This window comes from Vibrio pectenicida, assembly GCA_024347015.1.
In the GTDB taxonomy this organism is placed as follows: Bacteria; Pseudomonadota; Gammaproteobacteria; order Enterobacterales; family Vibrionaceae; genus Vibrio; species Vibrio pectenicida.
Genome location: AP024890.1, coordinates 173,015 through 230,685, shown reverse-complemented (window position 1 = coordinate 230,685; position 57,671 = coordinate 173,015). Strand labels below are relative to the sequence as shown.

The 57,671-nt window shown below is 41.3% G+C and carries 54 protein-coding genes (1 of these 54 cut by a window edge); 41 read left to right on the top strand and 13 right to left on the bottom strand.

All coding sequences use genetic code 11. The features are described 5' to 3' along the window. From OCV27_RS15985 to OCV27_RS15975, 3 genes are all read left to right on the top strand, one after another. Positions 1-593, top strand: the 3' portion of a protein-coding gene (locus OCV27_RS15985) for a response regulator (RefSeq protein WP_125319878.1). The gene continues 2,131 nt to the left of window position 1, outside the view; the window shows 593 of its 2,724 coding nt (coding positions 2,132-2,724); its start codon lies beyond the left edge, outside the window; it ends in the stop codon at positions 591-593. Between the two features lie 14 nt (positions 594-607). After that, positions 608-1,609 carry an HD domain-containing phosphohydrolase gene (locus OCV27_RS15980; protein ID WP_125319877.1) on the top strand — a complete coding sequence of 334 codons (1,002 nt, stop codon included), beginning with the start codon at positions 608-610 and terminating at the stop codon, positions 1,607-1,609. Positions 1,610-1,798: 189 nt separating this feature from the next. Continuing rightward, positions 1,799-2,176 (top strand): VOC family protein, encoded by a 378-nt coding sequence (locus OCV27_RS15975; RefSeq protein ID WP_125319876.1) that lies wholly within the window; start codon positions 1,799-1,801, stop codon positions 2,174-2,176. Between the two features lie 6 nt (positions 2,177-2,182). On the opposite strand, the gene OCV27_RS15970 is transcribed toward OCV27_RS15975, so the two are convergent. The 4 genes from OCV27_RS15970 to OCV27_RS15955 form a co-directional block, all read right to left on the bottom strand. Next, positions 2,183-3,130 (bottom strand): hypothetical protein, encoded by a 948-nt coding sequence (locus OCV27_RS15970; protein ID WP_125319875.1) that lies wholly within the window; start codon positions 3,128-3,130, stop codon positions 2,183-2,185. A gap of 190 nt (positions 3,131-3,320) precedes the next feature. Then, positions 3,321-5,072 carry an SgrR family transcriptional regulator gene (locus tag OCV27_RS15965; protein ID WP_125319874.1) on the bottom strand — a complete coding sequence of 584 codons (1,752 nt, stop codon included), beginning with the start codon at positions 5,070-5,072 and terminating at the stop codon, positions 3,321-3,323. Between the two features lie 454 nt (positions 5,073-5,526). Further along, complete coding sequence (gene nfsA / locus OCV27_RS15960; RefSeq protein ID WP_125319873.1) at positions 5,527-6,249, bottom strand: oxygen-insensitive NADPH nitroreductase; 723 nt, start codon at positions 6,247-6,249, stop codon at positions 5,527-5,529. Between the two features lie 181 nt (positions 6,250-6,430). Then, entirely contained in the window at positions 6,431-8,548 is a 2,118-nt protein-coding gene (locus OCV27_RS15955) for a hypothetical protein (RefSeq protein ID WP_125319872.1), read from the bottom strand. 162 nt (positions 8,549-8,710) lie between these two features. Between OCV27_RS15955 and OCV27_RS15950 the strand changes: the two genes are divergently transcribed. From OCV27_RS15950 to OCV27_RS15860, 19 genes are all read left to right on the top strand, one after another. Further along, positions 8,711-11,275, top strand: a complete 2,565-nt coding sequence (locus tag OCV27_RS15950; protein ID WP_125319871.1) for an Lcl domain-containing protein — start codon at positions 8,711-8,713, stop codon at positions 11,273-11,275. Positions 11,276-11,314: 39 nt separating this feature from the next. Beyond that, the gene (locus OCV27_RS15945) at positions 11,315-11,497 is read left to right on the top strand and encodes a Flp family type IVb pilin (RefSeq protein WP_114784101.1); all 183 of its coding nucleotides are present in this window, start codon (positions 11,315-11,317) and stop codon (positions 11,495-11,497) included. A gap of 24 nt (positions 11,498-11,521) precedes the next feature. Continuing rightward, positions 11,522-12,361, top strand: coding sequence for a Flp pilus assembly protein CpaB (gene cpaB, locus OCV27_RS15940; protein WP_125319870.1), 840 nt, complete (start codon positions 11,522-11,524; stop codon positions 12,359-12,361). Positions 12,362-12,379: 18 nt separating this feature from the next. Then, the gene (locus tag OCV27_RS15935) at positions 12,380-13,783 is read left to right on the top strand and encodes a type II and III secretion system protein family protein (RefSeq protein ID WP_125319869.1); all 1,404 of its coding nucleotides are present in this window, start codon (positions 12,380-12,382) and stop codon (positions 13,781-13,783) included. Between the two features lie 7 nt (positions 13,784-13,790). After that, positions 13,791-14,420 carry a CpaD family pilus assembly lipoprotein gene (locus OCV27_RS15930; RefSeq protein ID WP_125319904.1) on the top strand — a complete coding sequence of 210 codons (630 nt, stop codon included), beginning with the start codon at positions 13,791-13,793 and terminating at the stop codon, positions 14,418-14,420. Next, positions 14,417-15,583, top strand: a complete 1,167-nt coding sequence (locus OCV27_RS15925) for a CpaE/TadZ family protein (RefSeq protein ID WP_245986660.1) — start codon at positions 14,417-14,419, stop codon at positions 15,581-15,583. The genes OCV27_RS15930 and OCV27_RS15925 overlap by 4 nt, the downstream gene beginning before the upstream one ends. Next, positions 15,583-16,911 carry a TadA family conjugal transfer-associated ATPase gene (locus tag OCV27_RS15920; protein WP_125319868.1) on the top strand — a complete coding sequence of 443 codons (1,329 nt, stop codon included), beginning with the start codon at positions 15,583-15,585 and terminating at the stop codon, positions 16,909-16,911. The genes OCV27_RS15925 and OCV27_RS15920 overlap by 1 nt, the downstream gene beginning before the upstream one ends. Next, entirely contained in the window at positions 16,908-17,819 is a 912-nt protein-coding gene (locus OCV27_RS15915; protein WP_185759729.1) for a type II secretion system F family protein, read from the top strand. The genes OCV27_RS15920 and OCV27_RS15915 overlap by 4 nt, the downstream gene beginning before the upstream one ends. After that, complete coding sequence (locus OCV27_RS15910; protein ID WP_125319867.1) at positions 17,816-18,670, top strand: type II secretion system F family protein; 855 nt, start codon at positions 17,816-17,818, stop codon at positions 18,668-18,670. The genes OCV27_RS15915 and OCV27_RS15910 overlap by 4 nt, the downstream gene beginning before the upstream one ends. Next, complete coding sequence (locus OCV27_RS15905) at positions 18,667-19,395, top strand: tetratricopeptide repeat protein (protein ID WP_125319866.1); 729 nt, start codon at positions 18,667-18,669, stop codon at positions 19,393-19,395. Before OCV27_RS15910 ends, OCV27_RS15905 begins: the two co-directional genes overlap by 4 nt. Continuing rightward, positions 19,395-19,829, top strand: a complete 435-nt coding sequence (locus tag OCV27_RS15900) for a TadE/TadG family type IV pilus assembly protein (protein ID WP_125319865.1) — start codon at positions 19,395-19,397, stop codon at positions 19,827-19,829. Before OCV27_RS15905 ends, OCV27_RS15900 begins: the two co-directional genes overlap by 1 nt. Continuing rightward, on the top strand, positions 19,819-20,388 hold the full coding sequence (tadF, locus tag OCV27_RS15895; protein ID WP_245986658.1) for a tight adherence pilus pseudopilin TadF: 570 nt from the start codon (positions 19,819-19,821) through the stop codon (positions 20,386-20,388). Before OCV27_RS15900 ends, tadF begins: the two co-directional genes overlap by 11 nt. Next, positions 20,381-21,574, top strand: a complete 1,194-nt coding sequence (locus OCV27_RS15890) for a vWA domain-containing protein (protein ID WP_125319864.1) — start codon at positions 20,381-20,383, stop codon at positions 21,572-21,574. Before tadF ends, OCV27_RS15890 begins: the two co-directional genes overlap by 8 nt. A gap of 25 nt (positions 21,575-21,599) precedes the next feature. Then, positions 21,600-22,064 (top strand): TlpA family protein disulfide reductase, encoded by a 465-nt coding sequence (locus OCV27_RS15885; RefSeq protein WP_125319863.1) that lies wholly within the window; start codon positions 21,600-21,602, stop codon positions 22,062-22,064. Then, positions 22,061-22,534, top strand: a complete 474-nt coding sequence (locus OCV27_RS15880) for a DUF4266 domain-containing protein (RefSeq protein WP_125319862.1) — start codon at positions 22,061-22,063, stop codon at positions 22,532-22,534. The genes OCV27_RS15885 and OCV27_RS15880 overlap by 4 nt, the downstream gene beginning before the upstream one ends. A gap of 17 nt (positions 22,535-22,551) precedes the next feature. After that, a complete protein-coding gene (locus OCV27_RS15875) occupies positions 22,552-23,775 on the top strand; it encodes a DUF3570 domain-containing protein (protein ID WP_125319861.1) in 1,224 nt (407 codons plus the stop codon). Continuing rightward, on the top strand, positions 23,765-24,646 hold the full coding sequence (locus OCV27_RS15870; RefSeq protein ID WP_125319860.1) for an FAD:protein FMN transferase: 882 nt from the start codon (positions 23,765-23,767) through the stop codon (positions 24,644-24,646). Before OCV27_RS15875 ends, OCV27_RS15870 begins: the two co-directional genes overlap by 11 nt. Continuing rightward, the gene (gene dsbD / locus OCV27_RS15865) at positions 24,646-26,385 is read left to right on the top strand and encodes a protein-disulfide reductase DsbD (RefSeq protein ID WP_420919498.1); all 1,740 of its coding nucleotides are present in this window, start codon (positions 24,646-24,648) and stop codon (positions 26,383-26,385) included. Before OCV27_RS15870 ends, dsbD begins: the two co-directional genes overlap by 1 nt. 121 nt (positions 26,386-26,506) lie before the next feature. Then, positions 26,507-27,943: a coniferyl aldehyde dehydrogenase gene (locus OCV27_RS15860; RefSeq protein ID WP_125319858.1), complete on the top strand. Its 1,437-nt coding sequence runs from the start codon at positions 26,507-26,509 to the stop codon at positions 27,941-27,943. Positions 27,944-28,232: 289 nt separating this feature from the next. On the opposite strand, the gene OCV27_RS15855 is transcribed toward OCV27_RS15860, so the two are convergent. After that, positions 28,233-29,684 carry a hypothetical protein gene (locus OCV27_RS15855; RefSeq protein WP_125319857.1) on the bottom strand — a complete coding sequence of 484 codons (1,452 nt, stop codon included), beginning with the start codon at positions 29,682-29,684 and terminating at the stop codon, positions 28,233-28,235. A gap of 597 nt (positions 29,685-30,281) precedes the next feature. Here OCV27_RS15855 and OCV27_RS15850 point away from each other — a divergent pair. The 4 genes from OCV27_RS15850 (at position 30,282) to pstB (ending at position 33,807) form a co-directional block, all read left to right on the top strand. Continuing rightward, positions 30,282-31,103 carry a phosphate ABC transporter substrate-binding protein gene (locus tag OCV27_RS15850; protein WP_125319856.1) on the top strand — a complete coding sequence of 274 codons (822 nt, stop codon included), beginning with the start codon at positions 30,282-30,284 and terminating at the stop codon, positions 31,101-31,103. A 90-nt stretch (positions 31,104-31,193) separates the two neighbouring features. Beyond that, positions 31,194-32,126, top strand: a complete 933-nt coding sequence (gene pstC, locus OCV27_RS15845) for a phosphate ABC transporter permease subunit PstC (RefSeq protein WP_125319855.1) — start codon at positions 31,194-31,196, stop codon at positions 32,124-32,126. Positions 32,127-32,146: 20 nt separating this feature from the next. After that, on the top strand, positions 32,147-33,010 hold the full coding sequence (gene pstA / locus OCV27_RS15840; protein WP_125319854.1) for a phosphate ABC transporter permease PstA: 864 nt from the start codon (positions 32,147-32,149) through the stop codon (positions 33,008-33,010). Between the two features lie 47 nt (positions 33,011-33,057). Beyond that, on the top strand, positions 33,058-33,807 hold the full coding sequence (gene pstB, locus OCV27_RS15835; protein WP_125319853.1) for a phosphate ABC transporter ATP-binding protein PstB: 750 nt from the start codon (positions 33,058-33,060) through the stop codon (positions 33,805-33,807). A gap of 326 nt (positions 33,808-34,133) precedes the next feature. Here pstB and sstT read toward each other — a convergent pair whose 3' ends face one another. Further along, positions 34,134-35,351, bottom strand: a complete 1,218-nt coding sequence (gene sstT, locus OCV27_RS15830) for a serine/threonine transporter SstT (protein WP_125319852.1) — start codon at positions 35,349-35,351, stop codon at positions 34,134-34,136. A 249-nt stretch (positions 35,352-35,600) separates the two neighbouring features. On the opposite strand from sstT, the gene OCV27_RS15825 reads away from it, so the two are divergent. Then, positions 35,601-36,374, top strand: a complete 774-nt coding sequence (locus OCV27_RS15825; RefSeq protein ID WP_125322512.1) for a PilZ domain-containing protein — start codon at positions 35,601-35,603, stop codon at positions 36,372-36,374. Between the two features lie 103 nt (positions 36,375-36,477). Here the strand turns inward: OCV27_RS15825 and nagB are convergent, their stop codons facing one another. Beyond that, entirely contained in the window at positions 36,478-37,278 is an 801-nt protein-coding gene (gene nagB, locus OCV27_RS15820; RefSeq protein WP_125322511.1) for a glucosamine-6-phosphate deaminase, read from the bottom strand. A gap of 367 nt (positions 37,279-37,645) precedes the next feature. Here nagB and OCV27_RS15815 point away from each other — a divergent pair, with 367 nt between their 5' ends. After that, the gene (locus tag OCV27_RS15815; protein WP_125322510.1) at positions 37,646-38,794 is read left to right on the top strand and encodes a tetratricopeptide repeat protein; all 1,149 of its coding nucleotides are present in this window, start codon (positions 37,646-37,648) and stop codon (positions 38,792-38,794) included. A 158-nt stretch (positions 38,795-38,952) separates the two neighbouring features. Beyond that, positions 38,953-39,852 carry a DMT family transporter gene (locus tag OCV27_RS15810; protein WP_125322509.1) on the top strand — a complete coding sequence of 300 codons (900 nt, stop codon included), beginning with the start codon at positions 38,953-38,955 and terminating at the stop codon, positions 39,850-39,852. 15 nt (positions 39,853-39,867) lie between these two features. Here the strand turns inward: OCV27_RS15810 and OCV27_RS15805 are convergent, their stop codons facing one another. Beyond that, complete coding sequence (locus OCV27_RS15805) at positions 39,868-40,326, bottom strand: GNAT family N-acetyltransferase (RefSeq protein ID WP_125322513.1); 459 nt, start codon at positions 40,324-40,326, stop codon at positions 39,868-39,870. A gap of 275 nt (positions 40,327-40,601) precedes the next feature. Between OCV27_RS15805 and OCV27_RS15800 the strand changes: the two genes are divergently transcribed. After that, complete coding sequence (locus tag OCV27_RS15800; protein ID WP_125322508.1) at positions 40,602-42,032, top strand: methyl-accepting chemotaxis protein; 1,431 nt, start codon at positions 40,602-40,604, stop codon at positions 42,030-42,032. Between the two features lie 33 nt (positions 42,033-42,065). Here OCV27_RS15800 and OCV27_RS15795 read toward each other — a convergent pair whose 3' ends face one another. Continuing rightward, positions 42,066-42,800 (bottom strand): PilZ domain-containing protein, encoded by a 735-nt coding sequence (locus OCV27_RS15795; RefSeq protein WP_125322507.1) that lies wholly within the window; start codon positions 42,798-42,800, stop codon positions 42,066-42,068. Positions 42,801-43,043: 243 nt separating this feature from the next. Between OCV27_RS15795 and OCV27_RS15790 the strand changes: the two genes are divergently transcribed. Together OCV27_RS15790 and OCV27_RS15785 are read left to right on the top strand one after the other, a co-directional pair. Continuing rightward, on the top strand, positions 43,044-44,222 hold the full coding sequence (locus OCV27_RS15790) for an MFS transporter (protein WP_125322506.1): 1,179 nt from the start codon (positions 43,044-43,046) through the stop codon (positions 44,220-44,222). A 101-nt stretch (positions 44,223-44,323) separates the two neighbouring features. Further along, positions 44,324-45,058 carry an RNA methyltransferase gene (locus OCV27_RS15785; RefSeq protein WP_125322505.1) on the top strand — a complete coding sequence of 245 codons (735 nt, stop codon included), beginning with the start codon at positions 44,324-44,326 and terminating at the stop codon, positions 45,056-45,058. A gap of 218 nt (positions 45,059-45,276) precedes the next feature. Here the strand turns inward: OCV27_RS15785 and OCV27_RS15780 are convergent, their stop codons facing one another. Then, positions 45,277-45,942: a hypothetical protein gene (locus OCV27_RS15780; RefSeq protein ID WP_125322504.1), complete on the bottom strand. Its 666-nt coding sequence runs from the start codon at positions 45,940-45,942 to the stop codon at positions 45,277-45,279. Positions 45,943-46,053: 111 nt separating this feature from the next. Next, complete coding sequence (locus OCV27_RS15775; RefSeq protein ID WP_125322503.1) at positions 46,054-46,485, bottom strand: c-type cytochrome; 432 nt, start codon at positions 46,483-46,485, stop codon at positions 46,054-46,056. 141 nt (positions 46,486-46,626) lie between these two features. On the opposite strand from OCV27_RS15775, the gene OCV27_RS15770 reads away from it, so the two are divergent. Genes OCV27_RS15770 through OCV27_RS15760 form a run of 3 tightly spaced genes read left to right on the top strand, consistent with a single transcriptional unit; the run spans position 46,627 to position 48,718 of the window. Then, entirely contained in the window at positions 46,627-47,253 is a 627-nt protein-coding gene (locus tag OCV27_RS15770) for a cytochrome b/b6 domain-containing protein (RefSeq protein WP_125322502.1), read from the top strand. Between the two features lie 25 nt (positions 47,254-47,278). After that, positions 47,279-47,707 carry a MarR family winged helix-turn-helix transcriptional regulator gene (locus tag OCV27_RS15765; protein WP_125322501.1) on the top strand — a complete coding sequence of 143 codons (429 nt, stop codon included), beginning with the start codon at positions 47,279-47,281 and terminating at the stop codon, positions 47,705-47,707. Between the two features lie 12 nt (positions 47,708-47,719). After that, complete coding sequence (locus OCV27_RS15760; protein WP_125322500.1) at positions 47,720-48,718, top strand: succinylglutamate desuccinylase/aspartoacylase family protein; 999 nt, start codon at positions 47,720-47,722, stop codon at positions 48,716-48,718. A 13-nt stretch (positions 48,719-48,731) separates the two neighbouring features. On the opposite strand, the gene OCV27_RS15755 is transcribed toward OCV27_RS15760, so the two are convergent. Continuing rightward, positions 48,732-49,637 (bottom strand): LysR family transcriptional regulator, encoded by a 906-nt coding sequence (locus OCV27_RS15755; RefSeq protein WP_125322499.1) that lies wholly within the window; start codon positions 49,635-49,637, stop codon positions 48,732-48,734. A gap of 148 nt (positions 49,638-49,785) precedes the next feature. On the opposite strand from OCV27_RS15755, the gene OCV27_RS15750 reads away from it, so the two are divergent. Genes OCV27_RS15750 through OCV27_RS15735 form a run of 4 tightly spaced genes read left to right on the top strand, consistent with a single transcriptional unit; the run spans position 49,786 to position 54,374 of the window. Continuing rightward, positions 49,786-50,952 carry an MFS transporter gene (locus OCV27_RS15750; protein ID WP_125322498.1) on the top strand — a complete coding sequence of 389 codons (1,167 nt, stop codon included), beginning with the start codon at positions 49,786-49,788 and terminating at the stop codon, positions 50,950-50,952. After that, a complete protein-coding gene (locus OCV27_RS15745) occupies positions 50,949-51,473 on the top strand; it encodes a chorismate--pyruvate lyase family protein (RefSeq protein WP_125322497.1) in 525 nt (174 codons plus the stop codon). The genes OCV27_RS15750 and OCV27_RS15745 overlap by 4 nt, the downstream gene beginning before the upstream one ends. Positions 51,474-51,505: 32 nt before the next feature. Then, complete coding sequence (locus tag OCV27_RS15740; protein ID WP_125322496.1) at positions 51,506-52,828, top strand: DASH family cryptochrome; 1,323 nt, start codon at positions 51,506-51,508, stop codon at positions 52,826-52,828. A gap of 1 nt (position 52,829) precedes the next feature. After that, the gene (locus OCV27_RS15735; protein WP_125322495.1) at positions 52,830-54,374 is read left to right on the top strand and encodes a cryptochrome/photolyase family protein; all 1,545 of its coding nucleotides are present in this window, start codon (positions 52,830-52,832) and stop codon (positions 54,372-54,374) included. A 129-nt stretch (positions 54,375-54,503) separates the two neighbouring features. Here the strand turns inward: OCV27_RS15735 and OCV27_RS15730 are convergent, their stop codons facing one another. Next, complete coding sequence (locus tag OCV27_RS15730) at positions 54,504-55,733, bottom strand: hypothetical protein (protein WP_125322494.1); 1,230 nt, start codon at positions 55,731-55,733, stop codon at positions 54,504-54,506. A gap of 356 nt (positions 55,734-56,089) precedes the next feature. Here OCV27_RS15730 and OCV27_RS15725 point away from each other — a divergent pair, with 356 nt between their 5' ends. After that, positions 56,090-56,818 carry a sulfite exporter TauE/SafE family protein gene (locus OCV27_RS15725; RefSeq protein WP_125322493.1) on the top strand — a complete coding sequence of 243 codons (729 nt, stop codon included), beginning with the start codon at positions 56,090-56,092 and terminating at the stop codon, positions 56,816-56,818. An 80-nt stretch (positions 56,819-56,898) separates the two neighbouring features. Beyond that, positions 56,899-57,327, top strand: a complete 429-nt coding sequence (locus OCV27_RS15720) for a YccF domain-containing protein (RefSeq protein ID WP_125322492.1) — start codon at positions 56,899-56,901, stop codon at positions 57,325-57,327. Positions 57,328-57,671: the final 344 nt, after the last annotated feature.

Here is a 57,671-nt window from a genome sequence, read left to right as displayed (position 1 = left end):
TGGCATTTCCGGAGTTACCTGGTATTGATGTTGAAGAAGGGCTCTCCAGAGTCAATGATGATAGAATACTGTTCACCAAACTTCTCAATAGCTTTTCGAAAAATAACCAAAGTACATTCAGCGATTTGAAAACCTCATGGGCAGATAAAGACTATTCACAAGGTGAAATTACAGCCCATACCTTGAAGGGAGCTTCTGCCTCTTTAGGCGCGCATCGTTTATCTCAAGTTGCCTTTACTTTTGAGCAAGCTTTTAAGTTACAGGACCAAGATATTTCTGAATCATGGAACGAACTCTCATCGGCATTACAGCAAGTACTAGAGTCGATTGCTTTAATCGGTCTTCAGCCAGAAGTGTCGCTTGTACAAGCTCAGGAATTTGACTGTAAAGTTGTGATAGCTCTTAGTGCAGAGATTAGGGAGCAACTTGAATTGGGGGAATTTGAAGAGGATAGCATAGCTAATCTAATCGCAATGATACAAGGACATGTAAAAGCTGATCAAATTGACCGTTTGAATGACGCTGTTGAAATATATGACAGTGATGAAGCGCTAGAATGCTTGGATACAATGTTATCCAGCCTACAAGGATAAAGTAAGAGATAAGTATGGACAAAACTATCTTAGTTGTTGACGATGTGCCGGATAACATCCGTATTCTAAAAAGTGTACTGGAGAAAGGAAATTACTCGGTCAGAGCTGCAACAAATGGTGAGAAAGCGTTAAAGCTGGCCAGTACATCTCCTCAACCTAATATTATTTTACTCGATATCATGATGCCAGATATGGATGGCTTTGAAGTCTGCCGCAGGCTAAAGCGTAACCCTGAGACCTCTCATATTCCTGTTATTTTTATTTCTGCCAAGGATGATACCGACGATCAGTCAATGGGTTTTGACCTAGGAGCCGTCGATTATATTACGAAGCCATTCTCTCCAGCTATTGTACTTCGACGTGTGGCGACTCACCTCTCACTGACACGGTTGGCTGAAGTCGATTCCTTGGCGCTATCAGCAATTCGAATGCTGGGTGTCGCTGGTCACTATAACGATACCGATACTGGCAGCCATATTTGGCGTATGGCGGAGTATTGTAAATTATTAGCTAAAGCTGTGGGTTGGGATTATGAAAATTATAACCGGTTGGAGCTAGCCGCACCATTACATGACACTGGTAAAATCGGCATACCTGATGCGATTCTAAAAGCCCCAAGAGGGTTGGATGATGATGAATGGGTGGTTATGAAGAAACATTCAGAGATTGGACACGAAATATTATCTATGTCTTCTAACCCTGTATTCCAATTAGGCGCAGACGTCGCAAAATCGCATCATGAACGTTGGGATGGTACCGGATATCCTGAAGGTTTAGTGGGTCAACAGATACCACAAGGTGCAAGGATTGTAGCGATTTGCGATGTGTTTGATGCTCTGACTATGGAGCGACCTTACAAAAAAGCTTGGTCAATAGAAGAAGCGCTGATTGAAATTAAAAATAATTCTGGTTCACACTTTGATCCAGATTTAGTAGAGATTTTTTTAGGCCTAGAGGATGAGATCAGGGAAATCTACCACAAATGGAGCCTTAAAGATGAAAATTCTATTGAGTAGATCTTTATGCTTCTAACTAAGCTTTTAATCATTACATATCGGCTTTAAAGTATGTGTTGCCTTATGTACTTAATATAGCCTCAACTGTTTTTGTTTAACATTTAATACAACTCTCCTGACAGGTTTTGACAATGGTATGGATTATATTAATGCCATTGTTCACTTACTTTACCAGTTCAAGGAAATGAAATGCTTACTATTGATTCTGTAGTTCTTTATGTTAAAGATATTGAGGTTAGCCAACGGTTTTACACCCAAGTGCTTGGGTGTGAGTCGACAATCTTATCCCCCACTTTTGTTGCGATTAATTTTGCAAATAATATCACAGTGACACTAAAACAAAATACAGACTTAACGCCCGTAAGCAGTATTATAGGGGGCGGTAGTGAATTATCTGTTGTAGTTTCAGACTTGATAGAGCTTCAGCAACTCTATCAAAGCTGGAAAGGTCAATTGGTTGAATTTGCTCAGCATCCAATACAATTGTCGTTTGGCGTTAATTTTGTGGCAATAGATCCTGATGGTCATCGTATTCGAGTCTTTAGCCCAAAAGTAGCTGAGTTATAAAAGAGTTCAACTACTTGCAAAGAGATCGCCCTGCGCTTTTTCTAAGTTACTTTGATGGCGATGCACTCTACTTTGTGGTGTTTCATCAATGCCAAAGGAAAGAACAGTCTCTACAGAGTAACCTGTAATAACAATATCTCCGATGTGATCCAGCTTAGATCGCACACTTAGGATACATCGGATATTCGAACCACTTGTAAAGCTCATTTTCTGGTTTAAGACATCTGGTATGAAGCATTTATCACGCATAGAAAAATTGATATTTTGGCCTTGCCATATTCCTTTCCACTTATATGTACCTTGGCCGATTACGGGAGCGATGATTTCAATTATGGCGTTATCAACGGTTCGTATTGGAAGTTTATGAGAAGGTAGTACAAATTTTTTAAACGCAGAGCGTAAAATTAGAGACTCAGGAGTTGCAGGTATACCATTACAGTTAAGCTCATTAATGCCGATTTTGGTAACTTTGGGGTAAGCACATAAGTGTTTAAAGAGATTGGAGCGACGTGTAATAATTTTATAATTACCATTAACCAAGTCGACCATTTTTTCAATCGTTTCTGCCTCTACTTCTTTGGTGTTAACCTGTTGTTTAAGAACTTGTATTCTCAGTTTTCTTTCTTGGATGCTAAGGTGTAAATCTTCTTTTTGCAGCCGTTCTAATTCTGCATCTGATTTGGGTAATAAGGGTATGGCAATCGAAGCGACTGCGACAATGACAGATAAAACCCCAGCGTTAGCATTGGCTAACTTCCAAATATCACGTAATCCTCCTTCTTGATGTGCTTCACTTTCTATCTTGATAGGAGCATCGAGTATATTTGCGATTTCATAAAGTATTGAAAGGATCTCAATTTCGCACTGGTTGCGTATAATGGCATCCATAGCATGAGAATTATCATTAAAATAGTAGTGAAATTGTAATTTAGTTCCCTTCAACTGTTCATCCATACAGTGGTTTATTGTGTAAAGATACGTAATCAAGTTTGAAATTCAAGCAATGTCTTGTGACAGATTTCAAACTCCCAGCTCAAGATAAAACGTTTGTTCATATTACGTGATATCTGACTTAAATTAGCCTTTTATTGATGAGTGTTAAAACATTATTTGAGCCAAAAACACATAACTTCGTTTAGTCGTTTTAGTCTGTTGACCACACGTTTTTAATGTCTGGCCAGCCCCAATTGGTCAGCTCAACATTTTTAAGAACACCATGAAAGCGAAGTGTCTGACGATGGTGAAATAGGGGCGTTAGCCAGTACTGATGGATCAATGTCGATGCAATGGGTTCTATGGCATCAAGGTATTTATCCAGAGGAGTCTGTTCGCGAATACTCTCAAGTGAAGCGATTAGCCAACATTTCGCTTGCTCGCCGATACAATAGTGAAGAACGGGGTTATGATATAAATTGTAAAAAGCTGAAGAATGTTTGTTGTCATCCAAGTTAATATTGGTCACTACTAGCGCTTCGGTTAACTGTTTGTTTTGCGCCATTTCATAAAGCTTGCGATAAGAATAGATGCTGACCTTAGTTTTAATACCCAGTTTATCTAATATGCTCTTAATTGCTTGAGCACAGTCTATTAGCGCTCTGTAGTCATAGACAGCAATGTCGATATGTGGTGGCAGGTTGGCTTCTGGCATTGGTGGTCTTAGCACTGGTGGCCATCCAGGGAGTATGTTGTATGCGTGGCTGCAACCAAAAAGTGTCTGGTTAAGTTTGAGCTGGTCATAAACACGCTGTGGATTGAGTATGCATGATAAATAGCGCTTTTGGTTATTATCAAGCGCAGAGGGAGCGGATTTATTGAATAACACCAGCATACATCCATCTTCTAGGCGTGATTTCTGACTGTTACTGTTATGTTGTGCATCATCTGTGTGAGAAAGGTGATATTCACACTCATTATTGGTTTGCACGCCAGGTTGATTGGTTTGAATCTGTCTATTAGCGAGTTCTTTTTCATCCAGTTTCCAGATAGTGACTTGATCGGTGAGGGCTCGGCAGCCATAGTAGCGCTCAAACGCTTGCAGGCAAAGACGATCCTCTAATTGTTCACTGACCTCAAATGGTCCTGAACCGACCACAGTAAGATGGTTAGAGTTGTTGACTTGGCTGGTTGGCTGTATGGCGTACTTTACACCAGAGATCAAGCCGCCAAAGCCTAGGTCCGGTTTTGAAAATTCAAACACCACTTTATTTGGGAGCGGAGAATTGACACTGACTAAATGGGCAAGTTCATCTTGGTAATTTGGTAGAGTTGACAGCTTGGCAAATAGGCTAACGATACTATCGGCATCAATTGAGGCTCCATTGTGAAAGGTCAATGCAGGCCTGAGATAAAAGGTCCACTGATAACCATTTTTATCACACTCCCAGTGGTGGGCAAGCTGAGGATTTATGTGGCCTTCGTCGCTGCTACTTACCAAACAACAATATATTTGCCTAAGTAAATAGCGTTCACTTGAGCGTTGCAATTGGTGCGGTACCAAACGTTCAAAGGAGCGTTTATAGGTCAGCTGTATATGTAACAGACCTTCACGCATAGTGGCCCCAGAAGTATTTTGTAATAAGCGACCAAAGGCTTTTGTGTCATTATCGAGAATACTCAGTGCAAGCTCATATTTACCTTGCAGTACACGCTTACCTGCTAATTGAAATTTTAGTTCTGAGGTTGTCAGGTTTAGTACTAGAGAAGATTTTTGGTGCCTTCCCACTTTGGGTAACCAAGAAAGCCACCCTAGCTGTTGCATTTGGTTAAGCAAGTTTCTTGCGTGGCGATGACTCGTGAATAGGCGTTCAGCAACATGTGGCAGAGCCGTTCTTATGGTTGTACCCACACCTAATGGTTCAAGTCGAACATAGTAGCGTAGCAAATTAAGATCAGACATAAACACTCCAAATCACTAAATACAGCATTGGTTTAGATTTTATTTTCCGCATTTTACCAAATTAGAGCTAATAAAATGCTTAATATTGTTATTTTAAGCAAAAATAGGAAAGATATTATTCTTATTGCTCAGTTTTATCCTTCCTAATATAGCCTGATAATGGCTTAGACAACCAACGAGGGTAAAGCGATGTACATGAACAAGCATAATGACATGACAGCGTATTATTACGCTAGACTAGAGCTGGCTCAATCCGAGTGGGAGCGCTCTGCTATTTTTAACTTAATTAATCTGTGTCAATGGTAGGAAGAATTTCTCCAAAAGAAGTGAAGAATGTTTAAGGTCAAAAACTCCAAGGATTAAAAGAACCATGCAGCACTGTCAAAAAAACATGCTCCTGACACCCCCAAGAACATGAAAGTCAGTGCTGCTTTTTATCTCACCTAAATTGATATTAGCGCTTGGTTAGCCCTTTACTATTTAGGTAGTTTTTAATGTGGGGACGAGACTCACCAACAAGCTTTGTGGTGACTTCTTGAGACCAAGTGCTTTGTTTTTGGTTGGAGCTACGGCTAGCGAAGTAGTCTTGCATCCTTTTATCGTAACTATCAATGTTGGATAAATTTAAAGTTTGGTAGCTGTTTTCATGCATGATCACTTTCGCTGGTAAGCGGGGTTTTGTTTGTGGATCTTGAGCAGGGTAGCCAAGACATAAACCAAACAACACGGCGCAATGTTTGGGCAAGCCAAGGAGCTTATCAACCTCAGTTGCCGCATTTCGAAGACCACCAATATATACACCACCTAACCCAAGTGACTCAGCTGCTAAAAGGCAGTTTTGCGCCATTATTCCACAGTCTACTGCACCTATAATAGTAAGTTCTGTATACTCAGTATTGATTTTAGGGTTGATAGCAAAGTGTCTGTGGTAATCGATACAAAATACTAAAAACTCTGCTGAGTTTGCCACATAGGGTTGGTTTCCTGCCAATTTTGCTAAGGTTTTGCGTTTGCTTTGGTCTGTCACTCTAATAATGGAAACGACTTGGAGCATGCTCGATGAGGAGGCTGCGAGCCCAGATTGAATAATGGTATCGAGCTGTTTTGGCTCAATCGTCTGCTCAGTAAATTTTCGAATAGAACGGTGGGATAAGATAGTCTCTATGGTTGGGGTCATAAGAATGTCCTGTTATCATATTTATGCTTGAGAAACATATCGGTAGTGAACCCTAATGTCGAGTAATTGCATGCTGGAATTTGGATTATTTTATAGAATAAATTGATCTTATTGCTACTAACATTTGGTAAAGGAAGTAGTGTTGACGTTCGACTTAGGGACAGGTCAACACACTCATTAATTATAGAGGCTTGGTAATAGTAATCTTTTCTCCTCGATAGGTACCACTGATGTCCACACTTTTCACATCACCTTGTAATATATTCCAATCCAAATTAATGCTTTCGAATGGAGAAATGGTTTGGTGGGCTTCCAACGTAGTGTACTGGGGAGTCTGGCTCAGCATTTGGTACAAAGTGGTGGAACCTTCTTGCGCTTTGCCCCATTCTTTAACTAATTCTTCTGTTATTAGATGAGTGGCGACCAGCAATTTTGGCCCCGAAAGATTAGCAAATTGGAAATAATCAATTTTTCCGTTACCCACTGCAATGGCTTTATCATTTTGGACAAATAGGTTCGTTATGCCAGCTGAATCAAAATCAATTGTTCTTGATATTTGCTGTGTTTGGTTATTTAGCAAGTAGATATTTTTTGCCGTAACTGCAACGGTAAACTTACCATCGGGCGATGATTCTAAATATTTTATAACCCCATGACCTGGGATACTAGATAAGGGTTGACTCGGTGCGCCTTTGTTTACCCAAATGATTGTGTACTTTGTTTTATTTTCGTCCTGTAAGGCAAATACTATGCGTTGGTTGGCAGCGAAACTGGCGGTAGTAATAATGGGGTAACTGTCGTCTTTCTGAAGTTTGATCGTTGATGGAGTACCAAAAGTTCGATTGTTCAGTGGGATCAACTTAGCTTCTAATGTGCCTGCGGTTTGGCTCTCAATATCAGGAATAAGCAGAATGCTTTGTTCATTTTTAGAAACAATGACCTGTTTATCTGATGTTTTAACATCACCTAACCATGATAATCTGTTTAGACTTTTGTTGTCTAAAAGCCAAAGTTGGTCTTTTGCGGTCTCTAAGCCATTATCCCAACGGGCTAACAGGCTATTTTGTAAATATAGGGGCTTCATCCACTCAAAGTTGTCGTTGTAGCAAGAAGCAGATGAAGGCTCGATCACTACAGGTGTAGGAGGCAAGGTAGGTAACTCACTGCCTGATGCGCCACCTGTGGTATCAATTTGTACAATGGGCTGGATGGTTATCACGTTGGGTGAGTCAGCAGAAGTTCCATGAGAGGTATTATCTTTTAGGCTTGTCAGAAAAATACCATTCCCTCCGCTGACCTCACAGTTATCTACTTGAATAGCATGGTTTTCGGGATTATACAATTTGTATGATTGCACACTATTTAATGCGGGCAATACTTGTTTAATCACTCGAGAGGTATCCTTGTCGAAATAAGGTAGGTTGTTTGCGTTACCACCAAAATCGTCATCATTACCGTGATGATCTGATTCGTGATGATCTTCACTACGCATATTAGTTCTTGGTGCTAGTCTATGACTCTTTGTTAGCTCTAAAGTAGCCTGCTGGTTAGTTGTCAATCCTGATGCTGTTCTTACAGAAGTACTGAGTTGTTTAACGGTATCTTGTCCATCGAGGTAGAGGAGTGTGTTGTTGGCTGGATTTAGAGCAATCGACTTAAGCGACTTGAGGCTGTTGTCTGCTTGAGAACCATGCACTAACACTGCCCCATCAACTAGCAGCTGCTGTGAACTTTCTTTATCAAGGTTAATCGAGCTTAGATCAAGAGTTTGATACTTTATCATCACATCAAGAGCATGAGCTATCTTAACCATTGGTGAAGCTCCGCGTAGACCACTTTGCTGGGCTTGTATAAGTGATTGCATTAAAATTTGGCTTTGATGCGAAGGTCCATAATTTATATCGAGTGTTTTGAAATATACTCCAACGTGATTACCCAGCTTAGCTTGTAAGTAAGCCTTGGCATTGTTTACTTGCCCTTGGACTTTTGGGTTATAAAGCATTTCACTGTGTATCAAGGTTGTGAAAGGGGAAACAATGTCAATTTCTGCTGGGGCGGTCAGTGTTGCCCCACTGATATTGAGCATTTTGGGGTAGCCATTACCTAATAATACTTGTTGTTCATATTGGCTGCATTGTCCGTCAAAATTGGTATCGGCGCACGTTTGTTGATTGTGGTGGATATAGCTTGTCGAAGTAGTATTACTGGCTGAATTATCACTGTCGCCGCCACATCCTGAGAGTGAGATTGCCGCTGATACCGCGATTGCAACAGTACATAGTGTTGGTTGTGAGTTCATTTTAATGAATAACTTATTAATTTGAATTGAGAATGTTATAGGTGACGCTTATTTAATCACTGATGTAAATAAAAGATCAAATGATATTGATACTAACTATCATTTGCATTACTATCTCGGCCTGATTTTGTAGGGAACACAAAGTTTTAGGAGTAATTGGTCGTGAAAATAGTCGCTCAAACCTTTGGTATTATGGCCTATGCGGCTTTTATTGCTGGGTGCGGAGGAGGTAATGAGTCCGACCCTAAGCTTGAGCCTACTAATATGGCAGCTAGCACGACTACCAATAGTACTAATTCAGATAATGGCCCCAAATTTCCTGCGCCAGAAAATATGAAGATCCTCTCAACGCAAGGTGATAAGCCTACCTACGGAAATATGATTTCTTGGGACTACCTCAGTGTGAGTATTTGGAACTCGCCAGTAACTTTTGATCAACCTGAGCATTATGAATATACCCTTGATGGCGGAAGCACTTGGCAGACGGTGGTCTCCAAGCCTCAGTTTATTGGTACGCAAGCATATGCAAAAAGTAAGGTTGGTATACGCGTCAGGCAAAATGCTCTTGAAGGCATGTCATCCCCGCCTAGTGAGACTCTTTTTGCCACCGCCAGTCGAGGGGAGTTCGTGGCGCTGCAATTTGTTCCCATGATTAGTACAAACCAAGTGATGACCTTCGGGGATAGAGGCTGGGACTACACGCAAGCTAATTGCGTTGCAGAATATAAGCCTGATGGCTCAGGAGAGCCTACTTATTGGATTAAGAGTGCAAGCTTGAATAGTGATACATTTGAGCAGACAAATGGCAAAGCGTCCAAGTTAGATGTTTGTAGTATCAAGGGGTGGCGACTTATTGAAGCTGATGTAGCGAAAAGGTTGCGAACTCGCTCTGTTGATGAAAAAGTCAGAAGTGTTGTCATCAATAACCTTTCAGGTCCTCTAGCGACAAGTAAAAATGGCACCCTAGTTTCTGTCAAAGATTCAGGTGAAGGCGATATTAGCCCAAATCTCTCTCATCAATGGTTTGCTGTATGGTCTTTGCCTATTGGGGCTCAGTTAGTCGGTGAGATTGATGCTGCCCAACTTACTCAGAAATTTCGATTAAATGAACAAGCTGGCACTTTACAAGACGCTCGTGATGCCGTAGTGAATCTGCTTAGCTTGCTAGACAATGCGACAGTTGACTATACCGGACTCAGTGCTGAAAACGACCAGCATCACACTCTATTAAGCAGCGCCTTGGCATCATGGCAAGATATCTATTCTAGACACCAACCAGCGATGACTTTTTTTAATCAGCAAACGGTTCTGGCAAAAAATCGCCGCGACAGTAAAAGCAGAGAGTTTGTGTTAAAGGTGAGCAACTATGACAATGATTGGCGCGAATATGAGAATAATTCTGTCATAGCCGCAGATTTACTTAAAGAGTTGCAAGCTGTTGATCATTTTACCAAACTCCATCAGCAAGACGCTAAGATTGCCAGTAATAAAGCAGCACTGTCTCAGGCATCAGATGCGAAAAGATGGTTTTTAGGTGCTAATAATCTACGTAAGGCTGATGCTATCTACCAACAATTACAAGCTGAGTTAACTGCATGGTTAGAGAGCTTACCAACCTCGAAAAGTAACGGCGCTTTGACTCTGATAGATAAATATAATTTTCTGAGTCAAGACTACGATAAGGATCAGATAAAGAAAACCATTAAAGAGGCATTGGAGAACGCGCAAAGTTCACCGGATTTTGTCTCTCAGTCTGAGGCGACCATTGTCGATGTGGCGGGAAAACACTATGCCAAGCTGGATAAGTTGGGGCTGTATTTACCAAACAATACCACTTATGAGCAAGGTTGGCACTGCGTATTAGAGCTTGGCTCAGGTGATAAAAGAAGAATCTGGATGCTTCAGCCCACCGTTGAAGCAAACTCTCTCGAGTATTTGGCTTATCAAGGCAGCAGTGATGAAAGCAACAATGTGTTAGGTCCAAAAGGGTATATTTCAAAAGTCAATCAAGAGGCATTTTGCGGAGTCAGTGATTGGAAAGTCCCCAATATACTCCAGTTGCAAGGCTTAGCTTCTGGGTATGTTAAAGGTAAAGGCCTTAGCATCGACAACAATGTATTTGTCAATCATCCGCACAATCAGACCGTCTATTATTGGTCTTCTGAGCCAGACAAAGAGGGTAAACAAACGGCTTATTCTTATGCATCAATAAATGACAAAGAGGTATTTAAGCCTTTCCCAGCCGATAACATGGCGGCTTTGGTGCGTCTTGTGAGTGAAAACACTTTACCTAATCAATGGCAGTATTTGGATGCAAGTGGTGGGTTGGTGGAAAGCCGCGCAGAGGCAAGCTGCACAAAAAATCTAATCAATGGCCATGTTTGGCAACTGTTTGATAAGCGTGATGATACACGATGGGTTAATGATCAGCGCCTTACAGAGCATTTAGACGCTCAAACATCAGCCCAAGTTTGTGGCTTGTCGAATTGGCGTCTTCCCAGTGTTAGTGAGTTAGGTAATCTAATGCCTATTGAGCGGGATGTGTTTATTTACAATGATGTAAAAGATATATTTGGCCCGGTGATACGAGAGAAATACTTCACTGATTTTACATCGGAAAATGACTATACCAGCCTTGATTTCATCGAAGGGAAACACACCACCAAGACTCAATCAAAATGGCTAACCAAAGATAAATACCTATACCGTTTTATCGCAACACCTTAAGTCTAAATGAGACTGAACAGCATTTTCAGGAGTTTATTAATGTTACGTAATACAAAGCAACGTGGGGCAGCTGCGATTGAATACGCTATTTTAGCCGCGGCCATGTCTGTGGTTCTGCTGTCATTTGTGGGTGGCAGTGATGGCAAGCTAACCCGCGCCATTGTAGGTGCCTATGACACTGTGATTGAGTCACTTGAGCAGACTCAAGACTCAGGCAATTAAGTCACCATACAAAAAGGACAAGTCATGACGGCTAAGCGATTGATGTTGGTGTCTATCTTATTGTCAGGGATAGGCATAGGATTGCTACTTTTGAACTCACCCACGCCAGAGTCACCCGAGGCAAACCAAGCTGCAGCTGTGTTTAAGCGAGTTCTAGTTTCAAATCAAAATATTGAAGTAGGCGGCGTGTATAGCGCCACAATGTTTCGTTGGCAGGATATGCCACAAAAAGAGTTGGATGATTATTTAGATTATATTACAGAAGATGATATTGAGTCTGCTCACCTTTCTGCTGGGGTTGCGCATATTGCGATTGAGAAAGGTCAGGTGATAAGTTCTGCGGACTTAACTCCACCGCGCGGCGGTGTCTCGCTTGCTCTCAAAGTTAGGTCAGGTTATCGAGCCATATCAGTACCTGTTGATCAAGTAACAGCCAACTCAGGCTTTGTTCAACCGGGAGATAAAGTTGACGTGTTACTATTGGCATCAAAGCTCACTGAACTGAAAAAGTATGACAATCAAGTTGAAGGTTTATATGTCAGCACTATTGCGCATAATGTGCGTATCCTTGCTTTCAATAACTTGTCATCATCGGAAGGGTTTCAAGAACAACGTCGAGATTACGGAGCTAAGATACCAGATAATAGTTCTGTATCGCTTGAAGTCTCGCCAGAACAAGCGACACAGATTGTCCTCGCCAATCAACTTGGCCGCTTGACTTTGTCTTTACGTGGTGCTGGAGAGATTGATGTTATCGACTCTATAAATCCTATGATTACTTCTACGCAGCTCAACTCGCAGAGCAAATTGATAGCCCCTGATGTGGACTTGATTCAGCTACGCCCTAATAGCAAAAATAACTAACAATTTCAGGAACAACCAATGACTACATTATTGCGCTGGTGGAGCTTGTTATTGCTTCCTAGCTTGTTTTTTACACTGCCATCATGGGCGGCTGCGCTTGAAGTGAATATTAATGAAGCGCAAATGGTTCGTTTGTCGCAAAAGGCAAAATCGATTTTCATTTCTAACACACATATTGCTGATTATCAGCCAATGACAAATACCAAATTAATGGTCTTTGGTAAGCAGGCTGGCACAGCGACAATCACCATTTTGAATGATAAAGAGCAGGTGATTTACACCAAAAAGATTCGTGTTGTTCATGATACTCAGGAGCTAGATAACTTGCTTGAAGCTCAGTTTCCTGAGGCATCAGTGAAAACCGAATCTTTGGGTGGAAAATTATGGCTTAAAGGGTCAGTACCAAGTCCTGCTATGGCGCATAGCATAGTCAATGTGGCGAAAGGGTATCTCTCGCCGATCGTCGCTCAGCAAGACTCTAACGATACTGATTCATCTCCATCCAGTGATTCTTCAGCTGAGCAAACGCAGTCAAGTTCAGATAATGATGAGTTGATTAATCAGCTGCTGGTCACTATGCCAACTCAGGTTAATATACGTGTCCGCATCGCTGAGGTATCCCGTAATGTATCAAACACACTGGGCATTAAGTGGGGATCACTGATGGGGGAAGGTAGTAGCGCCGAGAATGTGATTGGCAGCTTTATGTATAACAAGCCATCAGGTGTAAGTAGCTGGACTAAACCTAACTTCAGTGCTTTGGTCGATGCTTTGGCGTCTACTGGCGATATGTCCATTTTAGCAGAGCCCAATTTATCAGCGGTTTCAGGCGAAGAGGCGAGCTTTCTTGTTGGTGGAGAGGTACCGATTCCGCTGATTCAGGGAGATACTGCTCGGGTCGAATATCGTCCTTTCGGTGTCAATCTTAACTTTAAGCCTGTGGTACTTGGTCCGGATCGAATTAGTTTGAAAGTAGAGCCAGAAGTGAGCAGTGTTTCGGTGGAAAATCAGGCAGTGTTTAATGGCAATGTGCTGCCTTCTTTCACCTCTCGCAGAGCCTCGACCACTATAGAACTTGCTAGTGGCCAGAGTTTTGCTCTCGGTGGGTTACTACAAAGCAGTGAAATCAGTCAATTGCAAAAGGTTCCAGGAGTGGGAGATATTCCAATCCTAGGCGCTTTATTTCGCTCCAATCAATATCAGCGTCGAGAAACTGAACTAATCATTATTGCAACGGCTTATCTGGTTGAGCCTTCACGTAGCGATAATTTTACTTTGCCCACTGATACTCTGATGCCCCAGAGTGATTTGGAGAGATTACTGGCATTACCAAATAAAAAGAATACTGCAATAGAAGGTAATGCAACTTTTACCGACAACCGCAAACCGCGTTTATTGGGCGATAACGGGTTCTATTACTGAGGTGCGTATGAAACTAAACTTGTTTGTTTTGTCTGTTCTGCTGATATTGATAACTGGCTGTGTACATGACCCTATTGCTAAGCAGCCTGCTATCGATGTGGTCACAGTGACTAATAAATTAATCCTCACGTTAGATAAACATAAATTATCTGACGATCAAGTGTTAAAAGTAGAAGATTTTATTGCCAAGCGCGGTAACTCTTATGCTTTACGCGTCAAGCTAGTCAGCTATTCTGCTAAAGGTAACGGCCAGCTTGAAAAGCTGTATCAGCTACTATTAACACAGGGAATAGCAAAGCATCAAATAGTGACAGAGTTTTCTAGTCTATCTCAACAAGGTGACGTACAAGTTATTGTGGAGTCATTTCGCGCTAAAGTTTCAAACTGTGGGTCTAGCAAGCTGCCACCAGTGGCATTCAATCAATATCAATCTCACCAAGCTTATGGATGCAGCAATGCCGCAGCACTTGCACAAATGGTTGCCAACCCGAAAGACTTAATTGTCGGTGAGCGTTTGGGGCCTGCCAATGGAGAAAAAGCGGTAGCTTCACTTGATGCGTATATTAGCCCTGCATCTAACAGTGGCAGTAGTCAAAACTCAGTTTCTAACTCCAATATCACAGCAGGTAACGAATGATGAAAGTTGACAACCTTTCTGTATTAGTCGCCGCATCTCCTTTAATCGATGCCTACTATTTAAATTTAGCGTTTGCTGAACAAGGGATCACCCAACTGATTCAGGTACCTTTGGAACGAGAGCAGATTATTAAAATAGCGCTATCGGATGGGCATAAGGTGGTGGTGTTAGATGTGATGGGTATGCCGCTTGAACAGGCTCATGACTGGATCAGCGACATTAGCAGTCGTACAGGGTGTAAAGTTGTCGCTATCGGTGATGATGAGACAATACCCTACTACCGCAGCGCGCGCGACGCAGGCGCGATTGAATATTTGGTTAATCCGATATCTCAACAAGCTTTTGCTTCAGTTGACTTCCATAGCCAGGTACAAGCCCAATTAAGTGGTCGGCGTGTGTCTGTGGTAGGGAGTAAAGGAGGGGTTGGAACATCGACGATTGTAGCCAGTTTAGCTTGGACATTAAGCCATCGACAGCATTCAGTGACGGTTGCCGATCTTGATTTTTCAGCAGGGGATCTCGATTTACATTTTGATGTTCAGGGTAACACAGCATTGGTTGAAATGTTGCAATACCCAGAACGCCTTGAGCCCGTTGTTTTTGAGCGTAGTAGCATTAGTGTTGCTGCTAATCTTTCTCTGTTAACGGGCTACTTACCTCTAGACAGTGATCCGTTTTGGCCTGAGAAACGTGCGCTTGAGCATCTTAGCAAGTTTTGCTTACAGCAAGCAGATAGTCTGATTTTTGATATTCCATCATTCTCACTTAGAGATCAGGTGGGAATGAGCGCTTTAAAGAGTTCTGATGTGCGTATCGTGGTAGTCGAACCTAGTTTGGCATCGATTCGCAGTGCCGGTCAGATTTTAAGTTTACTTTCCAAAGGGTCACATACTGATGTCACCAAGACTAACTTATTGGTAGTGAATAATACTAAATCTGATAAAGTTTCTTTACTGGCGCTAAACGATATTCATCGGGCTTTGGGCGCTGAAATTGATGTTTCAATTCCATTCGCCCCTCTTCATTTCTTAAACAAAAGCGCACTTGGACAGTCTGCTATAAAAGGGAACCGTAAAGTCAGTCACGCTTTCTCTTTGTTGGCCGACAAAGTCACTGGTATCGAGAGCCAGAGCTCATTTCACTTCTGGAAGAGGGGAGCTTGATGTTTAAGTCATCACGACTCAAAGAACCCGCTTTTGGCAATGTGAAAAATGCCCAGTCTCATTTGGATCCAATTCGTGAGCATTACCAGTTGATTCATTCTCAGGTAGTGAATGCGCTTGAGGCAAGTGCTGTTGTAAAACTGAGTCCCCATGAGTTGGAGTCACGAATTCTGGCTTTGGTGACTGATGTGGTGGCGACTCATCAACTTCCACTTGGCCATCGTGAGGTGGCGAAAGTTGTGCAACAGTTAGTTGATGAATTACTGGGGCTCGGCCCTCTTCAGCCGTTAATTGACGATCCTAGTGTGAGCGACATTATGGTCAATGGGCCGAATGAGGTTTATGTCGAAAAACTAGGTAGGTTGCATAAAACCGCCGTTGAGTTTCGTTCTGAAGAACAACTACTCAACTTGGCAAGGAGGATAGTGAGTAAAGTTGGTCGTCGGATCGATGAAAGTTCACCACTGGTTGACGCACGTTTAGAAGATGGTAGCCGAGTTAACGTTATGATCCCGCCACTAGCACTTGATGGAACGTGTATTTCTATCCGAAAGTTTAATCATGAAAAGTTTTCTTTGAGCCATATGGCGCAAAATGATGTGATGTGTGAAGGAATGATGCGGCTGCTCGATACGATAGTACGTTGTCGATTGAACGTATTGATCGCTGGGGGAACGGGGGCAGGTAAGACGACGCTTCTCAATGCGATGTCATTTAGCATTCCTCCCCATGAACGTATTATTACTATTGAAGATGCTGCGGAGCTTCAGCTTCAACAGCCTCATGTTGTACGTGCTGAAACTCGCTCTGAAAATGCAGAAGGTCTGGCTGCGATAACACAGCGTGAACTGGTTAGGAATGCGTTAAGAATGCGACCTGATCGTATTATCCTTGGTGAAGTGCGTGGTGAAGAAGCGTTTGAAATGATGCAGGCGATGAACACAGGCCATGATGGTTCATTGTCTACTCTGCATGCCAATTCGCCAACTGATGCCTTGGTTAGAGTTGAAAACATGCTCATGATGGCGCAATCCACCTTACCTTTATTTGCCTTGCGACGGCAAATCGCAGATACGATCGACATAATAGTGCAAGTAGACCGGATGCGTGATGGTAAACGGCGTGTTGTTGCGATTACTGAAGTCATTGGGATTGAAAGTGATCAATATGTTACTCAAGACTTGTATCACTTTGATATTACTGGTGAGGATCACCAAGGTAAAGTCTTGGGCCAATACGTTAGCGCACGTCGCTTGCCTACTTTTGTTCCTAAAGCTCAATATTATCAACTTGATGCTCAACTGCGTTCGGCAATGGGGTTAGTATGATAACAGTATTGTTAATTGCTGCTTGGTGCTTAGGTATTGTGGTGATGTTGACCAATTATTGGAAACTTCGTCGGAGCCTTAAATTAAGATTAACAAGGTACATTTCTCAGACTAATACAGGACAAGTAAAAACCATCATTAAGCCGCAATACACTAGCGGCCGAATCGGTAGTTTTTGGCGTCGAACTCAAGCACTTTTAACCCGTCAAGACAAAGTTATTTTCGCTTTTTGTGGTTGTGCGCTACCGTTTTTTGTTTATTGGTGGTTACCGCCTCAAAACTGGTATTGGCAAATCTTGTTGATTTTGTCCGCTTTGGTTGGTTTGTTTACCACGGTTTTCATGCTGCGCCGTAGGCAGCAAATAGAAGAATTTGAGCAAGGCATAGTTCAGGTACTGGGACTTGTAAGTCGAGCAGTGTCTGCTGGCTTGTCTGTTCCACAGGCCTTAGAGCAGGTAGCTAAAACACAAGATGGGGTGTTAGGACGTGAATTTTCTCTCATTACAGACAACTTAGCGCTCGGGATACCGCTACGCCAGATATTGGATGAGGCATGCACTCGCCTACCGTATAACACCTTTCGATATTTCACGGTAGCATTAGTGCTTAATCAGAGCAATGGTGGGCAATTGAGAGATATTTTGCACAATCTAAGCCGAACCATGCATGACAGTCGTGCAATGCGCAAAAAAGTCGCAAGTATTACCGCAGAACCAAGAATGACAGCAAAATTTTTGTCGCTGCTACCGGTTTTTCTCATTTTAGCGATCGCTTGGATTGATGTGTCTTTGTTCGATTTACTCATATACAGCGAAAGTGGTCAGTGGGTGCTTTTTTACTGCTCTATTAGCCTGGTTTTGGGTGGTTTGACACTTAATTCTTTAACCAAAAACAGGAAGTTTTCATGATATTGATGATTGCAACGTTTCTGATCGTTATCGGTATTCTGAGTTCACTGTTGTGCTTTCATGTCGCGCGGCAACAGGATGTTGTTCAGCGTCGTCTTAGTCAGGTGAGTTATGCCTCCTTAGCAGCTCACCCAAACAAAAATAGATGGCGCTGGAAATCGAATCCATCCCGCTGTAAGCAATTAGCCTTGATAGGTTTTAGTCATGACGATGCTGAAACACAGTTTGTGGTAGTTCGATGTGTGATCATGCTTTGTGGATCATGGCTTTGGTTTACTTCAAGAAGTTTGAGCTGGTCAGTAGCTGATGTTGCCCAGTGTATTGCTATCTCAATTATATCGGGGATCTTAGTTGATCGTTCATTGCAAGTTTGGGTTGAGCGCATTCGATGTCAGGTAGCAAGAGTGACTCCTGATGCGCTCGATCTTATGGTTGTTTGTGTTGCATCTGGTTTAACACTAGAAAAAGCGTTTCGTGTTGTTGGTCAAGAAATGGCTTCTGTATCTCCTGCGTTTGCTCGTCAGTGGTGCCAGACTGCAACAGAAATGACCGTACTTGACTCACCACAGCAAGCACTCGTTAACCTAGATCAAAGATTGGAACTATCGGATATCAACAATATGGTGGTGACTATGTCTCAAGCGCTTAAGTTTGGTACACCGCTTTCAAAGGCGCTTAGCCTAATTGCTGCAGATAGCCGCCATTATCAGTTGCTTGAACTGGAAGAATGGGCTGGGAAAATTCCGGCGAAGATGTCTTTTCCTCTTGTTGTATTGATTATGTTGCCTGTGGTTATCTTGATTGTTGCGCCTGTTGTTTTAAGCCTATTTGAGACATTGGAGAGGCTATGAACTCATCGTTTATCATCTTATGCTTCAGTCTGTTGATGTTTGGCTGTCAGTCGACAGGAACGCAAAAGATTGATCAAGATATACAACTTGCACAAACAGCGTTGGCAAATGGCCATGCGGATAATGCATTGGTTATCTATAAACAAAAGCTTAAGCAAACCCCCGATGATGCCCAGCTGCTATTTTTAGCCGGCAGTGCTTGTAATCAATCGGCACGTTATGATGAGGCGCTGTACTATCTCAATAAAGGTAGTACATTGGCTCCTTCGTCAGAATTTGATCGAGAGCTAGGTCGAGCTCACCTTGCTTTGGGCAATATTCGATTAGCCGCCGATACGCTACATAAAGCCGTTGAGAATAACCCAAGTGATGATATTGCTTTAAATAGCTTGGGTGTGACTTATTCATTACAAAAAAACTATGTAAAAGCCCGCAGTGCTTTTAAAGGCGCAATTAACATTCGCCCAGATAGCTTGGAATATCGAAATAACCTTGCGCTAGGATGGCTTTTAGATGGCCAGGCTGAACAAAGTATTCAGATTTTATACCCTATTTACCTGCGAGGAGAAGCAACGAGCAAAGTTCGGCTTAACCTTGCTCTAGCCTATGCTGCTAACGGTAAACTTGAAGCAGCTAAAACGATTGCTATGAGTGAACTTAATCAGTCGGAGCTAGAAAGCACACTTGGGTATTATCAGACTCTTGCCGAACAAGGTATTAACTAATGGCTTTGCGTCGTCAATCTGGGAGTCAGACAATCGAATTTGTAATGGTGATTTTACCTTTAATGATGGTTTTTTTGGTGGGCTTTGAGGTTGTCCGCTTGATGTGGGTCACTATGATTTTTGAATCAGCTGTATCTTCAGCAATGCGCAATGCGCGTACAATGACGCCCTCTTCGTTTGTGGAAGAGCAAATTAGCGATCAGATTGCTAAATTTCCTTTACTTACTGCCGGGAATATTCAAATTGATATTCCTCGCTACGCTGATAGCGTGGCGTCTTTAGTGTCAGGAGATTTGATTAGTTCGCATCAAGCTACTATCGCTGAATATAAAATTCGCTATCACTTTCATTTTTTGCTAGCTCCAAGATTATCGGAAGCGTTTCCATCGGTGACGACCCTCAATCGCACCGTAATGGTCAGTTATGATGCATGAGCGCAACAAACAACGCGGTTCGGCCGTGATTGAATTTCCCGCGGTAGTTGTGGGGCTGCTTGTGGTCATACTTGGCTTGTTCGCGGTATACAAAATATTTTATCTGCAAACTAGGCTAGATAGTGCTGCTTATTCCATGGTGAGTGTGGCATCACGGGCTTTGGTTTCCAATGGACAAGTTAAAAATTATCACTCAGATAGCGCTGAGCACTTAATGATTTTGGCGAGACGTTCTTTACCTGCTGAATTGGACATGACGCGTGTTGGTTTGATATTGGAAATGCGCTTTTCTGCTAGTGATGAAACTGAGGTGATTACACAGCGAGCGGGGAACGATTGTCAGGTAGAACAGAAGATAGACTCACTTGCAACACTAGCGCCAATGAGTAAAAGGACGGTTGCATCGCTTCAAGGTAAAATCGCTAACTTATATCAGGTGACCTTATGTGTATCCCAACCCTTAGAGCCGATGAGTCCTATTTTTAAATGGTTAGGTCTGTCATTTCCTTCTACGCTTCGAAGCCAAGCTGCGGTTATCGGGAGAAAATATAGTGCCTAGACAGTTAATTGGTTCTGTTTCTTTATCTTTTCTCGCTTTATTGCTGCCTGTATTGGCACTGGTGCTAAGTACGATCATGGTAGGATTTAACATTCAACTTCACAATCGTGCAATGCAAGCTGCTGACGCAGCTGCTTTGGCCTGCACTTTTAGTGCTAGCTCAGAAACAGATGTTAACCAAACTTATCTTAGCTATTATCAGCCTAATATCAATGGGGTACTAGGTGAGTTTCAATCTGGTCCTGACTGTGATATCAGTATCAACTACCATCTCGATGGTCCATTCTCGTTGCTGAATATAGGCCAAGGGTCTTATTCAGCGTATTCTCGTGCTTCTGAGCACACATATATTCACCATGTTGCGAAAGTGACGCCAACTGAAATGGCGTTGGTTCTCGACATTTCCAGCTCAATGGTGGATTCCATCGATACTCTGAAAAGTATTCTTGGTCGAGCGATTGATCGCATTGAGGATAACAATATTGAGCTTGCTGGGCGCAGAGCGGTGAGTATCTCAATTGTCCCTTTTTCTGACGGTGTGTCGGTTGTTAATCCCGCATGGGAAAATGTCACGGGTGTGCAATGTGCTAATGGGATAAGCAAAGATGAAAACGATAGGTTTTCTGCCGAAAAGACAGTGTCTAACCTAGATAAAATTCACTCAGAAAAGACAGTGGAGTTGAAGGAACAAAATGATTTTCTTCTTGATTGCAGCGGCTCTTCACCCGTTATGCCACTGACCGACAATATGAGGGGGGTTAAACATGCCATTGAAAATTTGCAAACTACAGGTGGAACAAGTTCATTCCAAGGATTGATTTGGGGCGCTAGACAGCTCATACCCAAGTGGCGTCAAGAGTGGAATTATCGTCCGTACTCTACTCATCCAACACAAAGGTTAATTTTGATGACAGATGGTGTCGACGGCAGTTCAGCGTTGGATGAGCTTATCTCCGCAGGAATTTGTGATCGCTTGGCAAATGAGTTCGGTATTCAGTTGAACTTTATAGGCTTTAATATTCCTGATTATCGACTGGAGCAGTTTAGTCGCTGCGTTGATGCTGCACTCAACATCGAATTGAAAGGTCAAGTTTTGTCGGCAACCAATACTCAGGAACTGGATGAGTACTTTTCAAAAGTATTGTATGTCGACTATGACACGACTCTTAACTTTGGGCAGAAATGAACCTCGAAAATATAAGGAAAAAAGAATGATCAAGCAACTGGCTATAGTGCTTGCTGTGTGCGCGTCTTTTACAACGCTAGCATTTCAAGAAGGGGAGGCCGTGACAGAAAGCGTTGCGAAAGGGCTAAAATTGGAACCTGATCAGCTAACAATAGTAGATTTTTTTGCCGAATGGTGTGTGTCATGTCGTCATGAATTACCCATAGTAAATCAGCTATATAGTGAGCTATCAGGAACTGGTGTAACTTTTGTCGGAGTTGATGTTGATGAAGATATCGTGGTTGGTCTTGAGTTTCAAAAATCTCTGGGATTGAGTTTTCCAGTTGTTAACGATCCTAAGCAGCAATTAATTGCAGAGTTTAAACCTGTCGGGATGCCTGCACTTTATTATGTTTATCAGGGACAAGTACTCAAAGTACGGTTTGGTGCAATCACTGATATTCGCTCTGTCATCCTAGATGATTTGACACAGATGGGAGTGCGGTTATGAAGCTGAGTACATTTGTTTTGGCGTTGATTTTTTCAACCCTAAGTGTTGCTGCACCCAAAGTTGACCTTAGCAATTTGGGTAAAAAAAATCCCACAAAAACTGAGCCTACTGTGAAGCAAGATAGTATGGAAGAAGAGGTAATATCCAATCAGGTATACACCAGTGGTAGCTCTGAAATCGGGTTAAGGCGTAATATTGAATTGGTTAAGCCAAAGGCTGGTGGCTTAAGCTTACCAAGGGCAGAAAAACCCAAGCCTGTTAGCAATGAAACGTCGGCTTTGGCTTTCGTTGATGAAGTACTTGGCATCGAAGCGGTAAAACCTTGGCAAAAAGGAACACTGGCAAAAAAAGAGATGAAGCCAGGTGGGGCAATTCCAGAGTTCGATTTGTTTTCGGAAAAGGTCTTTTCATATAAGCAAGGATCGGTTGGTGGTAGTGGCGTCGGTGGTGGCGGTTGCGGTTGTAACTAATTATTAAATAAAACAAAATGAAAAAATTACCTATAACGCTGCTTGGTGCAGCTGCAGTAGCCAATAATGTGTTGGCTGAAGATCATATATCAGTTCATTATCTGAATTACCAAGAATATGATGATAAAGTTGAAGCTGGAGATAGTATTGTTTCTATTGAGAAAAGCATTGGCTTAGATTGGACGATAAATCTTGAACTTGGCTATGATACTGTCTCTGGAGCATCACCTTCTTGGGGACCTACAACGCCATTATCAGGTCCTGCTGATGCCAATAATCGAGTAACGAAAACTCAGCAAGCTCAGGCGATGACAGATCAAGTAATACGAGCTGGCTATGACCCCAATAGTAGTAACTATAAAATTCAAAAATATCAACTAGAGGACACGCGCCAATCGGTAAGTGGTAGCGTGACCTACAGAGATGAGCTGCGAAATGAGTGGACTATGGGAGGGAATTTCTCCACGGAAGAAGACTATCGGAGCATTGGATTAAATGCTAAAGGGTTAATTTACGCCGATTCTCAAAAAAATCGTTCATACAGTTTGGGTATATCGACTTTGTTTGATGAAACTCTAGCGTTTGGTAAGTATGGTACCACAGGTAATTCTCAAACTTGGGAAGACATATTTACTGGGAGTGTAGAAGCCGGATTATCGCAAACCTTTACTCCTAATTATTACATGATATATACGGCTTATGCAGGTTATCGTTCGGGGTATCTTAGCAATCACTACTTGACGGTGCTGCGTGAAGTTGACATCGATGGTAGCGGGACAATTGATTCTGATGAAGTCTTTCTGGGCCAAGATTCCCGTCCAGACAAGCGTTTATCTGGTGGCCTGAATATTCAAGCTTTTTGGTCATTATCTGATTCAATAGTTGTGCGTCCACGTTATAAATTTTTTAATGACGACTGGGGTGTAAGCTCACATCAAGTTGGTGGTAAGTTATCTTGGAATCTAAACACTTGGTTAACATTGGCGCCAGGCTATTTTTGGTATACCCAAGCCGCCGCCGATTTTTACCGTGATCCTAATGGCAGTGATCCTACATTTTCTTCACAAGGATATGCAACATCTGATCTTCGTTTGGGAAATTTTACCGCCAACGCTTATGAGTTAGGTGCGAGTTTAAAACTTCATAAATCCCTGCGTTTGAACCTTTTGGGGGCATACTACGAGCAGTCTAATGGGTTTGAGGCTCAATGGTGGGCTGTTGGAGCAACTTATGAGTTCTAGTTCGCCATTGATACATCGTTTCCAAGCTATGACAGTTGTGTGTGAAGTCCAGCTATTTGGTACTGAGCAGGCGAAAGAGATTGTTACCACTATTGAATCTAATACACTTCGATTAGAAGAAAAGTATAACTTTTATGCGCCGACATCATGGCTTAACAAAGCGGTAAATAATCGTAAAGCTGCAACAGTGATGCTTGATGAAGAAAGCTATACAGTGTTTGAAGTAGTCAAGCGTTTGGTTGATGGTACTCAAGGGACCTTTGACCCAGCAATAGGGTCAGTTAAGTCACTAATGAAACAAAACCCAAGTATGGGTAGAGATGCGGCTTATGGTTATGCTAAAAATTTTATGGGTATTAAAGCATGGCATTTATCTGAACAGACGCTTGTCATACACAACGCAGAGACTCAGTTTGATCTTGGTGGCGTAATCAAGGAGTTTGCTGTCGATCAAGCAGTAAACATTGCACAATCACTCGGCGCATCAGCAGCTTTGGTTAATTTTGGCGGAGACATTCGATCATTCGGTGTTAAGCCCGATGGCTCTGCGTTTAATGTTGCGGTGAAAAACCCGAAAAATAAAAGTGAACCTTGGTTCTCTTTACCATTAGTTAATGCGGCACTGACAACCTCTGCGCACTACGAACGTAGCTTTAAATTTGGAGATCAGCAAAGCTCGCATATTTTATCTCAGTGCGGGACGCATCCCCAAGTACTCTCGGTAAGTGTATTGGCACCGACAGCTCTAGAAGCTGGAGCTTTGAGTACCGCACTTACTATAGATCCGACACTAGTACTACCTAATGAGGTGGGTGTTGTGTTTATTGACGATCAATTATTCATTCATCAGGACACGGAGTTTATCGCATGATAAGGACTCTCATTCTCGCTTTAATAGTCTATTTTCCTTTGGTGTCTTTAGCGCAAGAACCAGAGTTTTTGCCTGTGGAAGAAGCATTCCCGTACCAATGGTCTGTGAGTGATAAAGGAGTGCAGATGCATTTCGCTATTCAGCCACAATACTATCTCTACAAGGGCAGGTTTAAATTTTCATCAAGTAGCCAAGTGTTACTCCGTGATCCGCAGTTTTCACTCGCTGGTACGCCCAAGCAAGATAAATATTTTGGTGATGTGGTAGTTTTTAATCAGCCTATGACGGTGTTGATTCCATATAATGGTGAAGGACAAATTAAAGTTCGTTATCAAGGCTGTTCTGAAAAAGGCTTATGTTATTTACCGCAGACAATCACAATGGATTTGCCCACTAGAACATCAACTTCTAGCCCTGATTGGAGTTGGCAAAAAATCAGCAGTTTGGCAGAAAATACAGCAGGATTATCTGAGCTTCTCACAAACACACCAAAAACTCAGGCGTTACTTATTTTCTTTTTACTTGGTCTTGGCTTATCAATGACGCCATGTGTACTACCTATGGTGCCGATTCTTTCAAGTATTATTGGTGGTGATGCCAAGATGACTGGCAAAAAAGGTTTGATATTATCCAGTTCCTATGTGTTTGGAATGGCGTCAAGTTATGCATTGACTGGAGTTTTGGTTACTACCTTGGCTAAAGGTATTAATCTTCAAGCTGCTATGCAGCAGCCTTGGTTGTTATCTTTGTTTGCCATCGTATTTGTTTTGCTCGCCTTAGCCATGTTTGGCTTCTACGAATTGCAACTTCCCTCTGCAATTCAGCAAAAACTTAACGCCCACTCAGATCAAGTCGGTGGCGGAAAAGTAGTCAGCGTATTTGCCATGGGGGCAGTGTCTGCTTTGGTAGTTTCACCTTGTGTGAGTGCGCCATTAGCAGGGGCTTTGCTGTATGTTTCTACTACTCAAGACTGGGTACTGGGTGGGGTAACGTTATTTGTGATGGCATTGGGTATGGGTGTTCCACTGATCCTGATTGGTATTAGCGGTGGTAAGTTGCTACCCAAATCTGGGCCTTGGATGATAGCCGTTAAACAGCTCTTTGGTATTTTGCTACTCGCGGTCGCTATTGTATTGATGAGCAGATTTTCGTCATCGTGGTTGATAATGTTGGCTTGGGCTGTGCTGGCTATTGGTAGTGGGATTCATTTTGGTGCTTTGGATTCAGCTCAACCAGGATGGGCTAGAACACGAAAGCTCGCCGCATTTATGTCTTTATTTTATGGCTTGGTTGTATTTGTTGGTATGCTACTTGGTTCGCAAGATCCTCTTAAGCCACTAGGTCTTGTCTCTGTGCCAAGTCAGTCAAAAGCAGACTCCTTGCTACCTTTTGCTAATGTTGACTCCGTGACTTTATTGGAGCAAAGCTTGACGTTGGCTAAGCAGCAGGAAAAGCGAGTAATGGTTGACCTTTACGCTGATTGGTGTGTCTCGTGTAAGGTTATTGAAAAAGAAATATTTACCGAACAGTCGGTGCGGGCTAAATTTTCAGATTGGGAAACGATCAAGTTTGATGTTACCAAAAGTACGCCTGAACAGATGGCTTGGTTAGCAGAAAGGAATGTGTTTGGTCCTCCTGCCGTGTTTTTTTATGATTCAAGCGGTTTAGAAATGGCTCAGCAGAGAATGGTGGGATCTATTGGTCTTGAGCACTTTCAGTCGATGATGTCTCAATTGTGATATAGCTAGGGTCTGTTGACCCTAATGACCTGCTTGGTATTTGTGTCAGTGGTCACTGCGCTGCCCCAAGCTACCGTACTATAGTTACTCGAAGGAGATAGCAATCAGGTGGTGATGATACATGGAAGGTGTTGTTGACTTTAGTCGCTGGCAAAAAGAACATATTCGCACTGAAGAAGAGCTTTACCAACTGTATGCCGAAGTTAAAACATACTATCAAAGTGAGCCTTTTTCGGCCTATGGCGCACGCATAGATAGACTCAAAACCCTTAAGCGAGCAATGGTTGAACATCAAGATGCACTTATCGAATCGATAAGCTTAGACTACGGCTTAAGAAGCCATTTTGATAGCCTTGTTTGTGATTTACTGCCAGCAATAGCGCATATTAATTACACCATTAAAAACCTCAAAAAGTGGATGAAGCCAAGTAGGCGAAAATCTGGTTTATTACTCTTTCCATCATCAGTTAGGGTCGAATATCAACCACTTGGTGTTGTGGGAGTTATTGTCCCTTGGAACTTTCCTATTGTTCTCAGTATTGCGCCAATTGTGACTGCAATTGCGGCAGGCAATCGAGTCATGGTTAAATTGAGCGAACATACTCATCACACTAATCAAGTATTAAGTAATATTTTCACTAGTGTGGAGGGGCATATTTATCCTGTGGAAGGTGAAGTTGATATTTCTAGTTACTTTTCCAAGCTTCCATTTGATCATCTTATATTCACGGGCTCGACGCAGGTTGGTAAGTTGGTTGTGCAAGCAGCGGCGAAAAACTTAACGCCAGTAACCTTAGAGCTTGGTGGTAAGTCGCCAGTTATCATAGATAATGATATCGATGTAAGGGCTGCAGTAGATGCAGTATTACTCGGAAAGTCTGTAAACTCAGGGCAAATTTGTGTGTCGCCTGATTATGTCTTGCTGCCAAGGGGTAAAGAGCAGGCGTTTGTTGAACTCTATCTTAAACGGTATCAATCTTTGTATTTAAAAGATAATTACGCAACTTCTATTACACATATTATTAATCAAAAGCAGCATGAGCGGCTTAATACTATGTTGGAAGATGCACGTGCTCGTGGCGCTGGTATCCACACGATTGAAAATGTGGAGTTAGAACAGCGCCAGATGCTACCACATCTTATTACAGGTGTGACTGAGCATATGCAGGTTATGCAGCAAGAAATCTTTGGCCCTATATTACCAGTGATTGGTTATCGTCACTTAAATGAGGCGCTAAGTTATATCAATTTTAACCCTCGGCCTCTAGCACTGTACCTGATGTCAACGGATAAAGTATTACAGCGCCAAGTGATCGAGCAAACTCATAGCGGAGGTATTGCTATCAATGATACATTGCTCCAGGTAGCTATTGAAGATGCACCTTTTGGTGGTATTGGAGCATCAGGTATTGGTCAGTACCATGGGAAAGAGGGCTTTTTGACCTTTTCCAAAGCAAAAACTGTTTTGTATACACCGGCTTGGCTACCAAGAAACGCAATGTTATTGCGCTATAGAAAAATTGTGGAAAAACTACTGAGGTCTGTGTTTATTCGTTAGTTTTATATTTGTAATGTTCTGTGCAACTTTTTCGTACAACTTGCTGAACTTGGATTTGGTTGTCGCGGGCCTTTGTTCTTATCGTAATGCCTCTGTGTGCACTTAACCCTTTTCGCGAGAAGTATCACTTCGAATTTTTCTATCTCGGCTATAAAAATAGAGCCAATCAGACTAACTGGTTGGCTCTATTACTTTGGCTTTATCATTAAAGTTAATTTAGTACATTTTTAATTAAGAATTTTTCTTCCTCGGAGCTTAAAAGCACCAACTTGAGAAAAATACATTTATGCTATTTTGGTAAGTTTTCTGACGTTATTTTTTCTACTATTTTATCTAATTGATTAGGGAGAAGCATGTCATTATAGCTAAAGGTTTCAGGAGCTATTGACATTAATCTATCGACATAAAGCTTCGTTAAAGATTCTGTCAACTTATGTTCACTTTTTTCCCAAAATCGCCCTTCATCATTACTGATTTTGACTCTAACTTGTTCAGTGATTAAGCTAATAAGAACTGATTGACAGGTGTCATTTTTCTGGTGCTTTACTAGTTCCTTCAAAGCAGGATCATTCCGTTTAATTTCTTTAAAGCTGGAAGTTTGACCTTTTTCTTTATATCTTAATTCTATATTTTTATTTATTTCATCTACTTTTTGGTTTATTGAGAAATCTAGATATTGTCCGAGCAAACTCTTTTTATCCACTCCATTACCTTTTTTACCCATATCAAACTCTCTAAGATCTTTTAGCAATAAAGCCATATTATCATTGATTGTGTCAAACATGTGGGTCGATAATAGCTCCTTGGGTAACTGCTTATCCATTTCCATTTGCTTAATCACTTCATCTTGCACTTTCTTAAGGTCAACGTTAGCTAGAATCTTCTGGTTAATTTGGTGTAGTTGTTTTGTGTATTTTTTGTCTTTTTGCTCAGCTTTTGCAATCTTAGTATCTAGATAGTCAATATATTGTAGTAATCTTTTTTCTCCTCCTCTGCCTATCGCATCTTTATACTGCGCTTTGAGTCCTTGCCTGCACTCTTCTAGACGTTGAAGTTTTTCTTGCTTTGCAAGAATAATCGATTTTGCTAGTTGATAGTTTTTTGACTTTTTAGCTTGCTCTGATGATTTTTTTGTAAGATCATCAGATTTTTTAGCTTTATCCAGCAGGTCTTGGATAATTTTGTTTTGTGAAACTTCAGCTTCTTTCTCAGCTTTCTTCTCAGCTTTTACAATGTGGGGAAAACTCTTATTAATCTTAGAGTCTACCTCCTTCAATTGTTTTAGATATTTTGATTCTTCTTTCTTGTCTTTCGCATCACGATACGAGGACTTCAAGTCTTTCTTTTGGTCCATTAAGCTATGGTAAGGATCACCATACATTGATATGGGGGATCCGCCCTTGGGGGGATTTAAGAATCCAAAGCTGTCTTGGTCATGAGTAACAGGTTCGAGATTACCATACATTGATTCTAGGGATTTGTTCTGGATGTTATTGGATTTTCCAAAGCTGTTCATTGGTGCTTGGGGGCCGTTCTTGTCACGAGTACCTGATTTGAAATCACCAGGCATTGATACTTGGGCTCCGTTCTTGAGGACATTTAAGTGTCCAATGTTGTGTTCGTCACGTTTATCGTTTCTGTGTTTAACACCACTAACCGATTTGTTAAAATTAATTTTAACAATCTCAGGTTTTAATGCAGCACCGGGTATTATAGGGCTGCTAATTTTTATTGCTGTCATGGATAGATTCCTTGGTAATGCTTTTTAATCAATCCTATTATGTTTTTAAAAAAATCCACGTCATGAGATTATTCGAGAAAAATTGTGTATTTTTATACCACTGTTTACTGTTTTAATTTTAATAACAAGCCCTTAGTGATGGTTTTAATTTTTATATTGAATTGTTAAATTGTGAGCCTTGGTGACTATCTTTCCGGTGTTTAGAGGCTTACATTTAGTTTTGAGTATTTGGGAATTGTGCCAATCTGACCCTATTTTGGTTTTGGGCCATTAGATTTTGTCCGCTTGGATTAATAAGGCAACCAAATAAAACCTAGTGGATACTTTGGTTTTACTGTAATGGTTGCATATCAAGAATGTACAGTCGCTTTTTGACTAATTTACAGATGAGATACGCTTGGCGAAGTAACAGCGCTAACATATCAGCGCAATCCTTTTCATTGGTTACACCTCGATTTTTATAAATCAACACTCAAAATAAACCTCCTCTGTCATATAGCCTTCAACGAAGTGAAACACAACTGTCACAATTGAGTCCTAAAGTTAGCATTGTTCAAATGCAAAAAAGTGGCAATGGTGCCAACTAAGGAAATTGTGATGAAAAAGACAGTTATCGGTGCAATCGCACTTCTAGGTGCAATGGCAGTGACTTCCGTTTCTGCTAAGGAAACGATCTCTGCAGTGGGATCTAGTAGCGTAACGCCACTGATGGAAGTTTTCTCTGAAACATACATGAAAACCCATTCGAACGTATTTATTGAAGTGCAAGGCCCTGGCTCGTCAGCTGGCGTGAAAGCTGCAAAAAATGGTTCAGCCGATCTTGGCATGTCGTCTCGTAACCTAAAAGCATCAGAACAAGAACCTGAGCTTAAAGAAGTGAAAGTAGCGCTTGATGGTATTGCAGTAGTGGTCAATCCTAAAAATACCCTCCAAGCTCTAACTGCTGAGCAAGTAAGCTCAATTTACAAAGGTGATATTACCAACTGGAAACAGGTTGGCGGTGAAGATAAGCCAATTGTAACGATTACTCGTGACACAGCGTCAGGTACTCGCGGCGCTTTTGAAGACATTATGAAATTGAAAAAGAAGATCTCTGGTCAAAAAGTATCTGCTATTTCACAGCGTGCTCAAGTTGCTAACGGCAATGGTGCATTGAAAACTATGGTTGCCTCAAACCCATATGCGGTTGGTTATATTTCTCTAGGAACTGTCGATAATTCAGTTCATGCTTTGTCGGTAGATGGTGTTGAAGCAAGCGTAGAAAACGTGAAAAATGGTTCTTATAAAGTGGCTCGTCCTTTCCTAGTGCTATACAAAGAAGGCAAGCTATCGGCAGAAACTCAAAAATTTCTAGACTGGACTCTCACTCCTGAAGCTCAGTCTTTAGTTGACAATAATGGCTATATCTCAGTTCATTAATTTTATTGACACTTCTATTGCTCAGCCCTTTATGGGCTGGGCTTTTGCTTTACTTCGAGCAAACTCGGTTTGTTAGAAGGGTAAACTATTATGACCATTGCAACAAATAGTGACGAGCTTATGAACACTCAAGCGACTCAGTTACCTAAGCCACGTTTGCGCGCTAAACGTCGTGTTGATGTGAAAGAGCGTATCTTTCATGGCTTATTTCTTACCAGTGCTGTCATTGGCATTGTGTCTCTGGCGGTTATCGCCTATTTCATTGTTCAAGAATCGATCCCCGCTTTTAAAGAAGTAGGGGTTTCTAACATTGTTCTTGGCCAAGACTGGTTACCACCTGCTCTTTATGGCGTAGCGACCATGATTGTTGCGTCAGTGGTCTCAACTTTAGGCGCTGTCTTAGTTGGCGTACCAGTTGGCGTTTTGACGGCTATTTTTATTGCTGAGATTGCGCCTAAACGTCTTGCAGATATCATTCGTCCTGCGGTTGAGTTGCTAGCAGGGATCCCATCCGTAGTGTATGGTTTTTTTGGCCTCATCATCATTGTCCCTTTAATTCAGGATATTTTTGAAGTACCAGCGGGTAATACGATTTTAGCTGGGATCATCGTATTAGGTGTGATGATTCTTCCTACCGTGATTACGGTATCTGAAACGTCAATACGTGCTGTGCCGAGTACTTATAAAGAAGGTTCATTAGCACTCGGCGCATCAAAGATTTTTACCATTTTTAAGCTGCTTGTTCCTGCTGCACGCTCTGGCATTATGACGGGTGTAATCCTTGGAATAGGTCGAGCACTTGGCGAGACAATGGCGATTATTATGGTGATGGGTAACGCGCCTGCGATGCCACAAGGTATTCTTGACTCCGCACGCACTTTAACCGCCAATATTGCGATTGAAATGTCGTACGCAAGTGGTGTACACGCGAATGCTTTATATGCGACAGGCGTAGTACTGCTGGTATTTATCATGATGCTCAACGCTGCCCTGCTTTATCTCAATCGCGAGAAAGCGAAATAGTGGCTCAGGAAGTAAAGATTATGGATCGCATAGCACTAAAAAAACATCGTCAGTTTAAAGACAATGTTCTTAAGAGTTTAATCTGGGCTGCCGCCGCTCTGACGGTTGGTTTTTTATTCTGGATTATTTGGTACATTTTATCGAACGGTCTACAACATGTAGATTGGAACTTTATTAGCGACAATTACACGCGTACTGGTGAAGAGCACGGTATCTTTCCTATGATAGTGTCGACCCTTTATATGGTTGCCGCTTCGATTGCTGTCGCTGCTCCAATTGGGATTATGACAGCGATTTATCTCACTGAATATGCCCAAGTTGGCAGCAAGCTAGTGAAAGTGATTCGTTTTTGTACCGAATCCCTAGCGGGTATACCGTCCATTATCTTCGGTTTGTTCGGTATGACTTTCTTTGTTGTAATTCTTGGACTGGGCTTTTCGATTCTTTCAGGCGCTTTGACCTTGAGTATCTTGATTTTGCCAGTGATTATCCGTACCACAGAAGAAGCACTGATGGCTGTGCCTCAAACCTATCGAGAGGGCTCCTATGGCTTGGGCGCAGCTAAGATTTATACGATTTGGCGTCTGATATTGCCAAGCGCTATGCCGGGCATTATAACCTCGGTTATATTGAGTATTGGTCGAGTGATTGGCGAGTCTGCCCCAGTATTTTTAACCGCTGGCATGGTTGCGCGTATACCTGACTCACTACTTGATTCTGGGCGCACACTAACGGTTCACTTATATAAGCTGACAACTGAATTATTTACTATCGAAGAGTGGAATCAGGCTTATGGTACAGCGACAGTGCTGATTGTGGTGGTTCTGGTGATCAATATGATCACTAAGCTCATTGCCCGCCGTTTTAATACGGCAAATTATTAGGCAATCAAGCTTACAGCGACCCATTTTAGATTTAAGAGATAAAAACCATGAACAAATTTGATATCGAAAACTTAGACCTGTTTTACGGTGACAATCAGGCACTCAAATCAATTAATTTACCTATTCCTGTTCGCCAAGTAACAGCGCTTATAGGACCATCTGGCTGCGGTAAGTCAACCTTGCTGCGCTGCCTTAACCGCATGAATGACTTGATTGAAGGGGTCAAGATCACAGGCAAACTGGATATGGACGGTGATGATATTTATGGCAATATCGATGTGGCTGATCTGCGGATAAAAGTTGGAATGGTTTTCCAAAAACCGAATCCATTTCCGATGAGTATTTATGAGAATGTTGCTTATGGCCTTAGAGCACAAGGCATAAAAGATAAAAAACATATTGATCAGGTTGTCGAGCGTTCACTGAAAAGTGCTGCTTTATGGGATGAAGTGAAAGATCGCTTAAAATCTCATGCATTTGGCCTATCTGGTGGTCAGCAGCAGCGTTTATGCATAGCGCGCACCATTGCAATGGAACCTGATGTGATTTTGATGGATGAACCAACCTCGGCGCTTGATCCTATTGCAACGCACAAAATTGAAGAGCTGATGGAAGAACTGAAAAAGAACTATACCATAGTGATTGTGACTCATTCTATGCAGCAGGCTCGCAGGATCTCAGACCGCACGGCTTTTTTCCTTATGGGAGAGTTGGTTGAGCATGACTCGACTAAGGTCATTTTCAGTCAGCCTAGGGATGACCGTACTAAAGGCTACGTCAACGGTGATTTTGGTTAAGTCTCGAAAATCATAAAGATTTTCACTATAACAACAAGCGATGGTCTATTGCCCCTTTTTATGAGGGGCTTTTTTGTAAATGTTTATAATCGGCTGGAGGCGAAAGCACTTCAGGTTTTGTTTTTAATATTGGCGTTCCATTGAGAACCCCTTAATGGAGATTGGCTGCGCCAACTGCTTCTTTCCAACGGGTGAATGCGGTAATGAGATAATCGAGTTCTGTCACTGAGTTGTCGACTAATATAAAAAGCCCCCCAAGAATTGGTTTTCCAACTATTGGGGGGCTTTTTATATTCGGGGGGGCTTAGATTTTAAACAAGGTATAGTTAAACATCTTGTTTGTGTTTCGCTTTACAAACAGCAGCGGTAAATACCACGTCAGTTGAGCTGTTTAATGCGGTCTCTGCCGAGTCTTGTACAACACCGATAATAAAGCCTACCGCTACGACTTGCATTGCGATCTCATTTGGAATGCCAAATAGACCACATGCAAGTGGAATCAATAGTAGCGAACCGCCAGCGACACCAGATGCTCCACATGCAGAGATGGCAGCAACAACACTAAGAAGTAGAGCGGTAAGTATGTCAATTTCGATACCCATAGTATGCACTGCTGCCAGTGTTAATGTGGTAATGGTAATTGCCGCGCCAGCCATATTGATGGTAGCTCCAAGTGGAATAGAAACTGAGTAGGTATCTTCGTCAAGTTTTAGCTTCTCGCATAAAGCCATATTCACAGGAATATTGGCGGCACTTGAGCGAGTGAAGAAAGCCGTTACGCCACTTTCGCGTATGCATTGGAATACAAGTGGGTATGGATTTTCACCCGTTTTAACCAACACGATAACTGGGTTAACCACTAAAGCGATGATAGCCATAGCGCCTAGCAAAACAGCGAGCAGTTGAGCATAGCCTGCCAATGCATCAAAACCAGTAGTTGCTAGAGTTGAAGACACAAGGCCAAAGATACCAAACGGTGCTAGGCGAATAATAAAGCGTACAATTTGTGAAACACCGTGGCTTAAGTCTTCAAAAACCGCTTTCGTTGTAGCTGAAGCATGATGTAAAGCTAAACCAAGCCCGACGGCCCAAGCCAAAATACCTATGTAGTTGGCATCCATCAGTGCATTAACCGGGTTATCAACGATCTTAAATAGCAGTGTATTCATGACCTCGGCAATACCTTGAGGTGGTGTTGCACCTTCAGCGCCAGAAACCAGCGTTAATGTGGTTGGGAACATAAAGCTTAATGCCACGGCGGTTAGGGCTGCTGTAAAGGTCCCAAATAGGTATAAGACAACGATAGGGCGCATGTAAGTGTGCTGGTTTTTCTTCTGGTTGGCAATTGAAGCGGCAACTAGGATAAAAACAAGAATGGGGGCGACGGCTTTTAAAGCACCGACAAATAGGCTTCCAAGTAAACCAACACTTTGGGCATATTCAGGAGAGATGGTGGCAAGACCTACACCGAGAACGATACCGGCTAAGATCTGTAACACCAAATTTCCACGCGCAAAGCGGGCAAAAAAAGAGTTGTGTTGCATAGTTTTCCCTGCAATGAATTGTTATATAAATTTCTGCGTGACCTCAGCTTTCGCTAACTGAGTGCGACAATATTAGCGTTTTGAAATAATGTGTCTAGGGTTAATTGACTATTAGAATGAAAATTAGGGCATATGCGTGGGTAGCAACAAAAAATTTGTTTTTGATGAATCTAACTTATGTTTTGTGGGTGTTAGGTAAATTAGGTATACACTCTAAGTTACCACTAAATTTATTGTTTGAGCTGAACTATGGCAGAGAAAAAGTTGCAAGAACGAGAAGAGGCAATAGATCTGGCATCCGGTGAAAAGGACCAACAAACGACATCGCCCTACACTGAAAATATTCAACTTGGTGAAGATGTTTTAAGTGATGTGAAACCTTTGAGTGAAGTTGCTTTTTTTATCATGACTCCGACAGGGAAGACATTTAAAGGTAAAACCAAATATGTAGGATTACATTCCAATAATCTGATGCTGCTTGAAACACCAAATGCATCCCCTAAGGAAATGGCGGTCTATTTTCAACGTGGGTTCCCTATTAAAGCTTGTGTGATCTCTGAATCTGGAGGTGGTGCTAGGATTTATTTCAAAAGTAAGGTTGAGTATGTGCTTGAAGCGGGTGATAACAGTTTGTTCTTGATTTCTCTACCCCTAGCAACTCAGGTTGCATCCGGCCTTAGGGAAAGTGCTCGCTTGGAGTTAATTTTGGGTGGTGTGCTTGCTCCTAAAAGTAATAAATTAAGTTGTCAGGTCCGCGATATTTCCAGTCATGGTTGTCTTGTCGTATTGGAGAGAGAGTTAGCTCAGCATAGGGTTGGTGATGTTATCTCACTGCGTATTGAAGATACAGGAGGGGAAGAGTCAGTGTCTTCAGATGTACTTGGAGCTGTGGTTCGTAACATTAAGACGACTGGCCGCTACAGTAAGATTGGTGTCCAGTTTGAAGAGAGTAGTCTAGAACCAGTAGCAAATTTAATCGATAACTTACACTTCTGTCGTATGAGCCAAAAATTTACCCTGTAGCCCAGGCTTTCGGTACAGAGCCTTAACTACTTACAACTTGTTGAACTTTAACATTGGTCAGCATAAACCCGACGTTAGTGACATCGGGTTTAAAACGTTTTTATCAAAACCCTTTGATATTGTTTGCTTCTAGCTCGGTGAAATACTTCACCGTTTTTACTTTTAATTCTTGCGTTGAAGGCTCGTCACAAACAATGACTGACTTAGGGTGAAGCTGAAGTGCAGATACTGTCCAGAGATGATTTACACACCCTTCAACTGCAGCTTCTAATGCGAGTGCTTTATTGTGTCCTGTAACCAAGATCATAATTTCTTCGGCGTCTAGAAGCGTGCCCACACCAATGGTTAAGGCGTACTTAGGAACTTGTTTAATGTCCCCCTCGAAAAAGCGAGAGTTTGCAATACGAGTGTCTTCAGTAAGTGTTTTGATCCGAGTACGCGAAGAAAGTGAGGAAGCAGGTTCGTTAAATGCAATGTGGCCATCATTACCTACACCCCCCATAAATAGATTAATACGGCCGTAGGATTTAATCTTGTTTTCATAGCGTTGGCACTCAGCTTCATGCTCAGTCGTATTACCATCCAGAAGATTAATGTTTTTTTCTTCAATATCAATATGATTGAAAAAATTCTTATACATAAACGACCGATAAGATTCGGGGTGATCGACTGGTATACCAACATACTCATCCATATTGAAAGTAACTACATGTTTGAAGCTAACTTCGCCTAGGTTATAGAGTTCAATAAGTGCTTTATAAGTTGCTAGTGGCGTCCCACCCGTTGGTAGGCCCAATACAAAAGGACGTTTTTCCGATGGCTGAAAGTTGTTAATACGTTTGGCAATGTGAGCCGCTGCCCATTTACCAACTTGGGCAGCTTCGAGTAACGGGATAAGTCTCATTGGTTACCTCTAGTAATGAAAGTTAGTGCTTTTGTTTGTTATTTTCCATTATAAAATAAGTTATTTGCTACGGCTATTGTTTTTAGTAAACTTTACTCTTTGTTTTTATTTTTATTCTTATTTTAAGCATTTATTCGTTTTTAAGTAATGAAATGTAGGTTAAGTTTTGTTTTTAGATACAAAAATTTCTTTCGAGAAATAAGGCTTGATGTTTGATCTTGTAACCGATGTTTTATTTTTAATCATCAACTAATTTTGTGAGTACTGTACACTTAGATAAGAGTAGAAAATGTGTCCATTCCGATATTGAGTGGGATGACAGAAATAAAAACCAGCAGGCTGGTGAAAAGGTAATGAAAGTAAACTGATGAATTTAATTGGAATCGCAATTGGCGCAACGGGTTTGTTATTACTTGGATCCTTTATCTGGATGTTAGTTTTGCAAATGCGTAAAAAGAGGTTAGAGGAGCAACGTGTAGAGCGGAACGTCGCTAAGCGTAAAGCCCTTGAAAATAATCGCAAGGAGGAAGAAAAAGAACGGGTACAAAAAGCAGAAGGAGGGGATATGCCGACGATCTTGTTCCTCGCGAAAGAAGCGGAGCGAATGAATCAGAAAGATGCAGTGTATTGGTATACCAAAGCGGCACAACTCGATAATGTCAATGGTATGTATGGTATCGTTCGTCTTAGCGAGAAGTTTAACGATGCCGTATTGAAAGAGCAGGCGAAGTTTTGGCAAGTATGTATTAAAGCACTTGAGGGCAGCTTACCTGATAGATATGAAATGGCGATAGCCTTGTTTAATGGTTTGGGTACTGATCAGGATGTTGATAAGGCAGTTCAAGTGATGATGCAGGCTGCTGACCATAATTTTGTCAATGCTCAACTCTTTCTAGGAGAGTGGTTCGTTTCACCAAAAAATACTAATCCCAAGCCCGGTATGTCCACTGAGTATTATCAGAAAGCTGCTGCTATGCGAAGCAATGAGGGGAGATTGAAACTCGGCCTGAATTATATCAATGGTGTAGGGGTTGCGGCGGATTTCCTCAAAGGCTGCTATTGGATGGAGCGAGCAGCAGAAAAAGGTTATACAGAAGCAATGTATAAAGTTGCTGAAGAATGGATGAAAAAGCCACCAGATGGTGAATCAGTAGCTTATATTTGGCTATTTATTGCATCTAAACTTGGCCATAACCAGTCTGCTAATTTACGTGATCAGATTGCTCTGAATATTGGTGTCGATACTGTAGTTGGCTTACAATCTTTGTCAAAACCCATTTTGAAAAAGATCGGAGAAAACAAAGTGGGTAAGAATTCGATTATAAAAGCACTGAACAAGCTCTATAAGCGAGGCATTCCGCTTGAAGAACAAGACGTGTTGCAGTCTCAGGAAGTAGAAGCCGAAACTCTTCAGGAAACAGAATCTACAGAACCTTCTAGTGACGATAGCCAATCGACGATATCGCCAGTTGATCAAAACCCCGACTTTACCCAGTCGAATATAGATAAGACCTAAAGGGCACTCGTGTTATCATTAAAGGCAGCTGAGCTTCAAAGAAGGAGTCTTTATGCAAACCTGCCTTATGATTCTAATGCATTTATCAAATAGTAACTTTTGATTGATTATTATCACAAACTCCCCCACATTAGGCGCAAACAATAGAGAGGTAACCCATGTCTACTGCGAGTTTTTTGCGTTTAATCTGCCTTGCCGCTATTTGGGGTAGTTCGTTCCTTTTCATGAAAATTTCAACTTACACCTTTGGTCCTGCATATCTCATAGAATTTAGAGTGGGTTTTGCCGCGTTGAGTTTATTTCTTATCTCTATTTATCTACGTAAGAAGCTTGCTTTTATCGGTAACTTTAAGCACTTCATGATTATTGGTTTGTTTAATTCTGCCTTGCCATTTCTGCTATTTGCTTATGCAGCACAGACTTTAAATGCTTCTACACTATCAGTGCTTAATTCTACAGCGGCAATTTGGGGGGCTTTAATTGGTATTTTTTGGCATAAAGCTATTTTGACTGCTAAAGCTATGCTTGGCATGCTCATAGGAGTGATTGGAGTTGTTGTTCTTGTTGGCTGGGATGCCGTTAATATTGGGCTTGAGGCTGCCTTACCTATCGCTGCAGGTGTTATGGCTGCGTCTAGTTATGGGATTGCAACCAACTACACTAAAACCGCTCCAAATATTAATGCTTTTGAAAATGCTCATGGCAATATGTGGGCAGCTGTGATCTGGATACTCCCCTTGTTACCTTTTGTTCCTATGCAGGGTGAGCCTACTTCAAAAGAAATGTTGTCTGTCTTAGTATTAGGCGTAGTGTGTACAGCTATCGCTTATTTGCTTTACTTTCGACTGGTGGTTGATGAGGGAGCCGCATCTGCTCTGTCTGTTACCTTCCTGATTCCGGTGTTCGGTATTTTATGGGGAGCTTTAATCCTTGATGAGCCAATTGGAATGAACACTTTTGTGGGAACTTTTCTTGTGTTGGCAGGAACTATGTTGGTCACGGGATTTTCGCCTGCTCAACTTGTTAGAAAAAGACCAGGGTTGAGCAGGTTTAGGTAAAAATTGCTAATACTATTAACCTAGTTCTAAGGTCATAAAGTTACTGTTAGAGTCAGGTTGATAGTTTGCAAAAGGAGAACAGTACTTAAAACCAAATTTTTTATATAGTTCTCGTGCTGGTTTAAAGAACGACATAGATCCTGTCTCAAGACTAATTCGTTGGTAGCCATCATTTTTAACCTGAACGATGATATGCAATAGTAACGCTGATGCTACACCCTTATTGCGAGCTTCTGCGATAGTACGCATTGATTTTAGCTCTACGTGTGAATCAGATATTGGTTTGATTGCCGCACATCCAAGTAACTCATTTTCTTTCCAACTGGTCCAAAATATAGTATCTGGATGTTGCAACTCTTCCCTGTTTAACGCGTGTACGCTTTCTGGTGGTGATGTTGCATTCATATCGTCCATGTGTTCTTCGAGTAGCTTTGCCACCGCAGGGTGACTTAGTTTATCTACTTTAATTTGCATTCCTTGCCCTTGTAGATGATTTAAAATATATCTCATTCTGCATCATAGACTTTTTGAATACAAATACTCTCACGATTGCATATGTGAGATAGATCTAACTACTGATTGCAGTATGATGATTTGTATAACAAAGCGCTGGATCTCATAAATAACAATTCAGGTGCTTCATCTTTCATTGATGCTTGATTCGAATCTCATAAATGAATCTTATAGATCGAATACTAAAAAACTACGCAATTTATTTTTGCGATAGGTAATAGGACGCATGAAGTAAGATGAAAGAAGTAAAGTTTAGAACGATAGATAAATTTTTTATAAAAATGTCTATTAACGACAAGGTATGGGTAATTTTTTTCCTGTTTGTAATCATAGTAGGTAGTATAGTTAGCAGAGCTTTTTACTCTGAAATAAAGCAAGTTGAGTCGACAGCAATTTCGGTGGCAAACCATCGGCTTGATGCCATCATTCAGATAGGTACGAGTAGGTTAATTCAAGACCAAACTGATATTAGTAAGGTGATGACTCTTAGCCAGCCCAGTTACCAAAATGGAATCGCTACAGTTGCTAAGAAAAGTTCTGATGGGAGTATTTACCAACTCACATTTGACAACCAGAAACAAGATAGTGAGGCGCGTGCTCAAGCCTTATATCATTTAGTGTTGAGCTGTTTGTGGTTACTGCCCTTTGCGCTGTTTTGCTACTGGGTGGCAACTTTTATTGGTGGTGCACTGTGGGTGCTGCATATTACTACCAAAAAAATTGCTGGTGGCGATTTGACTTCGCGACTTGGTTTTCATCCGGGTAGAGATGAATTTGGTACTATTGGCTGCGCGCTGGATAATGCCATGGATACGCTGACTACTCTGGTTAAAAATGTTAAAGCTAATACTGATACATTAAGTATAACTTCGGCATCTCTTGAACAAGAAACCAAATTGAGTGAGGTTCAAATTCAGCATCAATATTCGTCCTTGGACTCGGTTGCGACCGCTATGGAGCAGATGACTGCTTCAGCAAAAGAAGTATCAACCATATCTCACCAAGCGATGCAAAGAACAGAATTAGATACTCAACATATTGAAGCGTGCCAAAAACGAGTTCAGTCGACCATTGAGGAAATTGATACGCTTTCGTCTTATATTGAGCAAGCATCAAAGTCAGTGGAGATGCTAAATTACAAGACAACTCAGATCCATGAAGTTATTACAACAATTAACACTATCTCTGAGCAAACTAACCTTTTAGCATTGAATGCGGCTATTGAAGCAGCAAGAGCAGGGGAGCAAGGCAGAGGTTTTGCAGTCGTTGCTGATGAAGTACGTACACTAGCAAGTAGTACACAATCTGCAACGGTTGAAATTCAGTCTATGATTGAAAAGCTTCAATCTGAAAGTCGTCATATTTCGTCGATTACTAAGCAAACTGTTGAGCAAGCGCGTACAAGTAGTTCAATGATTGAAGGCATTGGTGATGATGTCTGCTCTATCTCTCATTCAGCGAAAACTCTCATGGATATGAATATCCAAATCTCGACCTCGGCAGACCAACAAAGTGCAGTCGCAAATGATATAGCATCTGAATTAAGTGGTATTCGAACCAATGCCAATACAATTCGGAGTGTTGCTGAGCAGTCATCGATTGCTGTTACTAACCTCACTAAAGCAACTGGCTCTTTGGCAGATATACTTACTCAATACCGAACTTGATTAGGTATTAATTCTGATTAAAGGGTAAGAGGTTTACCTCAAGATAAGCTTATTACCGCTGAATTTCAGTTTAGAAAGGAGTTGCTTGGATCCTTCAATTCCTTTTTCATCAAATTCTACACCGTAACTTGCGTAGTGGATTGAACTTTGGGAATTGCGGACTTGGCCGCTCAGTGACTGAAACTGATGCTTTTTCGCAAGAGCTTCATGTATACACAAGGAGATTTCATCACCCACTTGGAAAGCTTTACTCAAAGGTGGAGTGACAAATCGGCAACCATGTACAGAGAGATCGCGCATTTGACATTCTAATTTCACACCATGAGATGTAACACTTGCAGGAAGATCAAGGCTATATCTAGGTTCTCTGCGCAGTTGATTGACCTGCATAGTATTTGGGATATTGAAGGCGATGATGGGAATTGGGTTAGATAAAACATATTCTAGTTGTGTTTTGAACGAAACTAAAGCGCCTTCACCTCTAGGTGAGATAGCGCGAATCGTCGCCCAAAACCCAGATTGGAAGAAAAATCCGGTGTCTTCGATAGATAAATTTGGTAGCTCGGCCAGAATTAGATTATGTGAATGGGCACCAATGAACAAAGTTTTACAGCTAAAAGCTCGACCTACTGGTGTAGTGATGGTTACAGTTAGCTCACCACCATGCTCTAACATAGCTAGAGCATCTGTACTATTGATCGATGTGAACCCTTTTTCTGGGTGAGGGTTTGAGAGGTGTTCTGAACGATCTTCTTCCTTTGTATCCATCTAGCCTCCAACATAATGACACTTCTATTGATGATATTATAATTATAAGTGCCCCTAGTCAAAGTTTGTAATGGTCATTTATTAAACTTATTTGCGATGTAATTTTAGGATCGAACAGAAGATCTCTATATTTCCATTACGTTATGCAACAAATGGGTATGCATTTTTGTTTTTAAGTAAATAAATTTGTCTATTATTCCAGATAGATTTAAGGTAAGTATGTTGGAATATAAGGACTTAATCATGACGCAGTCTGCGAGTTGGAAAACGCCTCAAAACTTTTTAATTATTATTTCTATTGTAGTCCCCATTGCCTTTTCAAGCTGGATGGCGCTGCTGAACAATTTTGTTATTGAGCGTGCTAATTTTGATGGGTCGGATATTGGACTTTTGCAGAGTGTACGTGAAATCCCTGGATTTTTGGCGTTTACCGCTGTGTTTGTCTTGCTATTTATCCGTGAGCAGAGATTTATGTTGCTTGCGCTTGGCGCTTTAACCATAGGTACTGCCATTACCGGTTTCTTTCCTTCTTTATACGGACTTTTACTCACCACTTTACTCATGTCGACGGGATTTCATTATTTTGAAACATTAAAGCAGTCGTTATCTTTGCAATGGCTATCAAAGGATGAAGCACCGGAAATGCTGGGTAAATTTATCTCGGTTGGTGCGCTGGCTTCTTTATTAACTTATGGGGCGCTTTGGGTATGTTTGCAGGTATTTAAAATGGACTACCAATGGGTCTATCTGACTTTTGGTGGCATTGGTTTTATGCTGGTTGTTTGGATGGTATTTGCATTTCCTCAGTTCAAAACTGAGACTCAGCAAAACAAAAAACTGGTATTGAGAAAAAGATACTGGCTGTATTATGCTTTGACCTTTATGAGTGGTGCTCGCAGACAGATTTTTACGGTATTTGCTAGTTTTTTGATGGTCGAAAAGTTTGGCTATTCAGTAACTGAGATAACTTTACTGTTCTTAATTAATTATTTATTCAATTTTCTATTTGCCAAAAAGATTGGTAAATATATAGGCAAAGTTGGTGAGCGTAAGGCGCTGATGTTTGAATATATTGGGCTCATTGGGGTATTTATTGGGTACGCAGTGGTCCAGAGTGCGGAATGGGCTGCGGTTTTGTATGTTATCGATCATTTATTTTTTGCATTAGCATTGGCAATTAAAACCTATCTACAGAAAATTGCTGATCCAGCAGATATGGCTTCTACAGCAGGTGTTTCGTTTACCATTAACCATATTGCTGCGGTATTTATTCCAGTATCATTTGGGTTTATTTGGCTTATATCACCTGCGGCAGTTTTCTATATAGGTGCGATGATGGCTGTTATCTCATTGGTGTTATCTCTTAATATTCCTGCCAAGCCGGAAGAAGGAAATGAAGTACGAATTCTTCGGTGGAGCTAAGGATAGCTTCTCTGAAAGCCTCTTTAGCTCTTATGCGCTTTATTCTATAATCTCGCACGTGTTTTTGTAGGGGATCCCCCCCCTTTAACCTTGGGTAGATTATGATTTCGAAAAACCAGCTCAAACTTTTGCGTGCATTAGGCCAAAAAAAGCAACGGAAGGCACAAGGGCTTTTTTTAGTCCAAGGTGAGAAAAATGTAATTGAGTTGGTTGGTAGTGGTTTAAAAACACAACATGTTTTTGCTACTGCTGAGTTCCTGTCGTCTAACAAAGATATACTAAATAGTGTTGTATGCATCGAAGCATCTCTAGAGGAACTGACCAAGTCTAGTACTCTAGTGAGTAACAATGCAGCGATTGCTGTGGTTGAGATCCCTGAGATTAAAGTTCCTAGGTCGGAAGGCGTTATTATTGCTTTAGATGGTGTCTCGGATCCGGGTAACCTCGGTACTATTATTCGAGTTGCTGATTGGTACGGAATAAAGCATATAATTGCAAGTAAAGATTGTGCGGATCCGTATAACCCAAAAACCATCAGTGCAACTATGGGTAGTTTTGGTCGAGTAACAGTCACGCCACTCGACCTACCTGATTTTCTTCAGCAGTCCAATCTTCCTGTTTATGGTGCATTTCTGGAAGGAGCCAGCGTTCACAAAACAAGGTTTGCAGAACAGGGTATTTTGCTGATGGGGAGTGAGTCCCATGGCATTCGTGAAGAAGCAGCCCAATTTGTGACGGACAAAATTACTATTCCATCATTTGGTGGAGCAGAGTCGCTCAATGTTGCTATGGCAACAGGCATTATTCTTGATAACTTGCGTCGCCAGCGAAGTTAGTTAACCCTTGAAAGTACAATAGCATACTACACCGTGATCATTATTGGTTTTAAATGATCACCCGATTGAAAAGACGCTGTAAATTGGCTTTTAAGAGATATAGAAAAATCTGATACTGATTACTCAATATCGGATTTTTATGCTTTTTAAAGATCGGTCAAGTGATTTCGACAATTTCTTAAATAATCGGCATTAGATGACTGTGCCTGCTTTCGTTATTAACGATGTAGATTAATCTTGCGACCTAAGTGCTGAACTTCGATTGTAGTATAACCTAACGCTACAGCTTCAAATTGTGAACTGAGTTCACGTGCATGCTGGGCATCTTTCGCTAAGAAGGAGATCGAGTAAATAGGACGAACTACGCCGTTAGACAATTCTTGTGTATCTAGGTAAGAGGATGTAACTAATCCCGCTTGATTGAGGCTGATAACTCGTTGTAGATCGATACCAAGTACCCTGTCCATTTCTAGAGGCTCGATACCTTCTTTCCATCTTATTATTACACCATAGCTGTTATAAACAGGTGTACTATCGAGCCATTTTGAACCAAGCAAACGAATGTTACTTATCTTAACCAACTCTTTTTTGTACATAGGGAGACCTTTAAGTTTGTTTTCAACACTAGCTTCATTGTCTGCTTCTAGTACGAATTTGAGTAACTGAACAGGTTTTCCATCTATTTTACTGTGAACAACAAACATATCTTTTACATCTCCTTGTTTAATTAACTCGCCAAAAGCGGCTCTTTGGTTGGGTAATGTTTCTAAGATCTGCTCTACGTCGTTAGTATTCCATGCCAGCTCTACACCATAGTCGGCTGCATAGAGAGTACCTGAAGTGAGTAGAGAGATGATGAATACTGTTGATGTGATTAATTTCATAGTTATTTCCTTAATGTTTAAAGCTGAATTAGGCTAAAGTCACAGTTTGATATAGAAGAAGTAAATAGATACTCCTTTATGTTGCTGTGTTTTTTAGTAGGTGAGAGGGGGTTACCAGTGAGACCGATAACTGCGATGGCAACTTCGGCAGGTATTTTGTGCATGCGCTAAACCTACTTTTGCTAGTTCAATATTTTTGGTCTTACTTGCCTGATATAGTTCTTTAAAGCCCAAGTCCATTAGTGTTAATAGCTGATTAAATTTACCGGGTTTACTCCAGATTTCTGACTTGGCTTTGCTGCCAGCTTGGCTACCTGGAGGAAACAAGCTTAGTAGTGCAGTACTGTGGGCTGTTAGTTTTTGGCTTTGATTCTCCAGTTCCTCCCAGTTAGTTTTGTTGCCGCTTAACATTCTATCTACCTGTTTACTAATGGTTTCGATTTCCTTAAATGTATTTTGGCGTTTGTCTATCTGAATATTGAAGTTCTGTGCAGCAGTGGTTAAAGGCATTATAACAAGCAAACTAAAGATTGTTTTTCTCATTTGACTTTCTCCTAATTATTGGATTTGTTAGGTCCATTTATGATTTTAAAAACAGTTTACCCAACAATTGTTGCGGCTGCAACTATTGTTGGGTAAACTGTTTTTTTGAGTAAATAATCATCATTAAACTTGAGGTATAAAATGAAAGTTTGGGATCTAGCAACACGCCTTTATCATTGGTTACAAGCTGTGTTATTTATCGTATTAATAGTGACGGGGTTTTCTGGTAATGGTCCGCATGTAACAATAGGATTGGTAATGTTTACACTCGTTCTCTGGCGGTTGATTTGGGGATATGTCGGTAGTGAAACTAATCGCTTCGGCCAGTTCTTATGTTCACCTAAAGTTGTTGTCAGATATATGTTGGGTAAGGAGCGAGTAATATTGGGGCACAATCCAGCAGGAGGATGGATGGTTTTCGTCATTATTACTGCTTTGTTGCTACAATGTGTGTCTGGTTTAGCCGTAGCGGGAATGCTGGATAACTTACCCTTGGCTAATGCTTGGCTAACGGATGATGTATTTAAAATACTTGAATCGGTACATTTTACTTTGGCAAATTTTCTACCAGTCTTAGTTGCAATACACATAGTCGCAATTCTGGTTTATAAATTTTGTTCTAAACCGCTAACTTGGGCGATGGTTACAGGTATTCAGAAAGGTTTGTCTCAATATCAAAGGTTACAATTTGCTTCTCAACTTCGTGCTTTTCTAGTGCTAGTTTTGGCAACATCAGTTACTATGACAATTATTGCCTTTTCTTTTTAAATCTATTTGATGAGAGATCTCATGGATGAGTGAGAAGTTTAACAGACAAAGTAGCTTCGGTTGGTTGATTAATGTGGTAGCTAATGATGCCGCTAAAACTTTTGATACAGAATTAAAGAAACATGGGTTGACGATTGCATTATGGCCGACTCTTATGTGTTTATGGGAAGAAGAGGGGGTGACTCAACGTGAGATTGCTCAAAAATCCAAAGTTGAGAATTCTACTACAACTCGTACTCTCGACAAGCTTGAAAACTTAGGTTTGGTGGAGCGTCAGGTGGATCCATTTAGCCGCCGTTCATTTCGTATATACCTAACTGATAAGGGTAGGGCGTTAAAAGAAACATTGGTTCCTATACCAATGGCAATCAATCAGAAGCTACTTAGTTCGCTTGAACTGAGCGAACGAGACGAAATTATTCGTCTATTACAAAAAATGGTTGCTACTGTTTGAGGGACAAGTTTGATGAGTAAAACATTGAACGAATGCATAGTACCTATGTACCCTACGGTGAAGGCGTTAGATGTTGATACCCTAGAGCCAGGTGAACATAAGTTTTGGTTTGCTGTTGCAACTGATGCAATTGGTCACCCTCAGACACTGCCAGTAAGAGTTTTTAAAGGCCACAAACCAGGTAAACGTATTGTTATTACCGCTGGTGTGCATGGCGACGAGCAAAATGGAATTTTGACTGCTCAACAACTGGCAAGAGCGCTTGAGAACCAAACTATTTCGGGGTGTATTACTATAGTGCCAACCGTGAATCTTTCTGGGATTGCTCGTCATAGTCGTGACTTTCATTCAGCAGCTCCTGATAGCTCATCAGCCAATCTTAATAGACTCTTTCCCGGTAGTCCAGAGGGTGATGATGCTAACCGTTATGCATATAGTTTGTGGAAAAACCTCCTCAAGCCAAATGCGGATCTTGCGATTGATCTTCATTCCCAAACTAGTGGCTCAGCTTATCCTCTTTATGCGTTTGCAGATTATCGATTAGATGATGCCATTCAAATGGCGAGACTTGTTTGTCCTGATGTTATCCTCAATGACCCAGGTGATCCGGGTATTTTGGAAACTGTGTATAATCAAGCGGGTATTCCCTCTATCACTGTTGAAGTCGGCATTGGCCGATATACTGATATCGATATGATTGAGCGTGCAACTTTGGGTATCATAAACATTTGTAAATACTATAAAGTTATCGATGGTCAAGTTGATAGTAATAGCAAGCCATGTGTCGAGGGGAATCGAATAACGAGTGTACGAGCAGAACAAGGTGGCTTTGTTATTTGTCATGTTTCTTTGCTTGAGACAGTAGAAATAGGGCAGGTTCTAGCTTCACAATACAACAGCTTTGGTGACGAAATTCATACCTACCGCTCACCGATTAAAGGTACTGTTATTAGTCACAATGTCGAGTCTGTGCGAGCGCCAGGCTCTCTTGTGGTGCGCTTAATTGATTAGCACCACATTCAGATTATTGCCTTATATATTCTTGGCTGATTTCCTCCATAAATTGAATCATGGCTTTTAAGCGCGGTGATTGCGTCATTTTACTAGCATAAACTGCTGAGATTGCCACTTTAGGGAAAACACTTATTTCTGGCGCAATTTGTATTAGCTTCCCTTCACGGCACAACTGACGACAATAGATATCGGGTAATAGAGAAACCCCATTTCCAGAAGCGACCAGATCTCTTACCATTAGCACATCGTCAATTTGATTCGCATGTGGAAATACAACTTTCTGCTTGATGCCATCTAGACCATTCATATACAGCTCAGGCTGATTGTTCTCTTGATCATGGTAGAAGTTAACATGTTGTAGAAGTGTGTCTGGTGTTGCCTGTTTGAGCTCTGGATGTGCGTGCAGATAATCGGGCGAACAGAACCAGAGTAGGGTGACTGTGACTAGAGTCTTAGCGTAGAAGCCTGAAGGCGCCAAATCTCCGAGTTGAATAGTCAGATCAAAGTTATCTTTAAGCAGACTCGCTTTGTTTGACATACTTCGGATAGACAGTCTTATCTCCGGATAACGTTCAGTAAAGCTTGCTAGATTAGGTGACAATATCTCTCGTGAAAAGGCTAAGGTGGTTGCTAAATTTAGAGAGCCTCTTAGGATTTGTGAGGGCATCTGCTGTTTTACATGTAACAAGCTTTGCACCAAAGGTTGTACGTGTTGGTACAATTTCTCACCATCTGAGGTCAATTTGAGGTGACGACTGTTTCTCTCCATCAATGTCGTGTTGAACGAATCTTCTAGGCGAGATATGGCGCGACTGACACTAGATTTCTGTATGCCAAGTCTTCTCGCTGCTTTTGTCATTCCCCTAGTGTCTGCAACGGTAATAAATATCGGAAGATCATTTAAGTTCCAATCCATCGTTTGCCATTTTCCTTAAATAATATATCTAACCAATAACATACTCTTGGCTTCAATTAAAGCAACGCTGTGTTGCTCATTTTGCTCTGTTTTAGATAGCCAGAAATCCCTATTCTCTTCGGAAACTACTTTTACTTAGGAACTACTGATGAGTAATTCTTCAATATCTAATTTATGCCGAATATGTTTGCTGCTCGGGAGTAGCTTATTGGTGATGGCCAATGCTGCCATAGCACCGTCACTCACTGAACTAAATCGAGTTTTTGATGATCCATTTGGGGTATCACTGATTATGACTTTGCCAGCTATTTCGGTGATTGTATTTGCTCCTTTTGTCTCCCGGTTAATCCATCTTTTAGGAGATAAAATGAGCTTACTATTGGGTCTAGCTATATATGGTTTATTGGGTAGCACGGGTTTATGGGTAGACTCTTTACCAGCCTTATTGGTTGGCAGAGTTATGTTCGGCATAAGTATTGTTATTTGTATGACGGTGATTAATCACCTGATTGCTCACTACTTCACTGGGCAAGAACGGCTCCATTTCATCTCCCAACAAGCTATTGCGGTCAACCTTGGGGGAATTGTCTTCGTTATGTTCAGTGGATGGTTGTCGTCGATCCACTGGCGTTTGCCTTTCGCGATCTACTTAATTGCTTTGTTTACACTGGCAATATCAATAAAAGGCATCGTACCAACGGATAAAGCAGCCCATTCATCGACTCATTCAATTCGTTTTTCTGACATCAAGCCGGTCTTAGCTTTTTACTTGCTCGGGTGGCTCGGTATGCTTTGCTATTACTTGATCCTACTTTGTTTGCCTTATTTAATGACTCAATCACAAGGTTTAACGACTACTGAGGTAGGTATTGCGATGGGAGTGATGAGCATATTGTCTGCAATTGTTGCCTACTACACTAGGTTTGGAGTTCACCATTACGGCGAGCGAAATATCATGGTGTTGTGTTTGGTCGCCTTTGCTTTCGCCTTTCTGTGCTTGTCCCAAACTCAGGTCGATTGGCGAGCATACCCTGCTATCGTTTTTACCGGGATAGGGTTTGGGTGTCTATTACCAGTACTTACGCACCTTGTCATTTGCAACAGTATTGTCAAACATAGGACTCAGATGCTCAGTGGCTTTGTGATGTTTTATTTCTTAGGTCAAGCGATGAGCTCGTTTGTGCTCGACTTTCGCAATATTTTGGGGGGAGAATATTTTTACCACGTTATTGCAGTATTGCTGTGTATTGCGAGTATTTTATGCCTCAAATTTGTCCCTGATTCACGCGAAACGGCTTCAAAGGTAGTAGTATGAAAATGAGTAGTATTGATGAGGCTTTGGTTCCTGAGATATTGAAGTATAGGGGATCGTTGACCCGTGCGTTGAAGTCCGTATGTAGTAATTTTAATATTCAGTCCCTCAGTCAAAGCAAGCAAAGCCCATTTTATATGCGTGAAGTATTGTTGTGTGATGGTGAGCCCCCTTTGGTTTGGGCTAAGTCTTATCTGTTTTCTGCGGATAGGTCGACAGTCAGTGCGTTTTTAGGCTTAGATGGGCGTTCTCTTGGCGAACAACTACTATTTACTGGCGACTCAGTGAGTCGAGGACCCTATCAATTTGGAGTGTGTAGCCGAGGAATTGGTCAGTTCGATTCAGGGTATGAGTTTGAAAAAGGTATAGCACGTCTGTCCAAGTTCTCATGGCATAATCATTCGACTACATTAGTGTTATCGGAGATCTTTAACGAGAATGCGCTAGCATTACTTGAATCGAGAGAAGAAGAAATTCATAGAAATTTCACCACCTATAAGTCCTTAATACGAATTTTTTCGTAACACTCATTAAAGACAAAATGGGAGAGTCAAGAGTGAGTGAAAAGATTGGACTATATTGGTTTCATTGTGATTTAAGAGTTCAGGACAATGATCTGCTTTTCAAGGCTTCTCGGGAAGTGGATCGGTTGATTTGTGTATATTGTTTTCCTTGTGTGGACAAGTATTTATGCCAATATTCTCAAGAGCAAGAGTTGGGTGAACAGAGACAAGCATTCTTGTTTCAGAGTGTATTGTCACTATCTCAGACACTTGGCAACTTGGGCCAGAGGCTTATAACTCGGCGTGGTAAATCGCGAGATATACTCTCCACTTACATTGAAGAATATAAGGTTACCCATCTCTATTGTGATTTGTTCTCTGGAGCTAACGAACAAAGGGTTGTTGAATCATTATCACGCCTTTACCCCAAACTCATTTGCACTCAGCTACCAGTAAACACCTTATTTAGTGAGGGGTTGTTGCCTTTTCCATTGGAAGAGCTTCCTAATACTTTCACTCAGTTCAGAAAGAAAGTTGAACATCTTTCCATAGGCTTGACCCCAGAACTGTCAGATTTGCCGCCAACGGTACCAGGCTACATCGATTCAGATGAAATTAATTGTCTGCCTTGCGATCAGTTTTCGGGTGGCACACAAGAAGGACTTTCCCATTGCCATCACTATTTTTCTGGCACCTTAGCCAGCCATTATAAACAAACACGGAATGGGCTCGATGGTACTGAATTTTCGACTAGGTTTTCTCCATGGCTAGCTTTGGGCTGCATCAGCCCTGTGAGAGTCTTTATATTGCTTAAAGATTTTGAGCGGAGAGAAGGAGCGAATGATTCAACCTATTGGATTTTTTTTGAGCTACTCTGGAGAGAGTATTTTAAATGGTATGCAAGAAAGTGGGGCACGCGTTTGTTTCGCTTTTCAGGTTTATGCCTCAGTGCGCCTTTGACGAGTTTTTATAACTATCGCTTTCAACAATGGAAGCATGGTGAAACTCACTATCCGATAGTGAATGCTTGTATGAAGCAGCTTAACGCAACAGGCTATATGTCAAACCGAGGTAGGCAAGTGGTAGCGAGCTGTTTGATTCATGAGCTCAAGCTAGATTGGCGGTATGGGGCTGCATACTTTGAAACTCAGCTTATCGATTATGATGTCGCCTCGAATTGGGGAAACTGGCAATATTTGGCTGGGGTTGGAGCTGACCCTAGAGGTTCGCGTCAGTTTAACTTAGATAAACAGACTCAGATGTATGATCCGGCTGAAGTATTTATCAATAAATGGCAAGGTAAAGCGGCTATGAGGCACGTTGATCATGTCGATATGGTCGATTGGCCTATAGCGCCTCTTAAGGGAGACAGTTAATATGGCGTTTCATACCGTTCGTCTGATACTTGGCGATCAGCTCAATGCTCGTCATTCATGGTTTCAAAAAACTGATAGCTCCATTCTTTACATCATTGCAGAGCTTCACCCTGAAGCAACTTATGTTAAGCATCATGTCCAAAAAATCTGTGCATTTTTTAGTGCTATGCGCGCTTTCACTCTTGAATTAAGAGAAATAGGGCATCAAGTTGAATATTTTCAGCTCGACCAAACGAGAGAGTTTCAAGATATTACTCAGCTTGTTAGCCATGTTATCCAAACATCCGGCGTAGAAAAATTTGAGTATCAAAGGCCTGATGAATATAGACTCTTGAGTGCCATGAACAAAATGACCCTTACAGAATGTGATATTGAATGTGTCGAGAGTGAGCACTTTCTCTTGCCGTTTTCTGACATTACGCAGCATTTTCCTGCCGGAAAGCACATAATGATGGAATATTTTTATCGAAAAATGCGTAAAAGGTTTGGCATTTTGGTTGAGGGTAGCAAGCCCATAGGCGGAAAATGGAACTTTGATGCGAGCAACCGTAACAAGCTTAAGACCTCGGATTTAGAAAATCTTCCTTCCCCTTTACTTTTTAGCACCGATGTTTCTGAGATTTTGGAATCACTGAATAGACACAATATTGACACTGTGGGACTCTTGTCTGGGTCGTTGTTATGGCCGATAAATAGGAATCAAAGCCTAACGCTTCTGGCTCATTTTTGTTCCGTATGCTTGCCCAATTTCGGCCGATTTCAAGATGCGATGACTAGGTCAAACCAAGCAAAGTGGTCGCTATACCACAGCCGACTTGCTTTTGCTTTAAACACCAAAATGTTGGGCCCGCTAGAAGTTATAGATAGTGCTTTATCTGCTTATGGCACTAACCCTGAGATCGATATTGCTCAAGTTGAAGGGTTTATCCGTCAAATTTTAGGTTGGAGAGAATACATTCGAGGTGTGTATTGGGCCAATATGCCAGATTACGCCCAACGTAATCATTTCCAAGCCAGTCGAAGTCTGCCAGACTATTTTTGGTCAGGAGATACCAAAATGTCCTGTTTAAAAGAGACGATTGGTCAATCCTTAGATTTTGCTTATGCTCATCATATCCAGCGCTTGATGGTTACTGGAAACTTTTGCCTTCTTACTGAGATAGATCCAGACCAAGTGGATGAGTGGTATCTTGGTATTTATGTTGATGCGGTAGAATGGGTTGAGATGCCAAACACTCGGGGTATGGCGCTATTTGCTGATGGCGGGATCGTGGGAACTAAACCGTATGCAGCAAGCGGTTCTTATATAAATAGAATGAGTGATTACTGTAAGGGGTGTCACTATGATGTTAAAGGTAAATCAGGGAGCAACGCATGCCCATTAAACAGTTTGTATTGGCGTTTTATGCATAAGCATAGGGAGCTGCTTGCTCAAAACCCTCGTGTTGGGATGATTTATCGGTCATGGGATAATCTAGACAGTAATGTTCAAGCTCAAATCTTGCAAAAAGCTGAATTTTACTTAGGACATTTAAATGAGCTCTAACTCTCCCATTTAGATTTTTAGGGTTGGCGAGTATCCCATTTTTCTAGGTAGGGATACTCGATACCACGGACTGAAAATGAAGTATTTTATGATTATAATCTGAAAGATTTCTAGGTGAAATGGCCCTTACTACACTTTCGATGGTGTTTTACTTCTGCTTGTTTTTCTAAGCTTTTTACCCGCCGATAATTGTCCTAATAGTCCTCCAAGTTGCATTCCTACGGCCTTAGCTTCAACTTTAGCCAACCCAACATAGACCAAATCGCTTGCTGGCGTACACCCACCTAAGAGAATTTCAGACTCATAGTCATGTTTCCAGTTATCATCCGACTTAGTATAGGACATGACAATTTTTCTATCGTCACCTCCTCTATTCCATGTTTCAATCGCATATTGAACGATCAATGGGTAAGTTAGAGGCGTTATTTTAATCGCTAGCCCCATATTATATGAAGCTTGTCGTGTGGTGCTGCTCGCACTGCCTCGTGAATACTCGACAGCATAGCTTGGTTTACCTGATGTAGAATGAAAGCCGGATGTTGATACTCCAGGGCCTGATTTATGAGCATTAGCTAGCTGTAGTAGTTGGAATACATCAAGTTGATTGCCATTCGTTCTTGGCAAATCTAACACAAAACGGCGTCTTAAATATTTTGATTGCCGGTCGTTTTTACAACGAAGTGTATTGCTAGACATTTCCATTACCTGCTGATTATAGAGATAACGTAACGGAATAAGCCCATTTTTGAGAATTGCGTTGACGACATTCTCTGGAACCGCTTTCATACCCATAAAAACAATAGGCGCACCTTCAGCATTATAGTCATAAACTTTGGATTGCTTTCTTGTTAGATGAGTTCGAGGGTGGGCAGCCATCTCATTTTGGTTATCATCAAATAGCTTTTTGAACTCCAAGATTTCCCTGCTTTGATGCTGAGTAGCAAGAATTTGGGCTGTTCGTCTCCTTTGGTTATCAAAGTATCGCTTAACACTTCGTTCATGTGGGTTAACCAATTCAGATTCTAAAGCCATGATCTGCTTAAATAGAAAATCAAAAGGTTTAGTCTTTACTTTGGGTAATATCAGGTTGTTGCTAAGATAAATGATGTCTCTGTTGCCAAACAAATGTGATTGTTCTACATCTAGGAGAATCGGTCGAGTAATTAGCTCTGGGCGTATTGTGCCAAGGATTTGTAAAATAAGCGCAGCGTAGCGCACATGGCTTTCTGCTTCTGTCGTCCCCAAGTCACTGACTTGAAATCGAGGAAACGGACAGTTTGCAAATTCAACTGAAGCTGCGGTGCGGGAGAAGTTGTTCTTCTTCAACCAACTTATCGCGGTTGCTGGGGATTCCCACATAGTATTACTCCTCTGATTTCAAATTCCTACTGGGTTATATCAGATATATATTGGTGTACAAAAGGAAATGCTATGCTCGTTTTTATAAATGGGAAACTTTGCTACAAATCATTGTAATGAATACAATTAACACTTTCATAAGTGGTTTTCAGCTAGACACCCCTATGAACTGTTAATTCCCAGAATAGTATGATGGACTTGTTGCAATAAACAGAGATATTGATCATTTTGATATTTTATAGTTCTGTCTTCTTCTTATGGTGGAAAATAAATGCCAGAAACTCACTTTTGAATGCGTCTATTTGGGTAAAATTCAGTTATGATAAGGATTCCTAGTTAGTTAAGTCTTAACAAATATGTATACCGAATGGATAACTACTGAAGCATTGATTGCGGCGTTTCTGATCTTTTTAGGCTCTTTTGTTCAAACGGCGATTGGTTTTGGTTTGGCTATTGTGGCCGCTCCTTTACTTTTTCTTGTCTCACCTGATTATGTGCCAGCACCAATATGTTTAGTGGCGCTTTATATTTCGATTCTTAATGCTCTTAAGCATAGGGATAGTGTAGAAATTGGTGGGCTTAAAATGGCATTAATTGGTCGTATTCCAGGGTCTATTGCTGGTGGCGTTTTGCTGGTGATGGTTTCGACAGAGATATTGGCATTATGGTTAGGCCTCCTAGTTTTACTTGCTGTTGGTGTGAGTCTTCTTCCATTTCGTATTGAGCCCACTTCTTATCGAATGGGAGTAGCAGGTTTCTTTTCTGGATTTTTTGGAACCAGTTCCGGTATTGGTGGACCACCAATGGCTTTGTTGTTGCAGCATCAAGAAGCCAATCAACTAAGAGGTAACTTATCAGCATTTTTTGTTTTTAGCTCTATTATGTCGCTGATGGTACAAGTTCCGGTTGGTTTCTTAACATTTCATCATCTGTGGATTACTATCCCATTGCTTCCCGCAAGTTGGCTTGGTTATAAGTTAGCGTTATCCACAACTCAGACTTTACCGAAAGAAAAAATTCGCCTAGTGGCTTTATTGCTATGTACAATTAGTGGTATTACAGCACTGTGGCAGGGCTTATCATAACTTTTTTGTCAATATTCATTTTGGATTAAGAATACATCATGATAATGGATACAACGGTTTTTATCAGGAGAGTATGTTAAGTGTTAAGAATAATAGGTAACATTATTTGGTTTGTATTGGGTGGGGTGATGATGGGCCTGATGTGGTGGTTCTTCGGTCTTCTTGCTTTCATCAGCATTATAGGGATCCCTTGGGGGCGTGCATGCTTCGTTATTGGGAACTTTTCTTTTTTTCCGTTTGGGCATGAAGCAGTTTCGCGTGATGAGTTGACTAATCGAAAAGATATCGGTACGGGTTCATTGGGGCTGATAGGCAATGTTATCTGGTTTATATTTGCAGGCATCTGGCTTGCAATCGGCCACATTATGTCGGCTGTTGCTTGTTTTGTGACTATCATAGGCATTCCATTCGCTATTCAGCACTTAAAGTTAGCGTACATCTCACTCGCTCCTATTGGCAAAACCATTGTGCCCAAAGAACAAGCCGTTATGGCTAAATATGGTAAGTAAATCTTCACGGTATACCCTGTATATATTATGATTTCAGTGGACAACGTATGTTCCACTGAATCACTTCCTTCAAGTATATCTCTTGATACTGAGCATGGATTTTAAATTGGAAATAGTTAAGTCCAACTTTTTTATTAGTTAAATATTATTTTTCCTAAAATCCAGTTTTTTATTCTGAAGAGCTATTTTAAATACAGCTATAATTACATTTATTTACGCTCCAAAAATAAATATTGTTATTCACTAGTTGAGTTTTATTTTGGTAGAAGATCATAAATATCCTCCCAGCTATTTTTTATTTTGTTATTAATTCTAGTTTTATTGATACATAGGACTCTATGCTG

Bases quoted from the DNA above. Each gene is read 5' to 3' on its own strand.
- OCV27_RS15980 (WP_125319877.1), top strand. From the start codon at position 608: ATGGACAAAACTATCTTAGTTGTTGACGATGTGCCGGATAACATCCGT.
- OCV27_RS15975 (WP_125319876.1), top strand. From the start codon at position 1,799: ATGCTTACTATTGATTCTGTAGTTCTTTATGTTAAAGATATTGAGGTT.
- OCV27_RS15970 (WP_125319875.1), bottom strand. From the start codon at position 3,130: ATGGATGAACAGTTGAAGGGAACTAAATTACAATTTCACTACTATTTT.
- OCV27_RS15965 (WP_125319874.1), bottom strand. From the start codon at position 5,072: ATGTCTGATCTTAATTTGCTACGCTACTATGTTCGACTTGAACCATTA.
- nfsA (WP_125319873.1), bottom strand. From the start codon at position 6,249: ATGACCCCAACCATAGAGACTATCTTATCCCACCGTTCTATTCGAAAA.
- OCV27_RS15955 (WP_125319872.1), bottom strand. From the start codon at position 8,548: ATGAACTCACAACCAACACTATGTACTGTTGCAATCGCGGTATCAGCG.
- OCV27_RS15945 (WP_114784101.1), top strand. From the start codon at position 11,315: ATGTTACGTAATACAAAGCAACGTGGGGCAGCTGCGATTGAATACGCT.
- cpaB (WP_125319870.1), top strand. From the start codon at position 11,522: ATGACGGCTAAGCGATTGATGTTGGTGTCTATCTTATTGTCAGGGATA.
- OCV27_RS15935 (WP_125319869.1), top strand. From the start codon at position 12,380: ATGACTACATTATTGCGCTGGTGGAGCTTGTTATTGCTTCCTAGCTTG.
- OCV27_RS15930 (WP_125319904.1), top strand. From the start codon at position 13,791: ATGAAACTAAACTTGTTTGTTTTGTCTGTTCTGCTGATATTGATAACT.
- OCV27_RS15925 (WP_245986660.1), top strand. From the start codon at position 14,417: ATGATGAAAGTTGACAACCTTTCTGTATTAGTCGCCGCATCTCCTTTA.
- OCV27_RS15920 (WP_125319868.1), top strand. From the start codon at position 15,583: ATGTTTAAGTCATCACGACTCAAAGAACCCGCTTTTGGCAATGTGAAA.
- OCV27_RS15915 (WP_185759729.1), top strand. From the start codon at position 16,908: ATGATAACAGTATTGTTAATTGCTGCTTGGTGCTTAGGTATTGTGGTG.
- OCV27_RS15910 (WP_125319867.1), top strand. From the start codon at position 17,816: ATGATATTGATGATTGCAACGTTTCTGATCGTTATCGGTATTCTGAGT.
- OCV27_RS15905 (WP_125319866.1), top strand. From the start codon at position 18,667: ATGAACTCATCGTTTATCATCTTATGCTTCAGTCTGTTGATGTTTGGC.
- OCV27_RS15900 (WP_125319865.1), top strand. From the start codon at position 19,395: ATGGCTTTGCGTCGTCAATCTGGGAGTCAGACAATCGAATTTGTAATG.
- tadF (WP_245986658.1), top strand. From the start codon at position 19,819: ATGATGCATGAGCGCAACAAACAACGCGGTTCGGCCGTGATTGAATTT.
- OCV27_RS15885 (WP_125319863.1), top strand. From the start codon at position 21,600: ATGATCAAGCAACTGGCTATAGTGCTTGCTGTGTGCGCGTCTTTTACA.
- OCV27_RS15880 (WP_125319862.1), top strand. From the start codon at position 22,061: ATGAAGCTGAGTACATTTGTTTTGGCGTTGATTTTTTCAACCCTAAGT.
- OCV27_RS15875 (WP_125319861.1), top strand. From the start codon at position 22,552: ATGAAAAAATTACCTATAACGCTGCTTGGTGCAGCTGCAGTAGCCAAT.
- OCV27_RS15870 (WP_125319860.1), top strand. From the start codon at position 23,765: ATGAGTTCTAGTTCGCCATTGATACATCGTTTCCAAGCTATGACAGTT.
- OCV27_RS15860 (WP_125319858.1), top strand. From the start codon at position 26,507: ATGGAAGGTGTTGTTGACTTTAGTCGCTGGCAAAAAGAACATATTCGC.
- OCV27_RS15855 (WP_125319857.1), bottom strand. From the start codon at position 29,684: ATGACAGCAATAAAAATTAGCAGCCCTATAATACCCGGTGCTGCATTA.
- OCV27_RS15850 (WP_125319856.1), top strand. From the start codon at position 30,282: ATGAAAAAGACAGTTATCGGTGCAATCGCACTTCTAGGTGCAATGGCA.
- pstC (WP_125319855.1), top strand. From the start codon at position 31,194: ATGACCATTGCAACAAATAGTGACGAGCTTATGAACACTCAAGCGACT.
- pstA (WP_125319854.1), top strand. From the start codon at position 32,147: ATGGATCGCATAGCACTAAAAAAACATCGTCAGTTTAAAGACAATGTT.
- pstB (WP_125319853.1), top strand. From the start codon at position 33,058: ATGAACAAATTTGATATCGAAAACTTAGACCTGTTTTACGGTGACAAT.
- sstT (WP_125319852.1), bottom strand. From the start codon at position 35,351: ATGCAACACAACTCTTTTTTTGCCCGCTTTGCGCGTGGAAATTTGGTG.
- OCV27_RS15825 (WP_125322512.1), top strand. From the start codon at position 35,601: ATGGCAGAGAAAAAGTTGCAAGAACGAGAAGAGGCAATAGATCTGGCA.
- nagB (WP_125322511.1), bottom strand. From the start codon at position 37,278: ATGAGACTTATCCCGTTACTCGAAGCTGCCCAAGTTGGTAAATGGGCA.
- OCV27_RS15815 (WP_125322510.1), top strand. From the start codon at position 37,646: ATGAATTTAATTGGAATCGCAATTGGCGCAACGGGTTTGTTATTACTT.
- OCV27_RS15810 (WP_125322509.1), top strand. From the start codon at position 38,953: ATGTCTACTGCGAGTTTTTTGCGTTTAATCTGCCTTGCCGCTATTTGG.
- OCV27_RS15805 (WP_125322513.1), bottom strand. From the start codon at position 40,326: ATGCAAATTAAAGTAGATAAACTAAGTCACCCTGCGGTGGCAAAGCTA.
- OCV27_RS15800 (WP_125322508.1), top strand. From the start codon at position 40,602: ATGAAAGAAGTAAAGTTTAGAACGATAGATAAATTTTTTATAAAAATG.
- OCV27_RS15795 (WP_125322507.1), bottom strand. From the start codon at position 42,800: ATGGATACAAAGGAAGAAGATCGTTCAGAACACCTCTCAAACCCTCAC.
- OCV27_RS15790 (WP_125322506.1), top strand. From the start codon at position 43,044: ATGACGCAGTCTGCGAGTTGGAAAACGCCTCAAAACTTTTTAATTATT.
- OCV27_RS15785 (WP_125322505.1), top strand. From the start codon at position 44,324: ATGATTTCGAAAAACCAGCTCAAACTTTTGCGTGCATTAGGCCAAAAA.
- OCV27_RS15780 (WP_125322504.1), bottom strand. From the start codon at position 45,942: ATGAAATTAATCACATCAACAGTATTCATCATCTCTCTACTCACTTCA.
- OCV27_RS15775 (WP_125322503.1), bottom strand. From the start codon at position 46,485: ATGAGAAAAACAATCTTTAGTTTGCTTGTTATAATGCCTTTAACCACT.
- OCV27_RS15770 (WP_125322502.1), top strand. From the start codon at position 46,627: ATGAAAGTTTGGGATCTAGCAACACGCCTTTATCATTGGTTACAAGCT.
- OCV27_RS15765 (WP_125322501.1), top strand. From the start codon at position 47,279: ATGAGTGAGAAGTTTAACAGACAAAGTAGCTTCGGTTGGTTGATTAAT.
- OCV27_RS15760 (WP_125322500.1), top strand. From the start codon at position 47,720: ATGAGTAAAACATTGAACGAATGCATAGTACCTATGTACCCTACGGTG.
- OCV27_RS15755 (WP_125322499.1), bottom strand. From the start codon at position 49,637: ATGGATTGGAACTTAAATGATCTTCCGATATTTATTACCGTTGCAGAC.
- OCV27_RS15750 (WP_125322498.1), top strand. From the start codon at position 49,786: ATGAGTAATTCTTCAATATCTAATTTATGCCGAATATGTTTGCTGCTC.
- OCV27_RS15745 (WP_125322497.1), top strand. From the start codon at position 50,949: ATGAAAATGAGTAGTATTGATGAGGCTTTGGTTCCTGAGATATTGAAG.
- OCV27_RS15735 (WP_125322495.1), top strand. From the start codon at position 52,830: ATGGCGTTTCATACCGTTCGTCTGATACTTGGCGATCAGCTCAATGCT.
- OCV27_RS15730 (WP_125322494.1), bottom strand. From the start codon at position 55,733: ATGTGGGAATCCCCAGCAACCGCGATAAGTTGGTTGAAGAAGAACAAC.
- OCV27_RS15725 (WP_125322493.1), top strand. From the start codon at position 56,090: ATGTATACCGAATGGATAACTACTGAAGCATTGATTGCGGCGTTTCTG.